This is a genomic window from Larkinella sp. (assembly GCF_965227735.1).
In the GTDB taxonomy this organism is placed as follows: domain Bacteria; phylum Bacteroidota; class Bacteroidia; order Cytophagales; family Spirosomataceae; genus Larkinella.
Map to the genome: position 1 here is coordinate 5,527,474 of NZ_OZ245776.1, position 57,671 is coordinate 5,585,144.

Consider the following 57,671-nt stretch of genomic DNA (forward strand, 5'->3'; position numbering starts at 1 on the left):
CTGGGCCGAATTGCCCATAAATTTGTTCAGGATCTCCAAACCGTCCCGGATGTTGAACTGCTCGCGGTGGCCTCCACCAGTCAGGAACGGGCCGATGCGTTTGCGGCCCAATATGGTGCCAAACACGCTTATGGTTCCTACGAAGACCTGCTGACCTGTGAGGGGCTGGACGTGGTCTACATCGCCACGACGCACAATCACCACTTCGAAAACACAATGCTGTGCCTGAATGCAGGCATTGCGGTTTTGTGCGAAAAACCGTTTGCTATGAATGCCGGTCAGGTTCGGCAGATGGTCGAAACGGCGCGGTCGAAACAGGTGTTTCTGATGGAAGCGCTCTGGAGCCGGTTTATGCCGTCGGTGCAGAAAGCCCGGGAACTGGCCGAAAATCAGGCAATTGGGCGGGTGAAGGGATTGCGGGCGGATTTTGGGTTTATTGCGCCCGTCGTTCCCGAAAAACGGATGTACAACAAGGCGTTGGGCGGTGGTTCGCTGATGGACATTGGGATTTATCCGTTATTTTTGTCGTACGCATTTCTGGGAATGCCCCAAACGATTAAAGCCACAGCGGTTTTTGGGTCAACGGGGGTCGATGAACAATGCGGCATGGTGTTGACCTACGCCGACAATCAACTGGCGGTTTTGAACAGTACGGTGGTGTCGAAAACCGAAACCGACGCGGTGCTGTATGGCGAAACCGGAAATCTGTATTTACCCGGTCGGTTTCACGAGGGGGATTCGGTTGTGCATCAACCCACAGATGGGGAGCCGCAGACGTTTACTTTTGCCCGAACCACCTGGGGCTACGATTATGAAGCCGAGCATGTTTCGGACTGTTTGCGCCAGAAGAAAACCGAAAGTCCGTTGTGGTCGCTCGACGATAGCCTGAACCTGATCGGTTTGCTGGATGCCGTACGGGCCGAAGCGGGGATTGTGTATGAAGAGGATAACTAGTTTACGGTTTACAGTTTTCAGTTTACGGTGGCTGACGCATGCTGGCTATCGTAGGAACAAGAATGCGTCAGCTAACCGAAAACCGAAAACTGTAAACCAAAAACCCATATTGTTATGAACAAAAAACGCCTTGCCTTTTCAGTTCTGGCTCTTTTCGGTTCTACCTGGGCAAGCGCCCAAACCTGGGAGCAGGTCAAGTATAAAAACGAGTGCGAAAAGCGTCATGAAAACGCAGCGGCTCTCGTTGGCGATAGTCTGTATGCCATCGGCGGTCGCGGCATGAAACCGCTGGAAGCGTTGAACCTCAAGACCCTGATGTGGAAAAAACTGCCGACACCACCGGTGGAAATGAATCACTTTCAGGCCATTAATTACAAAGGCGAAGTATATGTGATGGGAGCGTTCGAGGGAAAATACCCGCACGAAACGCCCATTCCGAACATTTATATTTACAGCCCCAAAACCGGCGTCTGGCGCAAGGGTCCGGAAATTCCGAAAGACCAGTTGCGCGGATCGGCCGGCGTGGTGGTGTATAACGACAAGATTTACATGGTTTGCGGCATCATCGACGGCCATTTTGACGGCCATGTTTCCCGCCTGGACGAATACGATCCGAAAACGAACACCTGGAAACAACTGGCCGACGCGCCCCGCTCGCGTGATCACATCAGTGCCGCCGTGGTAGGCAATAAAATGTACCTGGCGGGTGGACGTCGCTCGTCGGCCAAAACCGGCCATGTGATCGATACGACCATGCCGGAAGTGGATGTCTATGATTTCAAAACCGGCAAATGGGAAACGCTTCCGTCGGAAAGCAACTTCCCGACGCTGCGGGCGGGCAGCACGGCGGTGACGAAAGACAACAAGGTGTGGGTGATTGGGGGCGAAAGCGAACAGTTGCTATCGCACAATGAAGCCGAAATTCTCGATCCAAAAACCAACCGCTGGACGTCGGGCCCGAAACTGAACGAAGGACGGCACGGTACGCAGGCGGTGGTCTATAAAAATCACATTTACATTCTGGCCGGATCGGCCAACCACGGCGGTGGCCCGGAACTGAATACCGTCGAAGTTTTAAAATAACCCACCCTGACAGCGCCGGGCCGTCGCTACGGTCGGAGACCCTGTCAGGGTGAAACTTAATTGCCCCGCTGACAGGGTCTTCGACCGTAGCGACGGCCCGGCGCTGTCAGGGGTTTGATAGATATGAACCAACCAACTGATCGTTACGCGCAGCGGGGTGTTTCGGCTTCCAAAGAAGACGTTCACAACGCTATTGCCAAACTGGATAAAGGACTCTTTCCCAAAGCGTTCTGCAAAATTGTTCCCGATGCGCTGGCGGGCGACCCGGACTATTGTACCATCATGCACGCCGATGGCGCCGGAACAAAGTCGTCGCTGGCGTATCTCTACTGGAAAGAAACCGGTGATCTGTCGGTCTGGCGGGGCATTGCGCAGGACGCCATTGTGATGAATACCGACGACCTGATTTGCGTGGGGTCCACCGGTCCGATGCTGTTGTCGTCGACCATTGGACGAAACAAAAACCGCATTCCGGGCGAAGTCATTGCCGAAATCATCGACGGGACCGAAGAGGTGCTGGCGATGTTGCGGCAACACGGCATCGACATTTCCAGCACCGGGGGCGAAACCGCCGATGTGGGCGATCTGGTCAGAACGATCATTGTCGACAGCACGGTGATTGCCCGGATGCGCCGGGACGAAGTGATTAGCAATGACCGGATTCAGGCCGGGGATGTGGTGGTCGGCCTGGCGTCGTTCGGGCAGGCGACCTACGAAAAAACCTACAACGGCGGCATGGGCAGCAACGGCCTGACCTCCGCGCGGCACGATGTGCTGGGGCATTATCTGGCCGACAAATACGCCGAAAGTTTCGACCCGGCCGTAGACCGGAGTCTGGTCTATAGCGGTTCGAAGCAGTTAACCGACCCGGTGGATGCGACCGGACTGAACGTTGGACAATTGATTCTGTCGCCAACGCGGACGTACGCGCCCGTTGCGAAAGCGCTGCTGGATGAACTGCGTCCGCAGATTCACGGTATGGTGCATTGCAGCGGGGGAGCGCAGACCAAAGTGTTGCATTTCATTGATAATCTGCATGTTATAAAGGATAATCTCTTTCCGATACCGCCTTTGTTTGCGTTGATTCAGCAGGAAAGCGGCACGGATTGGCAGGAAATGTACAAGGTGTTCAACATGGGCCACCGGCTGGAAATCTATCTGTCCGAAGCGAACGCCCAGCGGGTGATTGACATTGCCGGGCAGTTTGGTATCGAAGGCCGGATTATCGGTCGTGTTGAAGCATTCGAAGGAAAACGCGTGACGGTGCAGAGCGAAGTTGGGACGTTTGTGTATTGAGGATCAGGGGATTAATATTCTAATCGGTCATCCCTACGGGATTTTAGACCCTTCCCGCTTATCTCCACCCCGGTTGAAACCGGGGGTTACAAAATTGGTCATCCCTACGGGATTTTTGTATTCGAAAATCCCGTAGGGATGACCAATTTTGTAGCGGTGGGTGTTAACCCGCCGAATACGAAGGAATGGGATGCGAAAATCCCGTAGGGATGACTAATTTTGTAGGGGTGGGTGTTAACCCGCCCAATGCGGAGGAATTGGATGTGCAGAATCCCGTAGGGATGACGAATTTTGTAGGAGTGGGTGTTAACCCGCGGGGTTTTCGGGGAAAATCGGCGGTGCGATGACGATGAATTACCTAATCAACATGTAAACGATGGTGCTGCATCTGAAAGTGAAACCCGGCAGCAAAATCGATAAACTCTTTTTCGATGCGGCCGGGCAATTAAACGCCAAAATCAAGGCTCCGGCGCAGGACGGCAAGGCCAATGCGTATCTGGTAGAGTTTCTGGCGCGTCAGTTCGGAATCTCTAAATCTTCGGTTGAAATTATTTCCGGTTTTACCAATCCCCACAAACGACTGGAAATCAGTGCGGAAGAAGAGGATATTTCGAAAATATTGTCGGGTCTGGAAGGATTCAAATAAAAAAATCAGGCTGCGTGTGACTTTTTCCGACTTCCGGCAACTAATACCCCTGAATCCATTCGTTGACTCCGTCTGTGGCCAAAGCATCCGTACAACAGGAATTTGTGCAGCTCATTGCACAGCACCAGAAGCTGATCCACAGCCTTTGCAGCCTGTACTATCGGTTGCCGGAAGACCGAAAGGATCTTTTTCAGGAAATCGTTCTGCAACTTTGGAAGTCCTATCCATCATTTAATCACCAGTCTAAAGTCTCCACCTGGATTTACCGCGTAGCACTCAACACGGTTTTTGCCCGCATCCGGAAGGAAAAAGCACGGCCTGAGAATGTGCCTTTTTCGGAGCGGGAATTTCAACTTCCGTCGTTGGAAGTTGACCATGAATTAACGCAGGCATTGTATCAGGCCATTAGTCAGTTGTCAGACGTCGATAAAGCCATAATCATGCTCTACCTGGACGAACACAGTTACGATGAAATGGCAACGATTCTGGCGATGAGTCGAACGAATGTCAGTACAAAAATCAATCGGATTAAAGCCCGGTTGGGTCAGCTATTAAAAAAAGAACCGCTATGAATACCGACGACTTGAAACCGATCTGGAATGCCTACAAAGATCAGGTGGGAAAACAATCTCAGTGGAGCGAGGATGAACTGCTGCGCCTGATTCATTCAAAAACCGTCGTCTATCCTTGGTATAAACCGTATCAACACGTGGCCCTCAACTTTTGTGTCAGCCTCTTTTTACTGGGCATCACCACGGGCTGCTAATCTCCTGATTCTTATGCTTTCTCACGCATTGGTGTTTATCACCTGGGACTTTGATCCCCGAATTTATACCCTGGACATTTTTGGGGTCGAATGGCCGGTTGCCTGGTACGGTTTGTTGTTTGCTGCCAGTTTTTTAGGTGGTCAGATGGTGATGAGTTACATCTATAAACGGGACCAGAAACCGGTTGCAGACCTGGAAATCTTGATTTTGTATGTCGTGCTGGCCACGGTGATTGGTGCGCGATTGGGTCATTATCTGTTCTACGAGTGGAAATTACTCGTTGCTCAGCCCGGCTGGTGGCTAAAATCCATGCTGAGTTTGCCGTTCGAGGGATTGGCGAGCCACGGAGCGACAATCGCTATTCCCGCTGCATTGTATCTCTACAGCCGAAAGCGAAGCGATCAACCTTTCCTATGGGTCTTCGATCGGTTGGTGATTGCCGTCAGTTTGGGCGGAGTTCTGATTCGGCTGGGGAATTTGTTGAACTCCGAGATTTATGGAAAACCGACCACGCTGCCCTGGGGTTTTGTGTTTGTTCGGGAAACCGACCCGGCCTTGCTGCCGCTGGTACCCCGGCATCCCACGCAACTCTACGAGTCACTTTTTTGCCTGTTCCTGCTCGCGTTGACGTTTTCTTTATGGAAGCGCAAGCGACACGCATTGGCCAACGGTTTTATAAGCGGAATCTTTCTGATCCTGCTCTTTAGCTTCCGGTTTCTGGTCGAATTTTTGAAAACCAGTCAGGAAGATTTTGAGAATTCTATGGTGCTTAATATGGGCCAGATTCTGAGTATTCCAGCCATTCTGGCTGGTGTCATCATTCTGTTGGTTATCAGACGTCAAAACCGCCCGATTTTTACTGTGAATTTCTAAAATCCAACCTTACGATTTCCACTGTTTCGGAATGCCGAGTTGCCGCGCATACAGCCCGGGCCCGTGGGTATGAATAAAATCGAGGGCCTGGTTGACATCGGTTTCAAATTCGATGTAATAATCAGGATCGATTTTCTGAAGCTTTTTCAAAATCGTCTCCGCCTTTTTAGCCACAAAGGCGCACGAGTTCTGGTTGTGGTGGTTCAGATGCGCAAAAAGGCTCGGCTGAACGTTGAAAAAAGCCGTCAGGATGTAGATGTTCAGTTCGACTTCGCCGTACTTGTCCTTCGTAATTTTGACGTGGTGGGCAATGGCCGACGTGAGCGACCGCAGGGCTTTCAGCATCCAGCCATCGGGGTGCGTGTAGTGGCCGTGGGCGGTTTCGGCAATTTTCTCTTTCAGGTTGTGCCGCCGTTCCTCGGTTGTGGTTTCGCCCTCGATCAGCACAAAATGCAACCGTTCGACCAGGTCCTTGTCTTTGGCAATCAGCCGCAGCAACAACTTGTCCTTCTCGCCCGGCGGCAGTTTCAGAATTTCTTTTTTGAGGTCTTTTTCGATGGCTGGCATCTCCTAATATTTCCTAATTTGGGTGAAATTAGGAAATATTAGGAGATATAAGAAGCTTCAGAAACCTGCAAGGTCTCAAGGACCTTACAGGTTTTGTGATGATTCTATTGTTTTGAGGACCTTACACCCGCTGAAATGCCACAATCGCGTTGTGTCCACCAAAGCCGAAGGTGTTGCTCATGACCACATTCACCGGTGTTTGAACGGCCACGTTAGGGGTCAGATTCAGGTCTGAACTGATGCGTTCGTCACGCTCCTGCAAGTTGATCGTGGGGGGAATCGTGTTGTGCCGGATCGCCAGAATACCGGCAACGGCTTCGATGGCTCCGGCGGCTCCGAGCAGGTGTCCCGTCATCGATTTGGTGGCGCTCAGGTGGAGTCGTGCCGGATTCTGCCCAAATACCTTCTGAATCGCCTGGGCTTCGCTGAGGTCACCGACCGGCGTTGAGGTGGCGTGAACGTTTAGATAATCAACGTCTTCCGGTTTTAGGTTGGCTTCCCGCAGGGCTTCATTCATCGCCAGCGTAGCCCCTAGTCCTTCGGGGTGGGTAGCCGTCATGTGGTAAGCGTCGGCGGTGGCACCGGTGCCCACCAGTTCGGCGTAGATTTTAGCACCCCGTGCTTTGGCGTGTTCATATTCCTCCAGAACAATGGCGGCTGCCCCTTCGCCCAGTACAAAACCGTCGCGGTTGGCATCGAACGGACGCGACGCCGTAGCCGGGTCGTCGTTACGTTCCGACAGCGCTTTCATGGCATTGAACCCCCCGACAGCGACTTCCGTGACGACGGCTTCTGAACCACCGGCGATGATTACTTCGGCTTTGCCCAACCGGATGTAGTTGAAGGCATCGATCAGGGCGTGCGTCGCGGAGGCACAGGCTGAAACCGGCGCAAAGTTGACGCCCCGAAAACCGTACCGGATCGAAATCAGGCCCGACGCCATGTTGGCGATCATTTTGGTAATAAAAAACGGATTAAAGCGCGGATTCCGGCCACTGGCGCCGTAGGCAATGACCTCCTCCTGGAAGCTGTACATCCCGCCAATGCCCGACGCCCAGATCACACCCACGCGGTTTTGGTCGACTTTGTCCTCAATCAGATGCGCATCCCGGACGGCTTCGTCGGCCACCACCAATGCATACTGACTGTACTCGTCCATTTTGCGGGCTTCTTTTTTATCCAGAAACTGGAGTGGATCGAAGCCTTTTACCTCGCAGGCAAACTTGGTTTTAAACAGCGTGGCATCGAATTTGGTGATCAAAGCCGCCCCACTGCGCCCCTGAACCAGCCCGTTCCAATATTCTTCTACGGTATTTCCAATGGGCGTCAAAGCCCCTAATCCCGTTACGACGACTCTTTTCATTTGATCATCCGGATTCATTCACCCGGTCTTTTAATAGATAATAAGTTTTTAAAACCGCCTGACAATCAATGTATAAAGTAAAATTACAGACGTTCGACGGCGCGATTCCGGCAGTCGGTCAGTACTTGTTCGTTCCCAAATACTTTTACCAAGACCAGAGAACCCTGGATTTCGGCAGTAGCCTGTTCGGCCAGTTCCTGCGCTTTTTCCGGTGGATGGTTTGTCCGGTAAAGGTGTGCGAGAGCCGCCAGCGCATTGTTAAAATGAACGCGCAACGGTTCGGTAAACGCTTCGGTAACTAAAGCCGTTTCCAATGCCGTATTACCCATCAGACAACCCCCTTCCGACCGCATAATGCCGTTGAACAGGGCATCGAGCAGTTGCTCCAGCCGCTGTTTCGGAGGCTTATCTTCATCGTAAGCAATTGAAAAAAGCTGCTTTTCGTTAACCGCATTGAAATACAGCAGCACCTCGTTCATCAGGATTTCCTTGCTGCGAAAGTAGTGGTAAAAACTACCTTTTAACAAACCGCAGGCTTGCGCCAGATCCTCCATCGTGGTTCGGTGGTAGCCCTGCCGTTTGAAAACCAGCATGGCTTTCTGCAAAATTTCCTCCCGCGTGACTTTCTGAACCGGCATGGCGTAAAGGTAAAGGATGGATGTGTTTTTACCAAACGTTTGTTTGATAAAATAAGATCGGTTTTGGAGTAGTTGTTTCGCAGAGTTGAGCGGAGTTTAAAAGAGTTAAGCGAAGTTTATTTCTCTGCTTAACTCTTTTAAACTCCGCTCAACTCTGCGAAATAACTTGTTAACCCGACTATCTTTGCACCATGATTTTACAAAATGATCTGTTCCTACGAGCCGCCCGTGGCGAAAACGTAGAACGTGTTCCCATCTGGCTGATGCGGCAAGCGGGCCGGATTCTGCCCGAATACCGCGCTGTTCGGGAGAAAGCCGGGAGCTTCATCAAACTGGCGACAACGCCGGAATTAGCCGCCGAAGTTACTATTCAACCCGTTGATATTCTGGGTGTTGATGCTGCTATTATCTTTTCGGATATTCTCGTAGTCCCGGAAGCAATGGGGCTGCCATACGAAATGGCCGAGCAACGGGGGCCGGTTTTTCCGCAGACCGTTCGAAACCGGCAGGAACTGGATCGGATCAAGGTTGCTAATGCCGAAAGCGATCTGGCCTATGTGCTGGATGCCATCAAAATTGTTAAAAAAGAACTCAATGGCCGGGTTCCGCTGATCGGTTTTGCGGGGGCACCGTTCACGATATTTTGCTACATGACCGAAGGCAAAGGCTCCAAAACCTTCTCGGTGGCGAAGAAATTGCTGTATACCGACCCCGCCTTTTCACACGCCTTGCTGCAAAAAATTACGGATAGCACCATTGACTATCTGAAAGCCCAAATCCGGGCGGGTGCCGATCTGGTGCAAATCTTCGATTCCTGGGCCGGTATTTTGTCGCCCGATCAATACCGAACGTTTTCACTGCCTTACATCAAACAGATTTGCGACGCCCTGGCCGAAACCACCGGCGTTCCGGTAACGGTTTTTGCGAAAGGCGCGTTTTTCGCCCGCCAGGAAATCGGGCAGTTGAGCTGTTCGGTGGTAGGGCTGGACTGGAACATGGATGCGGCCGAATCGCGGCAGTTGATTCCGGACAAAACCCTGCAAGGCAATCTTGATCCCTGTGTTTTGTACGCCGATTATGGTCAGATCAAAGCGGAAGTGACGAAGATGCTGCAGACGTTCGGGACACAGCGCTACATTGCCAATCTGGGTCACGGGGTCTATCCCGATACCGATCCGCAGAAAGTCAAGTTTTTTATCGAAACCGTAAAGGAATTCACCGCATGAGCGAGAAGAAGAAAGCCGACGCCGTATTTACCCGGCATTCCGAAGCGGAAATCCAGCAGTTTGATACGTCGGAGGAAGCGATTCAATTCCTGGAACAGGGAGCCAGAGAGAAGACGATTCAGCCAGTCGCGGTATTTTTTAATTACAAAGTGGTCTGGCGATACCACAACAACCGGGGAAAAGACTACACCGACGATTATATCAACGAAATCAGAAGGCAGGCGGAGTAAACCAGTCGTTTTCAGCGCCGAATGGCCGAATCATCGAATTTCTCCATCATGGTTTCCGGTTTGGTGAGTTCCGTGAAACCGAATTGCCGGTATAAACCGTGGGCGTCGCGGGTGGCCAGGAGCCAGCGCCGGATGACCTGCAAGTCGGGATGGGCCAGAACGGTCGCCATGAGCCACTTCGACAGCCCTTGCCCACGGTAGTCTTCCAGCACGAAAACGTTGCCGAGGTAGGCAAAGGACGTAAAATTGGTTAGTACCTGCGCATAACCAATCTGGTTTTCACCCTCATAGAGGCCGAAATGCAAGGTCGTGTGCTCCAGTTGCTTTTGCAGCGTTTCACGGCTGATGCCGGTGGCCCAGTAGGAGCGGTTGGTCAAAAAATCGTAAATGACCTCAAATTGGAGCCGCGCCGGATCGGTCGAAATGGTGAAATTTTCTTTTTGAACTTCCATCGGTTTACAAAAGTGCTTCCTTAATGGCTTCCGTTTTCAGCCGTTGTTTGTCAATGGGAACGACGCCCAGCGATTCGCAGACCAGCCCCCCGGCCAGGTTCGACAGACCGGCGATGAAACGGGGCGGCAATTCGAGGGCCACGCAACAGGCCGCCACGCTAATAACCGTGTCACCCGCGCCCGAAACATCCGAAATCTGGCGGATGTGGGCCGGAAACCGGTGAATTTCCCCCTGAAAATCGATGAAAACGCCCCGCTCCGACAGCGTAATCAAAGCACCTTTTAGGTTCATCCGGGCTTTCAACTGGTCGATAGCTGCCTGAAATTCAGTGGTTTTCGTTACATCGAAGTCGATTTTCAATCCTTCCTTTAACTCTTTCAGGTTGGGCTTGAAAAGCGTGGTGTGGTGGTAGGCCAGAAAATTCCGTTTCTTGGGGTCTACCACCGTCGGAACGCCCCGCTCATTGGCAAAATCCGTAATCTCGGCAATAGCTTCCGGGCTCAGAACACCCTTGTCATAATCCTGAAAAATAACCACCTGACAGGTTGGAATCAATTCTTTTGCTTTCGCAATCAGAAGATTCCGTTCCGGTTCGGAGATGTATCGGTCGGTTTCCGTATCCACCCGAACGACCTGCTGCGAACCGGCCATGATCCGCTCCTTGATGGTGGTAATGCGTGCGTCGCTCCGAATCAGTCCGTCGCAGTTTAAGCCGCTTTCCTGGAGTTGCCCGATCAGCCGGTCGCCCGGTTCGTCGGTTCCAATCACGGAGCAAATGATGGGTTCGGCACCCAGCGCCTGGACGTTCAGAATCACATTACCGGCCCCGCCCAGCCGTAATTCCCGCCGTTGAACGGTTACAACCGGCACGGGCGCTTCCGGCGAAATCCGATCCACGCGCCCCCAGACGTAGGAGTCGAGCATCACGTCGCCGACGATCAGGACGCGGAGCGAATTGAACGCTTCAAAAATTTCTTCCAGGGATGCGGTGTTAATCAATGCGGTACTGGTCAATGCGTTTGGTTTTAATCATTCTTACTTCAGGAGCGGTTTCAGTTTGGCCGTCCAGATTTCGTAGCCCTTCGGACTCATGTGCAGGCTGTCGGCCCGGAACAGTTCGCCCCGAATCTGGCCGTTGGCATCGAGCATGGGCGTGTAAATGTCCAGGTATTGCGCCTGTTTTTGTTTGGCAATGTAGTTCTTAATGAGGTCGTTGGCTTCCATCGTGATCGGCAAAAACTTCCGGCGCGAGGGACTGGGCTTCATCGAAATGAAAACGATGGGCGTTTTGGGCAGCGATTTCCGGATTTTCGTGAACAGCGTAACAAACCGGTCGCGCACTTCCTGCGCCGTCACGGTGCCGCTGGCGACGTCGTTTTCTCCGGCATAAATCACAATCTGTTTGGGTTTGTAGGGAACCGTCACACGGTCGGCGAAGTAAATGACATCGGGCAATTTGGATCCGCCAAAACCGCGGTTGAGCACTTTTTTATCCGGAAAATCGGCCTGTAGGGTTTGCCAGAGCTTGATGGACGAGCTGCCGGTAAACAGAATCACATTCTGGGGTGGCGACGCGCTACGGTCCTGTTCCTCAAAAGCCTTGATCTCATTTTCAAAAGGAACGGCTTCCTGAGCGAATGAAACATAGTGAATAACAACGGTTAACAGAACTAGGAGTGGGTATTTTTTCATAAAGGATCGTTTAGGACGGTTGATAAAATAAACTGAACGACCTCAGCTATGCCGATATCGTGACTTTCAATAACGGTATTCGATGGTCCAATATGGACATGATGCGGGTAACTGGCAAGCTGTTTAAAATGAGGGGCGTTATCCCATCGCCGGATCAAGGTTCCATCACTAGTCTGCCAATGAAAGGAGTAGGTACGGGTATGCTTATCTAAATATTCACTAACATACAAAAGAGTATCGTCCGTTATGTGTATTTCAAGCTTGTAGTAAATGCTCAATTCGGTTTGTCGAAAAGCAAGCACTTGATAATGACGTACAACACGGGTGTCAGTCAACCACTCGAATAGCTCCATTTTCTACATCATCAATTTTGGTACGAAGTTCCGCCAATGCCGTATTAAGCGATTGCCATTCGATGAAATCGTCCCACTGGCCAAAAACTTCATGTTCTTGCTGATGAAGCTTTTTCTCGAAATCGACGAAGCCGAGGCTGTACTTCATTTCAAGTTGTCGGGTGCGTTCCAGAAGCTCCCGTTGTTCAGCCAACAGACTCAGTAAGAGCCATTGACCAACCGTTTTTTTACTTACCTGTAGCATATCTTCCTGACGTATTAGTTGATCACAAAAACTGCACAACCGACTCCAGCCCCATGCCGCGCGACCCTTTGATCAGGATGGCCGTGTCCTGAAACGGATTGTCCATGATCCAGTTGTGTAACGAAAATTTGTCGGGGAAATAATACGCTTTCGGCAACGCACCCAGCGCATACCGCATGTCCTGCCCGGCCAGAATCACGGTGTCGAATTTCCCCCGGGCAATCAACTCGCCCAAAGCCGCGTGTTCGGCGGGGCTTTCGGCGCCTAGCTCGTACATGTCGCCCAAAATTACGACTTTATGAGCTGCATCCTGCTTCATGAAATGCTGAATGGCCGCAGCCATCGAACTCGGATTGGCATTGTAGGCATCCATCAAAATGGTGTTGCTGCCTTTCCGAATGAACTGCGACCGGTTGTTGGTCGGATTGTACCCCGCCACCGCTTCGTTCGCTTCCTCCGCCGGAACACCAAAAAACTTGCCGATGCAGAGCGCAGCCGCCATGTTGTCAAAGTTGTACCGACCCGGCAGGTGCGTGGTGATGACGTGACCGACTTCGTCTTTGTAAACCACCGGATTGTCACTGAGGATTTCGTACTGATCGGTGAGCTGATAAAAAACAGCCTCGCGGAACAGCCGTTCGGCTGCCATTTCCATCAAAACCGGGCTGTGGGCGTTGATAAAAACCGTACCACCCGTTTTGGCCAGAAAATCGAACAGCTCGCCTTTGCCTTTGCGCACCCCCTCAACACCCCCGAACCCTTCCAGATGCGCTTTGCCGACGTTGGTAATCAATCCGTGCGTCGGTTGGGCAATGGAGCAGAGAAGCCGGATTTCACCCTGGTGATTGGCCCCCATTTCCACCACCGCCATCTCGTAACTTACATCGATGGCCAGCAACGTGAGCGGCACGCCAATGTGGTTGTTGAGATTTCCCTGCGTGGCATACGTTCGATATTTTCGGGACACAACGCTGGCAATCAGTTCTTTGGTGGTTGTTTTTCCGTTCGAACCGGTCAGGCCGATAACGGGAATGGTCAGCGTATTCCGGTGGTAACGGGCCAGTTCCTGCAACGCCGTCAGGCTGTCGTCAACCAGCAAATACCGGCTGTCGGTCGCCAGTTCCGGTGTATCGACCAGGGCGTAGCGCGCGCCTTTTTCCAGTGCGTCATTCGCGAATAAATTTCCGTCGAACTTCTCGCCTTTGAGCGCGACATACAGACAACCTTCTGTAATTTTACGGGTATCAGTCGATACGCCCGCGCATTCGCGGAAGCGATCGTACAATTCAGGAATGGATATTACCATTTTCCGGAAAGAAGTAAACCAACGTTATGAGTCTGTTCGTTATCAGTTAACCGCACGACCTCCTAGTCGGCCGCTTTCACGCGGTTAATGAGCCAAAGTTACATGAAAAAGCTGTTTACCGTACTTTGTTTTCTGATTCTTCAAATCGCCCGGGCTCAAACCGGCGGTTCTTTTTCCTTCCGCTACGAGGCCGGGGCCACGGTCAAAATTGTGGGGCGGAACCTGGCTAATCCGTGGGCGGGCGGCATCAACGGGGCGCAATATTCCACCCTCCACCTCAACACCGATACCGTTGAAGACCTGGTGGTGTACGACCGGCAGACCAGCCGGATTATGACCTTTGTGGCTGAAAAGCAGGCCGATGCAAGCTATGTCTGGCGGTATGCCCCGCAGTATGAGGAACAGTTTCCGGCCATTACCTTCGGGACGTGGATGCTGTTGGCCGACTACGATCACGACGGCAAAAAAGACCTTTTTACGCATACCAACGGCGGGCTTCGGATTCTGCAAAACACCTCGGCAAACGGTAAATTGTCGTGGAAAACCATCGCCGACCCGGTTTATCACGAAGGACTTTCCGGGACGCTGAATTTATACATCAACTCGGTCGACATCCCGGCGATCCTGGATGTCGACAACGACGGTGACATCGACATCCTGACGTACGACATCAACGGGGGAACGGCGAATCTGTACCAGAACATGAGCGTCGAGCGGAAAAACGACCCGAATGGCCTGGATTTCAAGCGAATCGGGTTTTGCTGGGGTAATTTTAAAAGCGACGATCATTGCGACGAGTTTATTTTTGGACTGGATTGTGTCTACGTCGGCAACGAAACCGGGGGCGACAATTCGGGCGCGCGGGTGAAGCACAACGGAAATTCCATGCTCATCATCGACCTCGACGGCGATGGCAACAAAGATTTGCTGACGGCCCACGTCACCTGTCCCAACGTTTCGCTGCTGACCAACGTCGGCGGCAATGGCGCTTCGGCCCGTTTCATCACGTCGATCAGCCGCTTTCCGGTGGTTACCCCAATTTCTTTCGATATTTTTCCGGCTCTCTATGCCGAAGATCTTGATTTTGACGGGGTTAAAGACCTTGTCGCGTCGCCCAATACGTACGGGAACGAAGGCAACCTGATCGATTACCGGGCGTCCAACTGGTTTTATAAAAATGCCGGAACGGATAAACTGCCCAATTTTCAGTACGTCAGCAAGAGCTTTTTGCAGGAAGACATGATTGATCTGGGCGAAGGGGCAACCCCGGTTCTGGCCGATCTCGATGGCGATGGCGATATGGACTTGCTGGTGGGCAATGCGGGTGTTCGGGCTGCCACAGGTTACCGTGCCAGCATCGCCCATTTCGAAAATACCGGCACCAAAAGTAAGCCGGTTTTTGAACTGCGAACGTCGGATTACCTGAAACTCTCGGAGCAATTTCTGTTGACGGACCTGAAAGTGGCCGTGGCCGACCTTGACGGCAACAACAGCTTCGACCTGATTTTTACCGGAAATTCCATCAACCGCGCGCCGGAAATCCGGTACATTCTGAATCAGGCCGGACGGGGTGCGGCTTTTCAGCTCGACCCGACCAAAGTGCAACAAATCCCGACGCCCGACCGACTGGGCGTGATCGACCTGCCAACCTGGTATGACGTGGATCGGGATGGAAAAACCGACCTGCTGATCGGAAAACAGAACGGAACCATTGAGTATCACCGCAATACCGGCACGACAACGGCTCCCAAATACGAACTACAGCAGCAGAATTACGGCCAGATCAACGTGGTGCCTGGCGCGACCAGCCCTTCTATTCTCGTCGTAGACCTCAACGGTGATCAGCGCCCCGAACTGCTGACCGGCACCCGCGACGGTATTTTGCGGCTCTACCAACTGCCGGAAGAACCCACCGACAAAATGCTGTTGCTCGATTCGACTTTGGTGATCAACGAAATCACCCAGACCACGGACAAGGCCACGCCCGGCGCCAATCTGGTTCTGACGGCGGCCGATCTGAATGATGACGGTTTGGCGGATGTGCTGGCCGGAACCAGCACCGGTGGGGTTCGGTATCTGCGCAACACGTCGGAGAAAGTGATCATTACGGGTATTGAAGAGGAAGAAGCAAAGCTGCCGTGGGTGTATCCGAGTCCGACCGACCGGTTTTTGCGGGTTAAGTCGCCCAACAACGGCGTCGTTCAGGTGATGAATTTGCTCGGCCAACCTGTAACGTCCCGGCAGGCGGTGCAGGCACATACCGAGGCTACCTTGGATTTGGGAACCCTGCCGATTGGCGTTTATCTGATCCGATTGATGCGCGAGGGGCAACCCGTTCGGCACCAGAAGGTAGTTTTGTCGAAGTAAAAAAGGGGGATTGATTACTTTTACCAGCATACACCTAACACCGCTGGCATGATTGTTTTTGTAAACACCCCCTTGAACGAGTCCGATAAAGCGTATTTTCGTGCGCAACTGCCTGATAACTATAAAGTAATCTTCAAAAAAGACCTTCCCGAAAGCGAACAGCCCACAGCTTTTCAGCGCGCCGACCTGGTGCTGGGAAACCCGCCCCCGGCCTGGTTTTCGGGCGCTACCAACCTGAAATGGTGGCAGTTAGATTCAGCGGGGTTCGACGGTTATAAAAATATTCAGCTCAATGCGCCAGTGACGAATATGGGCGATTATTTTGCCTGGCCCTGCGCCGAAACGATTGTGGCCGGGATCATTGCCTTTTACCGGGATATTCACGGGCTGGCCGTGTTGCAAACGCAGAAGAAATGGGTGGGTGTACCGCTGCGGTTTAAACTGGGGCTACTCAAAAACAAGAAAGTAGTCATCCTGGGATCGGGAACGATTGGGCAGGCCGTCCGGCAAATGCTGACCGGTTTTCAGTGTGAAGTCAAATTTCTGGCCCGAACCAATCCGGAAGCCGAACTGCACACGCCCGAAGAACTGAAAGCCGCCCTGCCCGAAACCGATCTGGTGGTCAATTGTTTACCCGGAACGGCCAAAGGATTTTTCTCGGCGGAACTGATCGCGGCTATGAAAACCGGCAGCGTTTACGCCAACATTGGCCGGGGTAGCACGACCGACGAAAAGGCGCTGATCGAAGCCCTGCAAAGTGGACAATTAGCCGGGGCGGTGCTGGATGTCACCGAAATAGAGCCGCTTCCGCTCGACAACCCGCTGTGGGAAATGCCCAACGTGATTCTGACGCAGCACACGGGCGGAGGGCAGGCCACGGAGGACAAAGGGAAAGTCGACCTGTTTTTTCAGAATCTGAACCGGTTTCTGGCCGGAAAACCGCTGGAGAACCAGATTGAATTGTCGAAAGGGTATTGAAGCATTCTTGGAAAGAATATTAATTGTACGTATTAACCCCGGAGGGGTAGAATGTTAATAGGAAACAGCGCTCCGTATTTTTCCAAGCTCCGCCGGAGCTTAAATTTCTTCCCCATTAGCGTAACTATTAACATTCTACCCCTCCGGGGTTAGTTTTGTGACTACAACCATTCCACCGCCCTGAAAAAGTTAACGGACTGCTACCATTTTGCCCCCTTTGGACATTTGCATAGATGAAAAAAATATTTCTTTTCGTATTCCTGTTCTGGGCGTCAACTGGCTTTAGCCAAACCCTGACCAATCCGTTGTTACCATCAGGGGCCGACCCGTGGAGCATTCACAAAGACGGTTTTTATTACTACACCCACACCACCGGGCGCAACCTGACGCTCTGGAAAACGCGTTCGCTGGCGGATTTGAAAACCGCCGAGAAAAAAATCGTCTGGACACCCCCCGCAACGGGGATGTATTCCAAAGAAATCTGGGCCCCGGAACTGCATTTTATCCGGGGGAAATGGTACCTGATTTTTGCCGCCGATGACGGTCAAAACCGCAACCACCGCCTGTGGGTGCTGGAAAATGAATCGGCCGACCCCTTGCTGGGCACCTGGACGATGAAAGGCCAGATTAAGACGCCCGATGACAAATGGGCGATTGACGGGTCGGTTTTTGAGCACAAAGGCAAACTGTATCTAACCTGGTCGGGCTGGGAAGGAGACGAAAACGGAGAGCAGGACATTTACCTGTGCCAGATGGAAAACCCCTGGACGGCGACGGGCCAGCGCGTTCGCATTTCGTCGCCGACCTACGCTTGGGAAGTAGATGGCAAAATTCCCAGGCCGGGGCCGGACGACAAGCCGGTGGTGCTCGTCAACGAAGGGCCGCAACCCCTGGCGCACGGAAACCGTCTGTTTGTGGTGTTTTCGGCCAGCGGCTGCTGGACCGACAGTTATGCTCTGGGCATGCTGTCTATCGACGGTGATAAAGATCTAATGGACACCCGGAACTGGACCAAACTGAATCAGCCGGTTTTTAAAGCCGTGAACGTTTCGGGAACGAATGCCGCCGGGCATAACTCCTTTTTCAAATCACCCGACGGCACGGAAGACTGGATTCTGTATCACGCCAATCCCGAACCGGGGCAGGGTTGCGGAGGACACCGCTCGCCGAGGGCGCAGAAATTTACGTGGACGTCCGACGGAATGCCGCAGTTCGGCCAGCCTCTCTCGCTTGACGTAACCCTGCCGGTTCCGAAATAACCGTATCCGCAGCCTTCAGGCCGCGGGTAAGGTATAGGGCATAATCTGTTCATCGACAAAGCACCACAGCCAAGACTCGCCGGGTTCGGCTGAGGCAATGACGGGGTGATTGCTGGCATAAAAATGTTTGGTCGCGTGCTGGTTGGGCGACGAATCGCAGCAGTGCGTCTGGCCGCAGGTCTGGCAGGTTCGCAGATGCACCCACCGATCACCGGTTTTGACACATTCCACGCAAACCGCCGGCCGGTCTGGCAGCGTAACGAATTCAACAGCACTGAGATGGGAGCAGGCTTTTTGTCTCATGGTAAAAAAAATAGTTGCCGGAGTGTCCCGGCAAAGAAACTAGGTTTCGGCTAAGTATTTATGAACAAAACTGACCGCCATCGCGCCTTCGCCCACTGCCGACGCCACGCGATTCATGGCTCCGGCGCGTACGTCGCCCGCGGCAAAAATGCCTACGCTGCACGTTTCGAGCAGGAACGGATCACGGTCTAACTTCCAGAATTCCTTGTAATCGTCGTACCGCGCCAGGTCGCGGCCCGTTTCAATGAACCCTTTGGGATCCTTGATGATGTTCATCTGAATCCAGTCAGTATACGGTTTGGTCCCGATAAAAATGAACAGGGCGCTGGCCGGAACCTTCGTTCGCTCCTGGGTCTGTATATCCTCCAGAACCAGGCATTCCAGGTGCGATTCACCCAGCCCTTCGGCAATCGCGGTGCAGGGATGGACGTGTATGTTCGGCGTTTTTTCGATCTGGTCGATCAGATACTGCGACATAGTCGCCGTCAGGTCGGGACGCCGGATGATGATGTGGACGTCGGAAGCCATTCGGGAAAGGTACATGGCACCCTGTCCGGCCGAATTGCCCCCGCCCACGACGTAAACCGGTTTTCCCTTGAACGCATAGGCTTCCGTGGTGGCAGCACCGTAATACACCCCTGCGCCCGTCAGTTTATCCAGGCCGGGGCATTCCAGTTTGTGGTAGGAAACGCCCGTACTGAGGACGATACTCCGGGCCACAACCTCGCTTCCGTCGCTGAGTTCGATGTGTTTGTACTGACCTTTCGGCTTGATGGCAACCACCTCATGCGGAGCCAGAAACTCGACGCCAAAACGCGTGGCCTGTGTAATGGCCCTTCGCGCCAGCTCGGAACCGCTCAGCCCCGACGGAAAACCGAGGTAATTCTCGATCCGTGAACTGGTTCCGGCCTGTCCGCCGGGCGCGCGTTTGTCGATCAAGATGGCCCGAAGGCCTTCCGATCCGGCGTAAACGGCGGCTGCCAAACCGGCCGGCCCCGCGCCAATAATCGCCAGGTCATACAGCGATTGGGTGGCTTTGGCACTCAGCCCCAGTTGTTCACCAACGGCCAGCATTGTCGGCTGTTTCAAAACCGCACCGTTTTCCAGCAAGACCGCTGGTAGCTCTTTCGGCTGAATGTCGTGTAACTCGGCCAGCCGTTTGGCCTCCGGATTTGTTTCATAATCAAGCCATTGGTAGGGAAACAGATTGCCCGCCAGAAAGTCTTTCAACTCGTGCGTTTGGGGTGAAAACTGATACCCGATCAGCTTCAACCCTTCGAAGGGCGGGCGGTAATTCGACTGCCAGTCGCTCAGCAATTCGTCCAGAATCGGATATAATTTCTCGGTGGGCGGGTCCCAGGGTTTGTTCAGGTAGTAATCCAGTTGAACGTCGTTGATGGCCCGAATGGCGGCTTCAATGTCGGAATAGGCCGTCAGCAACACGGTTTTGGCGTTGGGAAACGTCTTGCGGGCTTTGAGCAGAAAGTCGACACCCAGCATTTCCGGCATCCGCTGATCGGACAGAAACAGGGCTACTTCTTCGTTTTTCTTTTTGAGTTCAACCAGCGTCTCCAGCCCTTCGCTGGCAGAGGTGGTAGCCAGAATCTTGTAATTTTTCCGGTATTGCTGGCGTAAATCCCGCTGGATGGCCTGCAAAACCGCCTGATCGTCGTCAACGGCAAGGATGATGGGGAGTTTCATACGTTAGGGTGTGATGGGCAAACAGACTTTGAATTCGGTTCTTCCCGGTTTGGAGTTGACGTAAATCCGGCCGTTGTGGTGACGGACAATGCCCTGCACGATGTCGAGGCCCAGCCCGGTTCCTTTCCCAATGGCTTTGGTGGTATAAAACGGATCGAAAATATGATCCAGGTTTTCGGCCGGAATCCCCGAGCCATCGTCGACCACGCGAATCAGCTCAAATTCATGGTCCACTTCGCCGGTAATCTGCAACCGGCCGCCGTTGGGCATGGCGTCGATGGCGTTGTCGATCAAATTGGTCCAGACCTGATTCAGTTCACTGGGATACGCTTCGATCTGCGGCAAATCCTCCGCGATGCTGACCTCAACCTGAATGTTTTTTTCTTTCAATTTATGTTTCAGCAAAACGAGCGTGCTGTCGATGCCTTCGCGCAGGTGAATGCATTCCCGACCGGTTCCGCGATCCATGTGCGTATACGCCTTGATGGCATCCACCAGAACGGCAATGCGTTTGGACGCTTCCTCGATGTCGGTGACCAGCCGCTCCGTCACCAGATTGTTGACCAGCCAGTTCAGCACCGTGGCCCGGTTATCGGGTGCAACGTCCACCAGCAGCGTGTCCAGATCGTCGGTCGTGAAGCCAAAATCAACCAGCGATTCGGTCAGTTCACTGCCATCCGCCACGTCGTTGTCGTCGAACCAGTCGAGCAGGTCATCTTCCAGGCTGCTGCGTTCCATCAGCGATAACCGCTTTCCTTCAGTCGGACTCTTCGTTTTGCGGAACAGCAGATTACTGACCCGGTCGACCATCTCGTCGGTGACCCGCAATGACATCACGTCTTTGAACCGTTGCGGGGTGTTGTGCAAATGCGATTTCAGCGTGTCGGAACTCCGGACAATGGCCGAAACCGGGTTGTTCAGCTCGTGGGCCAGCCCCGCCGACATTCGGCCCAGCGCCATCATTTTATCGTTCTGCTGCAACTGCCGTGTCGTTTCCCGCACCCGGGTGGTCATGACATGCACCAGCGTTTCGGTCAGTTCAAACTGCGTCTGGATCATTTCGCGGAAGTGGTCGCGGTGCAGAGCCAAAACCGCCGTTGGTCCAATGGTTTGCCAGAAGGCCACGGATTCCACCATGCGCGAAAACGGCAGAACACCCTCCAGCGAGCCATCTTCCGACACCCGCAATTCCTGCTGCTGCCCCTGCTGGATGAGATAAAACCGGATATGACCTTTCAGCACAATCAAAAAATGATCGGTCGGGTCGCCGGGCTTATAAATCATGGTATCAGCCGGATACTCGCGGCATTCCGAACGATCGACCAGCCAGAGAAGCTGTTCTTCCGGAACACCCGTAAATTTCGGATTGTTTTTCAGTTCGGTCAGGCAATCCATGAAAAAGCGGTTTGAGAATCAAAAGATAAGCAATCGGCGGGTATTTCCCATAACTGAACTTCCCGCCGATCGGTTTCATCCCGCGTCTTGTTTCTGGTTTTGTCGGTTGTAATTTGCAGTATGAAGTATCTCGCCCTCCTGCTGGTTTCCCTGTTGGGGTTAAAACCGGCACTTGCCCAACCCATCCGGTTTGCGTTTGTCACCGACACCCACGTGGGCGCACCCGCCACCGCTGCCGACGATTTGCAGCGAACCGTCAACGACATCAATGCCCAACCCGACCTCGATTTTGCGGTTTTTACCGGCGATGTCACTGATTTTGGCTCGGATGAAGAGTTCCGGATTGCCAAACAGATTCTGGATGGCCTGAACAAGAAGTGGTACATTTTTCCGGGCAATCACGACACGAAATGGTCGGAGAACGGCTGCAACAGCTTCCGGAAGGTGTTTGGAGCGGAGCGGTTTGCGTTCAATGTCGGGAAATACCGGTTTATCGGCTGTGGCAGTGGTCCCAACATGCGGATGTCACCGGGGCTGGTGGCCCGCGAAGACGTGCTGTGGCTTCGGTCCGAGGTCGGGAAACTGAAGGGTTCCGACCAGCCGGTTATTTTCATGAACCACTATCCGCTCGATGAGTCGCTGGAAAACTGGTATTTGCTGATTGACGAACTGAAGAAAACCAACATTCAGGCGGCTTTTTGTGGCCACGGCCACGCCAACCGCGAACTCAATTTTGAAGGCATTCCGGGAACAATGGGCCGTTCTAACCTACGGGCGAAAGATCAAATCGGTGGGTACAACATCGTCACGATGCAAAACGACACCATGACGTTTGCCGAACGAAATCCCGGTGTGGGTACGAAAGCCGCCTGGCGAACCATCGTGCTGAAAAACCATCATTTTAGCCAGCAAACGGCCAAAGCCTACCCGCGTCCAGACTATAGCATGAACGAGCAATACGCCAGCGTGAAACCGCTCTGGGCCAAACAGGACAGCAGCGACATCGGCGCGGGTATCGTTGAAAGCGACGGTTTTTGTATTTATCCCAACACCAGCGGTCAGATCGTGGCACTCTCCACGGCCGACGGCGCAGTGCGCTGGCGGTTTGCCACGAGCGGGAAAGTGTATTCAACCCCGGCGGTTCGCAAAAACCGGGTCGTGGTGGCTTCCACTGACGGAATGATTTATTGTTTGGATAAACGCAGTGGCACCCTGCTCTGGAAACAGGAAACCGGCCAACCCATCGTGGCGTCGCCGGTGATCGATGGCAAGACGGTTTTTATCGGGAGTTCGGAAGGGAAATTTCGGGCGTTGTCCTTATCGAACGGAACCGTAAAATGGACATTTTCCGGCGTCAAAGGCTTTGTGGAATCGGTGCCGGTGGTCGACAAAAAGCGCGTGTATTTCGGCTCGTGGGGCTCGTCGCTATACGCGCTTAACAAGAAAACCGGCGATTCGGTCTGGCGGTGGACCAACGGAAAAATGCGCAATTTCTCGCCCGCAGCCTGCGTGCCGGTTCTGATCAAAAACCGCCTGTTCATCCAGACGCCCGACCGCACCGTAACGGCCATCGACGCCGAAACCGGCAAGGAAATCTGGAAAACCAGCCAGCACAAAGGCTTCGAGTCGATGGGCGTTTCCGAAGACCGTTCACTGATTTACGTCAAGTGCATGCAGGATTCCGTCTGGGCCATTCCTACCAATTCGGCGGATGGACAGGGCGCATGGTTTGTCAATTGCCGGTATGGCTACGAAATCAGTCCGGGGCCGTTGACTGAACGCGATGGAATGATTTACGTACCGACCGACGAAGGTGCGTTGTACACCATCGACCGCCAAAACCGTAAACTGCTCTGGTCGCACAAACTGTCGAATGCCATGCTCAACCGCGTCTGGCCGTTGAAAAACCGCCGGGTGCTGGTGACGACGATGGATGGGAAGGTGGCGTTGCTGGATGCGGACTGAAATCAGACCGGTTTTTGGGCCTCCAGTTCAGTGATGTGGTTGATAAACTTGTTGGCAATCTGCTCGAATCCGGCGCTGTTGGGGTGCAGTTCGTCCAGCCACTGATCGGGATGAACGGTGTTGCGAAGGTCGATGTAAGAGACGTTGGGGAAGTGGGCGGCTTCGGATTTTAAACGCTTGTTAAATGTATCGATGACGAAGCGAAAAAGGTTTTTCTGCTCCTGCCTGCTGTAAGACTGCACTTCCTGTTTGATGAACCGCCAAAGAGAATTTTTGGACTCAAACCCGGACGGAATATAATCGTAGCCGTGAATGAGAATTTGGACCGATGGATTGGCCGTCTGCATATCGATAAATGCATTTTTCCAGCCAGATGCAACGACGTCGAGCGTATGATAAAATTCGTTAGTTACGAAGCCGTCCGGATCTTTTAGATACCGCTCAAAACCGTCCGGATTGGCATTTAGATATTTTCTCCGTAAACCCATCATTGCGGTCTGGGATGAATTACTTGTGTCGATGGTACTAAACAAGCGCATGCTGACGAGCAGAAAATCCGCCCGGCTTTCCTGAATGACCTCCCAATACGGTTGTTGAGCCGCGTTATTGTGCTGTATCGGAACAGAACGAACCGCATAGACTTTTGACAACTGATCGGCAATCCCGGTTTCGGTCGGATGCTGAAACCACGAATCGCCTATTGCAACGATGCGGGGGCGGTCGGGAAACCGGCGCACCATGCGGTCGTATCGCCGGTCACGCAGTTGCTGGGCGGCTACCGAGGCCAGTTCTGCGGGTGATTCGGTAAGAAATCGATGCGGTTCATCGGTACGAAGAATGATTTGGGGTTTCAACTGGTAAACGGTTTGCAAGTCCCGGTCAACAATTCCATCAAAATACAGACCGAGGGCAAACTCCGCCGTCGACAGGTCTGAGAGCATGTTCTTGAGGTGTTCTCCGCTGATGGTATTAAACTCCGGGTTTTCTTCCTGAAAGGTGAAGAGTTGCGTGGCCCATCCGGTTTCATCAAAGATTTGTGCGGCCATAAATTGTAGGATGGTTGCTTTTAAAACGGTTGATCAAACACACACGTTGTTTTGCTAGCGTGGTATATCCGGATTTTTTGGTTCGGACAGCGCCGGTAGAGCGAGCGATTTTAGTTCAAATGGCTCATCACTGACCAGCAAATTAAAGTATTCCGGACGCGATGGCCAATTGTACGTTTTTTCAGTTTTAGAAAGCTTGAATGAAATAAAATTGCTGTCTTTAAAGCTTAAGTACAACGAATTGCCCGGTTTTACTAAATAGACTTCCGGATTCAAAAATTCGGTAATGGATTCGAAGGCTGATGATAGAAACAGAACCGCACAGTAGAGTGCGGTTTTAGTAGTTTTCGGGTTGGTAATTTTTACCTGGATTGAACTTTCCCAGTTGCCGTTGAGCTGCTTTTCATAGCCAATCGGAAACGTATTTCCCGCGGGCATAATCTCCACGGACTGGCCATTTGCCCCAATCCGGAAGCATTCAACCGCCAGTTGGTTTTTCATCGTTTCCAACGTGTTTCTTTCGGTTCTGCCCAGGTTTTTCAGGAATTCCCAATGCGAAATATGCCGTAAATCGTTCGCCAAATGATCGAAGGCATTTGCCGAAAGGATACTGATTGGCTCCGCAAGCGGGCGGAAGGGATCGTTGGGGTAGGTGAGGTAATAGCGCCCGTTCCGAATCTGGACGACGTACTGTGCCTGTGATTCCTGCTCGACGGCAACCAGATAATTTTGCGGTTCTCCAAACAAATGGGAGAAGATGTTCTGAAAATCCTCCGGAATTCCGTCCGCATTCAAAATGTAAACTGGAAGAAGTTGCCGGGTCAGCCCTTTGACATAGGCGGTTTGTTTTTCCCGGTAATCCCAGTCCTGCGTTACTTCATCATTTAAATAGACCTGCGTATAATCCGCGCCAATGCGATCAATCAGCACCGGGTACTTTTTACCCCTGTTTCCAATTACAAAAATAAGACTATAGTCCTGACTCATTCCGTGGATGGCACCCAGATTCAATCGCCAGCCATTGGCATACGCCAACTTGCCAAAAGCCGATTTGATGGCGGTTTTCGGTTTATGCAGAAACGGTTTGGCAAGCAACGCCGGATCGGTACTGGAAAGTTCGGGCAAAACCTCATGCGGCTCGGTGAGTTTTTGTATCTCTTCCCGCATTCTGGCATAACTGATGTCGCCGGTAAATTTCTCCAGAACGTTTAGCAAAGCAGTGCAAAATACGTTCTCGTTCAAAATGTCCCGGGTTCGTTCGCTTGATTTAGAACTACTCAGATGCACGTGCGGACCAATCGGTAAAAGGCTGGTTTCGCCCCGCACCGCCAGTTCAATGGGGTTGATGCGACTTCTGAAAATGAAATTATCCCATCGGCGGGGCGCAAAAATTGTTGGGGCTGAAAGTACTTGGGAAAAAGGGTCGGCCGACCGGGCCGAATCCGGCGGAAACGGATTGGTATAAATCGTTATAATATGCGGTTTTCTTCTCGAAAGCTCGTGGATCAGGTAGCGGATTTCTTTGTCAGACAAGAGAAAGTCGTCACGTTTCGAATCCGCAAAATACGTCGCCAGACACGCCAGAATGCCTTGAGGTGTCTCTTTCCAAACCTTTGGGTCCGCGTGTTCATAAACCGTGTAACCGGAAAAATAGAACAAAACCGTGTCGTTCTCACCGGCATCACCCAGGTGTCCCCAGAATTGGCGGATAATTGCGGCTTTGGTGGCGTCTTCGTTGGTCAGGGTTTTGATATGCAGGTCGAACGCGTCGTCCCAGTTCAGATACGTTTCCAGCTTGCGAAGATCGCCCACCCGGTTGCGGGAGACCGAGAAGTCGTTGTCGTACTCGAAGCCCAGCCCCGGGCGGTATTGATCAATTGCCACCAGCAACGCAAATAACTTCGGTTTTACAACTTCTTTTGGCGGTTCCGGCACGGGGATGAATTTCTCCACGGTTTTCGGCAGCAGGAGCCGGATGGACGACTCCCCGGGTTCGGCCTCGATGCTCAGTCCGGTTTCCACGGCCTGCCGGAATTGCTCGCCGATGGTGTGGTCGTCCAGCCGCAGAATTTGCGCTTTCAGCCCTTTCGAAACGTGCAAAAGGCTGTTGAAATTGGGATCGTGGCTCACCAGTAACTCGAGCAGATTCCGCATCCGGAGCTGTTCCGGCTGGTTTTTGTCTTTTACAAACGCGTCCAGTTTTTCGGAAACCGCCCGGACCGTTTCTTCCGGGTTCAGGGTCGCGTCGGCCACCAAGCTCTGGGCTTCCCAAAACGTCGCCGAATACCGGTTGTCGTCCTGTTGGGTGGCAAAAGCAATGTATTTTTTCTGAAAATGCGCCAGTTCGGTGAGCCGCTGCGGTCCGAACCGGGTATCCCGGCGGAGTTGGTCGAGCAAATATGCCCGCACATCGGGGTCCAGCTCGAAGGTTTCCGGCGACGTTTCGCGCCAGGCCGGCCACAGCAATACATCCGAAACCGCAATCCGGTCGATTTGCCGCCCGGTTCCGTCACGGCCCGGATAGGTCCTGAAGTTTTCCCAAAGGTGGTAGAGCAAATCGGGCATCATCGCCACGGCAAAGGCCGCGTGGCACGCCAGTACCCACTGGTCTTCGCCGTAGCCCAGCGACTGGAAGCGCCGGGAAAACCGGTCGACGGATTGGATCGCGTCCTGTGTCATGGTCAGAATCGGTTACTGCTTCAGCCGTTTGAATGCATTCGTAAACTCCTGTTCGTCCACCGCAAACATCGGAACCCGGCGGGCAATCTGGGCCGCCGACGTGCCCCACCAGCGGCTCCGGGGCATGGGATTCAGCCAGACCACGTCGAGCCGTTCCAGCCGGTTCAGAAGGTCGGCGGTGTATTCAACGCGTTCGGGCGAGAAAAAACCACGGGCCGCACCGGCGTCGCTGATGATCAGCAATTGCGTGTTTGGGGTTGCGTCCACCCACGCGTCCAGATCGATTGGGTCGGCCATGAGCTTGTCGGGATACAAAAAGTAAAGGGGATAATTGCGGAAATAATATACCGGCAACTTGGGAAACTGTAGCCGGAGGGATTCGGTCAATTCGTCGCAAAGCCGGTGAAAAGCCACCATCGAACCCTGTTGATCGATCCAGATCGTGAGCGGAATGCGGTTTTTGAAGCGGTATTGTTGTTCGAACCGATCGAAAAAGCCCCGTTTGCCCACCCGTTTGGCGGTGGCGGCCAGGTCGATCGAAAACTCGCGGTTGGCAATAATGTCTTCCCGCAACGTCCGGATCTGCTGCTGCACTTTCCGGCTATCGACCGGCGAATACCGCCCCGGCAAAAACGAGGGCTCCGGCCGTCGGCCGTCCGCTGACATCGTGTCAGATTGGCTCAGGCTGGCACTGAACCGGAGGTTTACTTCGGTAAATTCCGTTGAGAAAGTCGTTCTGGAAGTGACGCCGGTTTTTGGAGCGTCCGAAGACGACGCCCGGTTTTCGTTTTCGCCCGAACCAGACCCGGCGGTTTTTTCGGGTTGCGCGCTCGATTCGCCATCCTCCGGTGAAAAAGGCGCATTGGCGGCACCGGATGGATGACTTTCCGGGGCTGAAACCGGTGCCATCGTCGGTCCGAAATGCTGCTTGAATACCTGGTCAAACTGATCCGCATCCTGATTCGGTTTGAACAGAACGCCTTTGCAAAGCGCATATAATTCGTCGGAACTGCCCAGCCCGATTCCCCGGCCGAGGGCATTCAGCAGCGTAAAATAGGTGTCGATGGTAATGCGGTTGTGGTGCTCCGCCCGGTCGATGGATTGCCACTCCCAGAAAAAATCCTGCAAAGGCGTTTCAACCCGTTCCATCAGGTAGCTTCTTGAAATTTCGTCAATGAATTCAGGTGTTTCAGCAAAACCTGCGGAAACGGAACATCCCGCAACGCGCCACCCAGTTCGTTGCGCTCCGCAATCAATTCGTCAAGAACCGAATCGCCGGTGGGTTGCATGCCGTCGTAAAAGTCGAGCACTCGGTACCAGTCCAGAAACTCGGCGGTCGAAACGTTTTTGCCGGTGCTGAATTTATTGGCGGCCATGTACGTGCGAATGGCTAGATACACCGCAACAGCTTTGTCGATCAGCGGCACCTCGACGGGGGCGTTGCTATAAAACCGGTATTTTACAATCTGGGCGAGCCGTTCCCGGTCGAAAGCCGCAATGTGGTGAAACAGACACCGGCGCAGGAAAGCGTCGGACAAATCGCGCTCGCCGTTGCTGGTGATGATCACGATGGGGCGGACGGACGCGCGAATCTGCTGGCCCGTCTCCGTAACGGTAAACTCTCCCTTGTCGAGCTCGTTCAGCAGGTCGTTGGAAAAGTCGATGTCGGCTTTGTCGATTTCGTCGATCAGCAGCACAAAAGGGCGATCGGCCTGTTGGGAATTGACAAAAGCCTGCCCCATTGGGCCCAGACGAATATAGTTGGTTTTCAATAACTGCTCCCGATCCGCATCGGTCCGGGCAATTTGGGCATCAGCCAGCCGCCGGATGTGGTCATATTCATACAGCCCTTCCTGCGCTTTCGAGGTGGACTTGATGTTCCATTCCCGGTAATAATTTGCAAAGTCGGCGCCATACAATTCGTAGGCTAATGCTTTGGCCAGCAGCGATTTACCACATCCGGGTTCGCCCATGAGCAACAATGGGCGTTGTAGCATCAAAGCCAGGTTGACGGCTTTTCGCAGGCCAGCATCCGGCAGATACGGATGGAGCGTATCGTTTTTTCCGTCGCTGCGGGGAATGGCGACGGGTCTATCGAGGGCAGTTCCCCTGTAGGTGATCATGCAGCTAAAGTTTTAAGGTATATTGGCCAAAAAAATCCTTGTATAAATCGTCATTGCGGTATTCCGAATCGGCAGACCGGGAAATCTGTCCGCAGATTTCGCGCAGCGTCGGCAGAACATAATCTTCCTGGAACGTGGTGAAATCGAGCGGATAGCCGACCGGATTGTAGGTACTCCAGTTAATAATGTCCTGCTGTTTTACTTTGCGAACCCCCGGCAGAATGTGCACATCGGCCCGACCGCTGACCGATTGGCGGTAAATCGGGTCATGATCGCTTTCCCAATCAGTACCGGTCGGCAATAAGGCACACCCTTTGTCGAGCAGGAAAAGGAGAATTTTCCGGTCGGGTCTTTGCTTGTTTTCACTGGCCAGCAGTTTTTTTAACTCCGCCGTAAATTCGGGCCAGAAACTGCCGATCACTTTCTGATTGGCCTGTTCGTAAATCGCGTTTTTAAAAACGATCAGAATGTGTTGCGTCCGGTTTTTTTTGTAGATAAACCGGATAATCTGTTCTTTGGGCATTTTCCGCGACAGACGGAGGGAATCGGCCAGTTCTTCCCAAATGTTTCCGATGTCGGACAGGGATGTAAAACTGCTGCCGGAAGCCTCGATGGGCAAAATCTCGACCGATTCTTTCACTTCAGGCTGAATTTGAAAACTTTCGATCAACCGTTCCTGAAAAATTTCAAGTCCGCAATCCGGGCTTCCCTGCAACACAAACGCATCTAAAAACAGTGCATTGAGGGCGTTGATATTCCTGGCGATGTAACTGAACTGGGTCAGGTAATTGATGCGTTTCAGCGTACCCACTAAATTCTTCTTGTTAAGCGGTGTAACCAGTGCTCTGATCTGATTATTGATATCCCGGTACAAATTTAAAATAGCCGTGGTTTCATCTAGGTCGGTTCCTCCTTTCAGGTCGTTGAGATCATTTTTTAATTTCCCGATATCGTTTTCATAATCGTCGATAATTCTCCGCTTCATGACCTCGCTGAGTCCCACCGTATTTGCCATCTCCTGTTTGAGACTTTCTTTTTCCCGGATACTTTCGGCAGTTTCCTGCAATTTTTTCACCCGTTCCAGAATATCGGTCAATTCTTTGGGCACCGGTGTTCCCGTTGGATCGTGCCGGATCAGTGACCAGTTCCGGGCTTTCTGAATCGTTTCCTGAGTCGATTCGTCGTAAAATAGTCCCCAGGGGCAATTTTGGGCTTTCTGAACCGGACTGGTGGCGAATGCGCTGCCCCGGTGAACCTGCGAGGTGTCGAAGCCCATGTCCCGCAGCTTGCCGAGGGCCATGTCGAAGGCCGTCAGCAGCTTGCAGCCTTTGCTGGTCAGCGCCGAATAGAAGGCCGTTGCAAACAGCGTGGCGGTTTTGTCGCCCACCGGCCTTGCCGTCGCAATCACGGCTTTGACGCCTTTTTTGAGTAATTCGTTCACAAAACCGTTGGTCGAACAGCCGTTCAAAAAAACCAGATCGGGCTTTTTGCCGCTGAATAACAACCAGAATCGCTCCTCCGACAGCGCACCGTCGTTGATATCCAGGTAGCTGCCCAGGTGGTCGACATCGGCATGACCGCTGTAATGGAAAACCGTCAGGCCCGAATCACCGCCATCATGAATGCGACTCAGGGTGTCGAACAGTTCATCAGTTCCCGTATCGACCGGCGGACAAATGTATTCCAGATAGCCATCCAACAGATGGGGTAAAAAGCTCTTCCAAATGGCCAGCATTTCATTTCTGAGTGCTGGCAAAGGGTTCGTTCTGGAATTGGAATAAGCTACAAAGACAATGGGTCGCGGCATGGAGAATGGCAAAAGAACGTAAGAAAATCCCCGATCAGGGCCGCGCTTGTAGCCGTGACCCTGATCGGAACGATCGTTTATTCAATTTACACTTTTTCCCTTTTCAATAACACCGGAATCGTGGCCTGTCGGTTGTCTTCCAGGCCCATCCCGGCAACGGCCAGTTCATAGGCATCCACAATCGACAGCCCCGAACCCAGGGCCCGGTAAAACGTCGCCGAAAACGCAATGGCGGCTTCGTCGCCAATCGAACGTTGCATCCCGATCACGTACGGAATGTGTTCGCCGATGGCCCGGGCCTGCGTTTCGGAGTAACAGGCTCCTCGTCCTGGTTCTGGTTCAGGGGCTGCGCAAGGTCCGGGTGTTTGGTGAGTACGGCGTTGATGCGCTCCATGAACTTCATCGCCACCTGTTGATAACCGTCGCTGTTCGGGTGAATTTCATCGTACCACTGGTCGGGCCGGACGGTTTTGCGGAGGTCGAGGTAGGAAACATTTTCGAAGGCTTCGGCCACCGTTTTGATCCGGCTGTTGAACTCGTCCAGAATAAATTGAATCGTGGCAAATCGATCCTCCTGCCGATTGATGCCTGTTGCGATCATATAGCGTCCCAGCCAGCCTTTGTTGGTTACCTGGAGCGGAATCACGTAATCGTAGCCATGCACCAGAATCTGGAGGTTCGGTTTATAGATTTTCAGGTGACCAAACATCGCTTTGTACAGGTCGCGCAGGGCATCCAGTTCGGCAAATACCTTGTCATTCAGAAACCGACGCGGATTCTGGCCCGGCGGCTCGCTCATATCCGGGTTTTCTTTCAGAAACGTGCGGAACTGATCGCCGAGGATGTCGTTACCGCCCCCGCTGATGAGAAAAAACGCCGGGTTTTGCTCGTCGATGGCGTCGAGGTATTCACCGGTTTTCTGGTAATTCCGAAGCGTATCGCCCGCGGCAGCCACACAATAGATGGCAAACGCCCGGGAAAGGTGGTCGATGGTGTCGGTCACAAGCGGATGCTGAAACCACGAATCGCCCTCCGAAACCAGCCGGACGCGGTTGGGGAAGCGTTTGGTTATCTGCGCATACTGGCGGTTGCGCAACCGGTTGGCCAGCGCGTTGGCCGCAGCCAGACCCAGGTCGCTAATCAGCCCGCGTTCGTCCAGGTGCGCCGAATCCAGCACTTTAATGTCCGGTTTGAGCTGGTAATCGGTTTCCCAGTTCGTTCCCGGATGGGCATCGAAATAGATTCCCAACGCAAAGGGCGTTGTAACCGGATCGTGGAGCATCGTGTTGAGTTCGGTATTCAGAATCACATTGGGCTCCGGATTGACCAGCTTCAGGGTATACGATTGCGTTGTCCAGCCCGTCAGTTGAATCGAACGGTCCGACACCTCATCGGTTGCAAAACCACCCCGGTTGCCGCCCCGGTTGTCATCGCCGGGCAGGGGCGGGTCGGGCAGCGTGGCCAGCGTCAGAGCCTGCGGATCAAACTCGTCCGTGCTGACAATCAGTTTGATGTGTTCCAGTCGCGACGGCCAGTTGTAAAACCGCATCGTATCCTGCAACGTGGCGGGCAGGTAATCCAGTTTTTTCAAACCCAGATAAACCGTATTGCCCGGTTCCAGCAAATACGCTTTGGGGTTCAGAAAACCGGTAAACGATTCGAAGGTGGACGAGAGATACAGCGCCGAGCAGTACAGCGAACGCTGGTTGCCGACCGGATTGGTGATTTTGACCTGGATGTTGCTTTGCCAATGGCCATTGGCCTGTTTTTCATAATAGACCGGAAGGAGGTCATTTTCTGGTATGATCGCCGTTGGTTGCCCATCGGCTCCGATCCGGGCGAATTCCACCGTCAGCGGTTTTCCCGGTAACTGATTGGTCCCCGAATTGGTCAGGCTGTGCATAAATTCCCAGCGGGACAGGTGTTTCAATTGTTCCACCAGTTCCGGAATGGCGGTTTCGGATGCGGTTTCAATCACGCTCGTCAGCGGGCGGTAAGGGTCGCCGGGGTAGGTAATGTAATAGCGGCCGTCCTGATCGTGAACCACATACTTTGCCAACTCTTCCCGTTCTTCGGTCACAATGAGTCCTCCGCTTTCGTTGGAAAGCTTGTCGAGCAGTGCCTGCTGGTTTTCCGGCAAACCGCCCCTGTTTTCAAGGGTAATGGGCAACGGAAGCATCATCAGGCCGTCGATGGTGGCCTGAAAAACCGCATTCTGGTTCAGGTTGACCGACGGCTCAAACCGCAATTGCGTCGAGTCGACCCGAATGAGGCCCGGTTGGGCGGAGTATTTCTGGCCGGGGTCGTCGGGATTGAAAACCGTGATGGATTTGGTTTCAGTCGTAATGCCGTGAATCGCGCCCAGGTTCAACTGCCAGCCGGTTTTTCGGTTGTAAGTCACCTCGCCAATGGCCGATTGCCCCCGTTGGCCCGGCCGGTTGAGAAAGGTGGTATGGAGCAGCGAATCGTCCCCGTTGGCGACGTAAATGCGCGGTTTTTGCTCGTACACATTCCGCAGATACTGCCGCACCCGGCTCCGCAGCGTGTAGTAGCTCAGGTCGCCCGCCGACGCTCGCAAAACCGATAGCAGCGTTTTGGTAAAAACACCTTCACCACTGACCTCTACCGCCGATTCGTCGGATTCGCAGGCCGACAATTGGACGTGCGTTCCTTCGGGCAAGGCAACCGCATCGCCCTGCTGCCGGATCGTATCCGCAGCGATTGTCTGTCCGAAAATAAACTGCTCCCAGGGGCGTTTGGCGAATGCAAACGGAATCCGTTTTTCCCGGGGGGCTTCTGCTTTGAATACGGTTTGCACCAGCGCCCCGTTGCGGGTATTATCGCCCGAGTGGCAGCAGTCAAAAATGGTAACGACGTGCGGTTTTTTGACCGATAGTTGCTGGATAAGATACCGTAATTCCTTGTCTGCCAATAGGAAATCGGCAGCGGTTTGTTCATCATAATGACAGGCCAGACACTCCAGCCGGCCATCGGTTTCGTGTTTCCAAACCGTAGTGTCGGCCCATTCCTGCGTGCCGTGGCCGGAGAAATAGAACAGGGCTACATCACCTTCTTTTGCCTGTCCCAAATGCTCGCGAAAAGCCTTGACCACGCTGGCCTTGTCGGCTTTCCTGTCCTGCAACAACAAAACGTGCGGTTCGAATGCGGGATCGTTTTTGAGGTAACGCTGTACCTTCAGGGCATCCATGACGCAACCGCCGAGGGCCGGAAACCGGATCTGCCCCTGCAAAATCAAGTCCGCCCGGTAGTCGTCGATGCCCACGACCAGGGCGTAAAGTTTCGGTTTAGGAATGGTAGTGTTCATGGTTGAGGTAGGGAAAAGGGTCGGGAAGACCGGTCGGATTTTTGGAAAAATCGGAGATGAGGGACGCTTATACAGCCGGTTCAAAACCGAATATAATTTAGGCGAAACAATCTGTACAGAAAGCGATCTATTTATCGAACGGCGAAAATAAACGGACGAATTCCCGTATTCGGAAGAATGGCGCTTTTTGCCCGGTTTCAGACCCGTCGGCGGCTAAAAAGGAAGCACCAGTTGCTGGCCGGACGGCTGATCGGAAGCGTCGAGGTTGGAGAGTGAAATGCCCAGGAGCCGGACGCCTTTGGAAAGGGGGAAAAGTGACGTAAGCAATTCGACGCCGATGCGATCCAGAAAAGTTTTCTGTGAAACCGGCCCCAGCGTGGTGCGGCTGCGGGTAATCTGCTCAAAATCGGCAAATTTTACTTTCAGCGTAACCGTGCGCCCCACCACCTGGATGCGTTCGCACAACCGCCAGACCGAATCGAGCAAGGGTTGTAAACCGGCCAGGAGGTCGGCTTCGGCGGTTAAATCCCGGTCGAAGGTTGTTTCCGACCCAATCGATTTGCGAAGCCGGTCGGGCGTCACGGGCCGGTTGTCGATGGCGCGGGCGATGGTATAATAGTAGCTGCCCGCTTTTCCAAAATGCTGTTTCAGGAAGGCTTCGGACTGTTGCCGCAAATCCCAGCCGGTAAAAATGCCAAGCTGGTTGAGTTTGGCGGCCGTGACGCGGCCAATGCCGTGGAATTGCCCGACGGTCAGCGTTTCGACAAAAGCCAGCCCCTGCGACGGTTTGATGACATACTGCCCGTTGGGTTTGCGATAATCGGAGGCCAGTTTGGCCAGAAACTTGTTGTATGAAATCCCGGCGGAAGCCGTCAGTTGTGTTTTTTGCAGGATTTTTGCCCGGATTTCCTCCGCTATCTGCGTGGCTGAAGGCATGTTTTTCAAGTTATCCGTCACGTCCAGGTAGGCTTCGTCCAGCGATAAGGGTTCGATCAGGGGGGTATATTCCGCAAAAATGGCGCGAATTTCGCTGGAAACGGCCTTATAGACATCGAAACGGGGTTTGACAAAAATCAGGTCGGGACACTTGCGGAGGGCAACCGACGACGCCATCGCGGAGCGAACGCCAAATTGCCGGGCTTCGTAACTGGCCGCTGCCACAACGCCCCGCTGGCGCGATCCGCCGACGGCCACGGGTTTTTGGCGCAACGCCGGATTGTCGCGCTGCTCCACCGATGCGTAAAACGCATCCATGTCGATGTGGATGATTTTTCGGTTTGCGGGCTGCTCCACGGAACAAACTAACGGTTTTTTCTAACCATACCCTAAACCGTAATGTTCCCACTGCCTGCTGAATTGATGGAGTGGTCTGCGTCACCCTCCCCCGGAAGCAATGAGGCAGCGATCACCCGTTCGGTTTTCCGGGGCTGTCCACAGGCCGTTTTTCTTCGTACATTAGCGTTGGTAATGCCGGGGCACGATGGCTGCTACAGCATCGCCAAAAAAATCAAAGGGCCGTTGTTCCCTTCGTCGAATAGCATAAGGCGGTCGAAACCATTTCGGAGTGATGAGTACGCTTTCATCTCACACAGACACTTGCCAACATGAAACCTTCTATTTTGCCCCTGATTGGCCTGGTGATCAGCCTGATCGAAGCCTGCCAGCCGCAACAAAAAGCTACGACTGACGAAGTCCGTTCCGCTACCGTTTCGCAACTGATCTGCCGCACTGAGCCCACCGACAAAAACTGGTATACCTCCGGGCTGAAAGCACCGAAATTTGATAGCCTGGGAAATCTGCATTTCCCGATCACGACCCGGAACGCGGAAGCGCAACGGTATTTCGATCAGGGCTTTATGCTGTCCTACGGTTTTAATCACGCGGAAGCCGCGCGGTCTTTTTACGAAGCGATGCGCCTGGATTCGACCTGCGCGATGGCACACTGGGGGTTTGCGTATGTGTTGGGACCCAACTACAACGCCGGGATGGAAAAAGACAATTACGAGCGGGCGTATAGTGCCATTCAGAAAGCCCTTCGTCTGTCGGAGTTCTGTACCATCCGGGAAAAAATGCTTATTCTGGCGCTGGCGAAGCGCTATCCGGCCCAGCCGGTCGACGACCGAAAACCGTATGACATCGCCTATGCTAACGCCATGAAGCAGGTTCACAAGCAGTTTGCGGCCGACATCGACCTGGCCGCGCTCTATGCCGAGTCGCTGATGGATCTGCACCCCTGGGATTTGTGGGAAAAATCGGGGCAACCCAAACCGTGGACACCGGAAATTACGAATCTGCTGGAAGGTTTGATCCGACGGAATCCCCAACACATTGGAGCCAATCATTTTTACATTCACGCCGTGGAGGCTTCCAAAACGCCGGAGCGCGGGCTGAAAAGTGCGGATATTCTGGCCAGTCTGGCACCCAACGCCGGACATCTGGTGCATATGCCGTCGCACATTTACATCCGTACGGGCCACTACCACAAAGGCTCCCTGGCGAACCAGCGGGCCGTGGAGGTAGACAGCGCGTATCTGACGGCCTGCCACGCGCAGGGCTCGTATCCGCTGATGCTTCTGCCGCACAACTACCATTTCTGGGCCGCCACGGCCACGCTGGAAGGCAACAGCCAGTGGGCCATGACAGCCGCCCGGAAAGTGACCGAATCGACCCGGAAGAAGCTGATGAATGAGCCGGGCTGGACCACGCTTCAGCACTATTACAGCATTGGATACAACATCGCCATCAAGTTTGCCCGCTGGGACGAAATCTTACAAATGAGTGAAAAAGATACGGTTACACTCAAATACCCAACGGCCATCCGCCACTACGCCCGGGGAATGGCTTTTGCCGGAAAACAGCAGTTTGAACGGGCCAAAACCGAATTGGTACAACTCGAAAAACTGGCCGCCGACCCGGAAGTCCGCGCCATGACCATCTGGGACATCAACTCGATGGGGGCCATTCTCGACATTGCCCGCCGGGTGCTGAAGGCCGATATACTGACCCGGGAAGGGAAATTGCCCGCCAGCCTGGCCCTGTTGCGCGAAGCGGTAGCAATCGAAGACGAGTTGAATTACAACGAACCGCCGGACTGGTTTTTCTCGGTGCGCCACACCCTCGGTGCGGTTTTGCTGAAAGCCGGGCAGTTTGCTCAGGCCGAGCAGGTGTTTCGGGAGGATTTGCAGGAATTTCCGAACAATGGCTGGGCGCTGTCGGGGTTGTATAAAGCGCAACAGGGGCAGGGTGCTACGGCCAAAGCCGCACAAACCAAAGCCCGGCTGGACGAAGCCTGGAAACACGCCGACCAAAGCCTGACCGCCGGGATTTGATTCCGGCCCGGACGCGCTTACCGAAACACCGTTTCCAGCAGGCCATTGATGGCTTCCGGCGACGAAACCAGCGGGTCGATTTGCCCGTAGTTGCCATTGACGCCGTAGACCACCGTCGTTTTTTGGTGTGGAAAATAGAGCATGTTGGCGTAATAGCCAATGGCATCTCCGCTGTGCGTATACGCGATTCCGTAGGGCGTTTCAATCCTGAAAAATCCCAGACCGGCGGCTGTTCTGTAGGTTTCCGGTTCCTGTTTGAGCGGTTCTTTCCACTGCATGGCTTCGGTCAGTGTGGCAGGTTTGAGCAATTTACCGTCGAACAAGGTACGCAGAAAAACCGCCATGTCGTGCGGATTGGAAATCAGTCCGCCATCGGCCGTGTAATAATCCCAGCCGCTGTAATACGTGCTTTCCACCACATTCAGGTCATTGTACAGATCGACGTAACCCCGGATAATGGTTTTCGGAACCGGGTTTCGGGCGGCAAACTGTGTGCTGGTCAGGTGCAACGGCTGGAAAATTTTCTCTTCAAATGCCTGATAAAAAGGCTTTTTCGTGATCTGCTCGATGAGCATTCCCAGCAGAATGTAATTGGTGTTGGAATACCGCATGTCGGTTCCCGGGGCGAAATAGGCTTTCTTCCCGTTTGCATACGCCAGCAATTCGTCGGGCGACCATTCCTTTTTCAGATCATTCAACGAAGCCGTCTGGAATTGCAGATTCTGGATGTAATTATACAGCCCGCTCGAGTGATTGAGGAGCTGGCGAACGGTCACTTTTGTGCCATTGTCGAGCTTGCTAAGCACCGAATTCGGCAGATATTGGCTGACGGCATCATCCAGCGACAGAAGTCCTTCGTCGTAAAGCATCAAAACCGTCACGGCGGTGAACGTTTTCACGGTGCTGCCGACGCGGGTGATGTTGCATTTCTGCAAGGGAATCTGGTTGTAGAGGTCGGCCATCCCGGCGGCCCCCAACCACTCGCCGTTGACAGGGTCCTGAACGGACAAAATAATCCCCGGTACGCCCTGACGGACTTTCTGATCGAGCAGCGCCTGAAAACGGTTTCGGTCGGGGTGCGTGTCGCTCTGGTCATTGAAATCGACGGAACAGGCGAAGGTTGCGGGGGCAATAACTTCGGAGTGGGTGCAACTCAGGAGGAAGGCCAGCAGGAGAAGCGGGAAGGTTCTGAGCAAATGAGTGGTTGTGTTCACGGGTGTGGTGATTATCTATTTCGTTATTCGGTATTCATGATTCGATATTTATTGCGTCAATTGAAATATAGAATATCGAATGTTGAATATTGAATAACGAAGTGGGGTTAACGAAAAGGGAAAAACTGATACCCGACAGCCAGATTGGTGTGCGTCATGAGGGGAATGAAATCCGGAGAAAACGGGTACTCGATCCAGGGTTGATACTGCATAAAAAACCGGGGCGACCGGGCGCTGCCGGAACGAAGCCGGAACCCGATTTCCAGCGGAACGGAAAGCAGGGCGTGGGGCGTCCCCCGGTCTTTTTTCAGGACGTAATGCCCGTCTTCCAGCCGGAATTCGTCCTGCGTCCGGAACGTGTGCAGGTAGCCGATGCCGAGCCCGATGGAGGCATACAGTGAAAGCGGCAGTTGCCGTTCGTAGCGGAAGTCGGTGCCCAGAAAAATACCCTGCGCTACTTCTTTGTGGTGGTAATACCCGGCGGTTAGTCCCTGAATCAGGCGGGATTTTGCCCGTCGTTTCAACGCCCATTCGGTCCCGATCGACACGCCGGGATGGAGCGGTTTGGTAACCAGCCCATCGACAAACGGAATGGACGTGCTTTCGGAAAATAGACTCAGGCGAAGGGGGAGCGAACCGCTCGTTTTCTGGGCTAAAACCGGGTTGGTGGCTCCCAGAAAGCCAACCCATAGAAGCGCCTTCAGGAAGGCCGGATGCTGTTTCATGTGCGAATAAAGGTGTTGTTTACAGTCGGGCAGTTCGGAACGGGATGGCCGAACTGCGCTGCAAAAATACCGGTCTGATGGCGCACAGTGGGTGTTTTTGAGCGTTAATGCAGCCCAAACCGGCAAAACAGCCGCTGAAACGGGCGGCTATTTTCCGAGCCAGGTGAGAAAAACCGTGGCCCGGTCTTTCGAGACATACACTGCTTCCGGAATGGGCGGGCAGAGCGTCACGAGCAGTTTCCGGGTGGGCGTCTGTTCGACGGACTCGATGCTGCGGATCTGGGCGATGACCTGGCGATTTAGCTTGAAAAACCGGGTGGCATCGACCTTCTCCATGACCTCGTCCAGCGTTTCCCACACTACGAATTTTTCCTGTCGGATGCTGACCAGATAAACCACTTTGTCGAGGATGATAAAGTAGGCAATGTCGTCCAGCAACACCGGTTTTTGGGTGTGTCCCGTGCTGACCAGAAACGATGTTGCCATCTGCGGTTTTTCAAAAACCGGAAGCGTGACTGGCTGGGCGGGAGCGGGCAGCGAGACCAGCGAATGCAGGATGTTCAACAGCAATAAAAACGTGGCGGAGAGGGGCAGTTCGGCCAGAAAAATGGAGCTAAAATTCGGACGCAGTTGCAGGAAAAACCGGACGTAAACCACCTCCAGAATGACCAGAACGAGCAAGGGAATTGCAATGCCCCAAAGCACCTGCCACCGGACCCGGTTCGGTCGGTGGTCCAGGGGCATTTTTGATTCAGTTTTTCCGTAATCCGGTTCAGGTACCAGCCCATGGCAAAGGTGTAGGCCAGGGCGAACAGCACATCGGTGTAGAAACTCGGCAGCCGGATTCGTTCGCGGAACGGCGTATCATTCGTCACCAGCACCACAGTCAACGCGATGAGGAGATACACCAGCCATACCCATCGTTTCCTGTGAAAAACCGCGTTCAAATTCCGGAGCCGTTAACCTGAACGCAAAGATAAAAAGGGTTTTTGAGAGAGAGTAAAGAGTAGAGACAAGAGAGTAAAGACGTCGGCTCTTTATTTTCCGGTCTCTACTCTCTTGTCTCTACTCTTTACTCTCAAAGAAAAATTACCGCTTATCCCACCAGACTTTGCTTAGATAGGTATCGCCGTTGGCCATTCTCGACGATGCCTCGTTGTAGTTGGTAGCATTCCGGAGTCGCTCGGTGCTGGAGTAAACGCCCCGGCGCGGAATCTGGCCGTTGGTCGTGCCGGGATTCGGACCGGGTTTCAGTTTGGGGTAGCCTGTGCGTCGCCATTCGGCATAGGCTTCGTAGTGCCGCATGAACAGGCTGATCCACTTCTGGTTCATGATCTGCTCCAACTGCTGTTCCTCGGTGCCCGCCAGTTTGCCTTCCCGGCCAATGTATTCCGTAATGGCGGTTTCGGCGATGGCATACGGCTGAATCTGCATCGTGGCCCGGATACCGGCCTGGTAAAAGCCTTCAGCCTGCGCCGGCGTCAGTCCGCCCCAGCCCAGCAAAGCGGCTTCCGCCTTGAAAAACAGGTTGTCGGAATAGGCCAGAAAAACATACGGGAAGGTGGCTTTCCGGTCGTTGTAAATCGCAATGGTACCGTACGAATAATCGTCGCGGTTGATGATGACACTGCCACCCAGGGCAACGCCCAGACCCCGGTAAACCGGTTTTCCGGCTTTCTTGGAGTTCTCCGTCGGCTCGGCGATGCGGGGCAGACGCGGGTCATTCTTAGCGAGCAGAACGTCGATGAACGGAGCGGCCAACTGGTTCAGCTCTTTGCTGCTGTTGTAACCGCCGATGGTCGGGTGGTAGCCAAACGGATTGCCGTCCTGCGTCACCGTTGGCATGGCCCCGTTGTCGGCATTGCTTTCGATCAACGGCGCTTTCAGGGCTTCTTCAACGGTTTTGCGGGCCAGCGCGGCATCGGCAAAACGAAGCCGCATACCCATCCGGAGTTTCAGCGAGTTGGCAAACTTCCGCCATTTGGTCACATCGCCCTTATACACAAAATCCGCGTTGCCATACGACACATCCGTGGCCGTCAGTTGGCCCACGGCCGCATCCAGCTCCGTGATGAGGGATTTGTAGATGTCCTCCTGCTTGTCATATTTCGGCAGCAGAATCAGGTTATTGTCGGGCAAACCAGCTTGGGTATACGGAATATCGCCCCAGAAATCGGTCATGCGCTGCCAGAAATAGATCTCCGTAATCTTGGCAATGGCCAGTTTTGTTCGTCCGTTGGGCGTGGCTTCCTCGCCTTTCAGGAGTTGATTCCGAATCTGCGACAGGTTCTTGATCAGTTCGTAATGAGCGGTCCAGTTGTTGGTTTCGTAGATATCGCGGTCTTCGAGGTACTGCGAAGGGGCCGACAACGAGCCGCTGGCCCACTGCTGCACCCACGAACCCACCTGCCACCAGTTGGTGCCGTCGGCCAGAAAACCGCTGAGTTGCGCCTGCGAATACAGATATTCGGCCGGAACGCTGCGGGGCTGGGTCGGGGAGATGTTGATTTCCTCGAAGTTATTGGTACAGGCCGATGCCGTAAGGAGCAAACCCAGTACCGAAAGGCGTATTTTTTTAGAAAATCGTTTCATGAGTATGATGCCGTTTGGGTTCCGATCAGAAGTTCAGGTTGAGGTCTACACCAATGGTTCGCAGCAGCGGGAGCGAGTGTTGTTCCATGCCCATCGTGCCGGAGTTGACGTTGATGGATGAATTTTCCGGTGAAAAACCGTCGGTATGCCGCTCGATGTAGCCCAGGTTCCGGCCATACAAAGCGAGCGATGCGCCCCGAACCACCTTGTTGTTTTTGAGAATAGCCGACGGAAGCTGGTAGGAAAGCCGTAATTCGCGGATGGCAATGTAGCTGGCGTCATACAGAAATTCTTCGGCGACCGCAAAACCCTTGTCCGAAGCCACGCGGTTCCAGTAGGCCTGCGCTGTCACCGGAATGTCGTTGGCCTGACCCGTGCTGATCCACTGGTTGCCTTCCCGGCGCGCTTTCACACCGGCGGCAATCAAACCGCCTTCGCGTCCTTCCAGCGTCCGTTTAGACGTTCCGTAGGCGGCTTCCTGCACGCGTCCCTGCGAGAAAATCTGACCACCCTGCCGGATGTCGATCAAAGTGCTTAGTGATAACCCTTTGTAGGAGAAGCTGTTGGTGAAACCGCCGATCCATTTGGGCGTAGCATTGCCGATGGCGACGGTTCCGATGCTCTGCACGATGGGCAGGCCCTTGTCGTCGATCAACCGGTTGCCGTTGGCGTCTTTGAGCCACGCATAATCAGCGGCTTTCAACTGGCCATACGGTTCTCCCGGCGCAGCCACGACCCGGATGTTGCGGTCGGAACCAACGACGATTTCGTTCACGCCGTCGATCAGTTCGAGCACTTTGTTGCGGTTGGCGGAGAAGTTGAAGCTCGCATCCCATGTGAAACCGTTCGACAATTTAAGGGGTGTTCCTCCAATCAGGAACTCGATTCCTTGGTTCTCAATCCGGCCGGCGTTGGTCAGCTTGCTGCTGTAACCCGTTGATTGCGAGATGACAATCGGCAGAATCTGGTTGCTCGTTACGGAATGGTAATACGTAAAATCCAGGTTCAGGCGGTTTTTGAAAAACCGTAACTCGGCCCCGGCTTCGTACGACGTTTTCAGTTCGTTTTTCAGGTTCGGGTCCACAATCGTGCTGGTGTAGGTTGCCAGCGGCTGGTTCAGGAACGTGTTGGCGTTCAAACCGTAGTAACCGGTGGTCGAATACGGATCGCCCGAACGGCCGGCCTGCGCGTAGGAAGCCCGCAGTTTGAAGTAATCCAGCGCCGGAATATTCAGCGGGATGGCGTCGGTAACGGCCCAGCTTAATCCCACGGATGGGTAGAAAAACGAGCTGTTGGTGATGGGAAGCGTCGATGACCAGTCGTTTCGCGCCGAGACGTCGAGGAACAGGTAATTGCGGAAACCGACGCTGGCCTGTCCATACACCGAGTTGATGATGGACTCAGAAACCCCCAGCCGGGGCGTGTTCAACACGGTCCGACCCACGGCATACAAGCCCGGAATGCTTAATTGCGTGCCGGTATTGCCCGTAATCCGGTATTTGTTGCTCAGGTGGTTGGCCCCGAAGTTGGCGTTGATCGAAAAGTCGCCGACTTCTTTGTTGATCATCAGCAAGGCATCCACGTTTTCGGTTTTGCTAAACTCCACATTCTCAAACACATCACCGGTTTGCGAGATCCGCGTTCCGACGGCTTTCCAGCCATACTGGCGTTCGTAATACAAATCCGTTCCGTAGCGCACCTGCAGGTTGACGCCCTTCATCAACTCGTAATTGAGCTTGGCGTAGGCAATAATGCGGTCACGGGTGTCCTCGTTGTGCGTGTTGTTGATGGTCCAGAACGGATTGGATGTCACGGAGTTGCTTTCAAAGATTTTCTCACCGCCGACAAAATAACCGTTGCCGCCGAGGTCCTGCGAATAGCGAATGTCCTTGGCCGAGTATTCATACCGCTTCAAACCGTCCATGTTCAGGCTGCGCGGTACGTATAAAAACCGGTAAACCGGGTTCAGACCGTCGTCACCCACATACGGGCGGTTATTCACAAACTGGTTGACGTAATTGACTTTCGTGTCCAGGTTCAGTCCTTTGGCAATGTCCGCCGACAGTTTCACCGTCACCGAGTTGCGGTTCAGCTTGTTGGTGGGCGTAAAACCGTCGTTGGTCAGGTTGGTCAGCGAAAAATAGTAGTTCACTTTCTCTCCCCCGCCATCGACGCTCACGGTGTTCATGGCTTGTTTTTCCGGTCGGAAGAAAGCGGAGTAGGGGTCGGTAATGGGCGAATAACTCACCGTATCCCCCCACATGTCTTCGATGGTTTGTCCCTGCATTTTAGGCCCCCAGCTTCCGCGCGTCGTCGGGTTGCGGCCCGCGCTGAGTTTGGGAACACCGCCCGTTAAGGCTGCATTGAAAGGGACAACGACGCCGTTGGCCTGCCGGTAAAACGTAAACTGGCCGTTGTAGCCCTGACCATATTCGTTCTGGTAATCCGGTTTGACGAGCGCGTTGCCGACCGAATAACTGCCGCTGTACTGAATGGAAGGCCGCCGGTTGCGCCGACCCGATTTGGTCGTGATGATCACCACCCCGTTGGCGCCCAACTGACCGTATAAAGCCGCACCGTTGGGGCCTTTCAGGATGGTCATGGATTCGATGTCGTTGGGGTTGATGTTGGAAATGCCGTCACCGCCGTCCAGACCGCCCTGCAACTGAAACGAGCTGATGGCCCGGCGGTTGGAGTTGTCGATCGGAACACCGTCGATTACGTACAAAGGCTGCGAATTGCCCGACAGCGACGAGTTGCCCCGAATCACGATCCGCGACGAACCGGCCATCCCGCCCGCCGACGAAGTGACCTGCACCCCCGATACTTTTCCGGACAGCGCCGTTCCCAGGTTCGTTACATTGGCCTGCGCCAGATCGGTGCCTTTGATTTCACCGGCGGCATAGGTCAGTGCTTTTTTCTCACGTTTGATCCCCAGGGCCGTCACGACCACTTCGTTCAACGTCTGGTCGCCGGGCATGAGTCGGACCGTAATCACGCTCTGGGTGCCTACGGTAATTTCCTGTTTGGCATAGCCCACGAAGCTGAAAACCAGTACCGCATTGCCATCGGCCACATTGAGTTTGAAAGCCCCCTGCGCGTCGGTGGTCGTTCCCTGCGTGGTGCCTTTCACGGTGATGCTGACGCCGGGAAGTCCCTCGCCTTTGTCGTCGGAAACCGTCCCCGAAACCGCCTGATCGACGGCCGCGATTGCGGTGGCGGGTTCAGCAGTTGGCAGATCGCTGGTCTTGCCTCTGGTCAGAATGATGCGGTTTTCGGTTACTTCATACGTGATGCCGAGGGGTGCAAACAGGCGTTCCAGCACACCGGACAGCAGTTCATTGGTCGCGGTCACGGAAAGGTCGCGGTCGACCCGGATGTTTTGCGGGATGTAAATAAATTTGACCTGTGCCTGCTTTTCAATCGTGGCCAAAACCTGTTTCAGCGATTTGTTTTTCAGTTGTAAACTGACGCGCTGGCTGAGCAATTCTTTCGTGGCCTGATCCGGGTTGAACGAAAAACCGGCATGGCTGACCGAAATCAGCAGGAGCAGGTACGTCATCCGACGGAGGTAAGACCCAAACGGTCGGGTTGGTAGTCGTTTTTTCATGGTTTGTTTACTAAAGGTGTCGCATTGGGATTGATTAAGGTTTATTCGCCACATCCGGTTGCCAGAATGAGGACTTTTCCATCGGTTACTTCGTAGGAACCCTGAAGCGATTTGCTGATCAAACGAAGCTGTTCATACAGCGACAAACCGGTCAGGGACGCCGTCAGACTGCATTTTTGGAGGAGAGATTCGTTGTATACAATGTCGATTTCGTACGTTTCCTCGATGCGCCGAAACACTTCGGTAAGCGGAACGTCGTCAAATTCGAAGGAAACCGATGCGGCATTTTTGGCGATAAAAACCGGCTTTTCCACGAGTTCCTTCCGAAAAACTTCCTGTTTCGCGTTAAAAACCACCTGCTGATTGGGCGTCAGCACCACGCCGGTCACTTCCGGTTTTTCGACGTTGCGCTGTTGCTCCAGTTCTTTCCGCGAATACACCGTTACGCGCCCGGTTCGCACGGCCACCGTCACCTGCGGCAGATCGTCGTAGGCTTTCACCGTGAAACTGGTTCCGACGACGCGCGTCACCACATCGCGGGCGTAGACCAGAAACGGCACTTTCGGATTGGGAACCACGTCGAAAAACGCTTCCCCGGTCAGCACGACCGCCCGAACTTTTTGCCCAAAACCGGCGACGTGCTGAATCCGGCTGTTGGGCTGGAGCCGAACCGTGCTACCATCCGGCAAGGTGACCCGCACCGGTTTGCTGGTGCGATTGGCCTGCTCCACCACGCCGTCGTTGGGCCGGGCATCCGACAACAAACTCGTCAGCAGATGCGACTTTTGGGGAGTCCGCCACACCAGCCAGCCCGCACCCAGCAACAGAAGGAGGGTTGCGGCCGCCAGCCATCCTAATCTCCGGAAAACCGGCAGGCTGCGCGTTTCCGAGTGCTGGCTTACGCGCCGAAGAATTTGCCCGGTTTCGTGCGTGAGGGTGGCTTCGGTTACCTCCGTTTCCGGCCGGTTCAGGGCTTCCAGAATGTCTTTGGCCAGCAAGGCTTCCGCCCGGTTCGGCTGCGGTTGCGCCATCCATTCGGACCAGAAAGCCGAAGCCGCTGCGTCGCGGTTGTAAACCCAGGCGATGAAGGAATCGTCGGTCAGAAAATCTTCGGCTTTGTAGGAATGATACGCCTGCATGTAACGGGGTGAGTTCTCCGGTCTTGTTTAGGGAGATAGAACGGTTTTGAACTTGTATACCCACGGACGTTAACTTTTTTGCTGAATTGCCCCCAACCCCCTGAAGGCCGGGCGGCCGGTGCCGGGCTTTCAAGTCCGGATGATTTAGCTCCCTTCAGGGGGTTGGGGGCGATCCTGGCTAAATTTCGCGGCTCGCTGCAAATTTTTACGGATAAACTACTACTTTTTGAGAAGAACGGCATTTGGGTTATCTTCGTGAACTGATTTATTCGTATGCTTAATTCTCCGTCCGTATGAAAGAAACGCTACCGGACCCGGATCTGTGGAATCAGGTTCGGATGGGGGACGAAGTGGCTTTTGAAGAGCTGATCCGGCGTTTCTACCGCCCGCTTTACCACTACGGTTTGAAGTTCACCCGCGACGCTGATCTGTTGAAAGATTGTATACAGGACTTGTTTGTGGAACTCTGGGCCTACCGCCGAAACATTGCGCAGACGGAGTATGTGCGGGTGTATCTGTTCAAATCGTTACGTCGGAAACTGTATAAAGATGCCCTCCGAAGGGGACAAACGGAGCCTTTTGAAGACGGGATGGCCGACGGTTTTCTGCATTCGGAGAGCTTCGAAGACGAACTGATCCGAACGGAATTATCGGCCTACCAGCGCAGCCGCCTGGATACGCTCCTGAAAACCCTGACCGACCGCCAGCAGGAAGCCGTTCACCTGAAGTTTTTTGCGGCCCTGCCGAACGACAAAATTGCGGAGGTGATGGGGCTCAGCTACCAGTCCGTCGGCAATCTGCTGCACCGCGCAGTCAATAAGTTGCGGGAAGGCTGGCACGGGTTGTTGTTGTGAAAACCGCAGGGGTTTGGGCCATAGGGTAGGGTCTATCAATTTACCCGATAAAGCACCGAATCAGGAAATCGCTGACCGTGGATGTAGTTGCCAAAAAATGGAATGTTACTGATTCCGGGTTCAGTATGGATCATGTGTTTCAATTGACGGCACAACGTATTATGCGTATCAATCACCGATACATCGCCTAATGAAAGGTCGATTTCATTTTCTTTGATGACCTTGTATATTTTAGTGTAGGCCATTCTTGATCCGTCCCGATCAATACCTTTCATAGCAAACAATAAACGCCAATTTTCGGTATCCGGAAGATTAATCCAGAGAGCAACCGGAATGGAAGTCCCCGAAGCATCCAGCTTTTCGAGTAGTTTCTTTCCTTCTTCCAGTTGTTTGTTTACCAATAATGTTCCATTCATCTTTATTCAAATAGCCGTTTCAAATCCACCCTAAAACCAGCCAGCGTTTTTGATACCAATTCACCTTCAACCACTGAAGCCGCGCTGAATACTTTATAACGGCCATCCTCCAGTGCATAAATTTCTATTTCCTGATTGGCCGGATCGACCAGCCAGTATTCCGGAACGCCAAACCGTTCGTAAAGGTCTTTTTTGATTACCCGGTCGCGAACAATGGATGAAGGCGAAATGATTTCGACTACCAGTGCCGGAATACCTTCAATCCCATTATTGGTAATGATGGATGCATTCTCTTTCGGAATAAACACAACGTCGGGTTGCAGAACGTTGTAATCGTCAAAAAAGACGTCGATGGGGGAGTACAGGACCTCTCCCAACTTGTTCTCGGTGATGTGTTGGTGAATAGCAAACGAAATATTACGCGAAAGGCGTTGATGTTTGGGTGCAGGGGCAGATCTTCTCACAAGTTCTCCGTCAATGAGTTCGTACAGATGGGTATCATTGTCGTCGAACTCCAGATTTTGGTATTCAGCCACGGTTAGCCGGTTTTTCGGCTCGGCTTTGGAGGGGTTCTGTTTTTTGATTTCGACTTCCATACACATTAGACGATGAAATTGCGCTTAAGTCAAAGTTAACCAACCAAACAGGTATTTCCTACCTCTCCTAAAATTCATTAACTTTGCAATTCTCTGATTCACTCTGATGTTCTCTGATCAACTCTGTGTAACAGTTTGAAATGTTATTACACAGAGTTGATCAGAGAACATCAGAGTGAATCAGAGATAAATTTAGGAATCGAATCATGTTTGAAAATCTTCAGGATAAGCTTAATCAGGCTTTTAAGACCTTAAAAGGACAGGGTCGGATTACCGAAATCAACGTTGCCGCGACCGTTAAGGAAGTGCGCCGGGCACTGACCGATGCCGACGTAAACTATAAAGTAGCCAAGGAGGTTACCGACCGCGTCAAAGAAAAAGCCCTCGACCGCAAGGTGCTGATCGCCGTCGAGCCGGGGCAACTGTTCGTCAAGATCGTTCAGGAAGAACTGACCGAACTGATGGGGGGCGAAGCCGAAGGCATCAACCTCAAAGGCGATCCAGCCATCATCCTGATTGCGGGTTTGCAGGGTTCCGGTAAAACGACGTTCTCTGGCAAACTGGCGGCATTCCTGAAAAAACAGGGCCGCAACGTGCTGTTAACGGCCTGCGACATTTACCGCCCGGCGGCCATCGACCAGTTGAAAGTGCTGGGCGAGCAGGTGGGCGTGGAGGTATATGCCGAACCGGAAAACAAAAATGCCGTCGAGATTGCGCAGAATGCCCTGGCGCACGCCCGCAAAACCGGTAAGAAAGTCGTCATTGTCGATACCGCCGGTCGTCTGGCCGTCGATGAGGTGATGATGAAAGAGGTGGAAAACCTCAAAAAAGCCCTGAATCCCTCGGAAACCCTGTTTGTTGTCGACTCGATGACGGGGCAGGATGCGGTCAATACGGCCAAAACCTTCAACGACCGGCTGAATTTCGACGGCGTGGTGCTGACCAAACTCGACGGTGACGCCCGCGGTGGGGCCGCGCTCTCGATTCGGGGCGTCGTTCAGAAACCGATCAAGTTCATGAGTACGGGCGAGAAGATGGAAGCTCTTGACATCTTCTACCCCGACCGGATGGCCAGCCGGATTCTGGGCATGGGTGACGTGATTTCACTCGTTGAGCGGGCGCAGCAGGCTTTCGATGAAGACGAAGCCAAGCGCATCAGCTCAAAAATGCGTCAGAATAAGTTCGATTTCAACGACTTCCGGGGGCAGTTGCAGCAAATCAAAAAGATGGGGAACATCAAAGACCTTATCGGCATGATTCCCGGCATGGGCAAGATGATGAAGGACGTTGACATCGACAACGATTCGTTCAAACCCATCGAAGCGATCATTGGCTCCATGACGCCCATCGAACGCGAGCGGCCGGATATCATTGACGGAAACCGCAAAAAACGCATTGCCAACGGCAGCGGTACCTCCATCCAGGAAGTGAATAACCTGCTAAAACAATTTGACGAAATGCGGAAGATGATGAAGAAAATGAATCAGATGCAGTCGTCGGGCAAACTCAGTAAAATGATGAAGTAGAACGGAGCATCTCCGTTCTACTTTTTTCCCTTTCTACTTTTGGGCGGCATACCCGCCTTTCTCCAATAACCGGGCTTGATCGAAGAGCGTCAGGGCTTTCTTATACGTCTCGTCGCCTTCCGACAGCATTTCGAAGAATTCGTTGTTGAGACCATCGCGGTGGCCCTGCCGCCACGCATACTGCGCGATGTAGGCTTTCAACTGCGTCTGAATGTATTTCTTCGACCGCTTATATTCGGCTTCGTTGAACTTGATGCCCTGCGCCGTGGCGTCGTCGGTCAGGCGTTTCAGCATGGCGTCCGTGATTACAAAATTCTTCTTGTAGCTGTTAAAACCGTCTTTTTCCAGTTGTTTGCGGTGATCGTTGGCGTATTCCATCGCCTGTTCCCGCACAATGTTTTTGTTGAACAACTGAATCAGGTACTTGGTCATGAACAGCGTATCGCGGGGTACGAACACGTCGGGCGTGATGCCACCGGCTCCGAAAACCGTCCGGCCACCCGATGTTTTAAATTTGTATTTCGCGTTGTTCTTGATGCTGTCGGCGATGTAATATTCCCCGCTCTTCGAACGGGCTTCCAGTTCTTTCTCGTAGTCTTCGCCGTGTCCGGCTACATACGGTTTCTGAATGCTCCGTCCGCTTGGCGTATAATACCGGGAAATCGTCAGCCGCAACTCGGAACCATCGGACAGCATCACCGGCATTTGCACCAGCCCTTTGCCAAATGACCGCCGTCCGACAATCAACGCCCGGTCCTGATCCTGCAAGGCACCGGCCACAATCTCCGACGCCGACGCGCTGCCTTCGTCCATCAGCACGATCACCGGGCCTTCTTCAAACTGACCGGCAATGCGGGCTTTGGTCTGGCGATCATAGCGATCATCCTTGCCATCGGTATACACCAGCAGTTTATCGCCGGAAATGAACTCATCGGCCAGACTCGTGGCCCGGTCCATATAGCCGCCGGGGTTGTTGCGCAGGTCGAGCACCATCTGGCTCATGCCTTTTTGCTTCAGGGTTCCCAGGGCTTTCTTGAACTCGTCGTAAGTCGTTTCCGAGAACCGGTTTACTTTGATGTACCCGGTTTTGTTATCGATCATGTAAGCCGCATCGACGGAATAGGTCGGAATGCGATCGCGTTGCACCGTGAAGGTCAGCGGTTTTTTCTCGCCTTTGCGCAACACGAACAATTTGACGGAGGATCCCTTTTTGCCGCGTAATTTTTTGAAAACGAGGGCATTGTCCAGTTTGCTGCCGGTCATGTCGGTCTCGTCGACCTTGATAATTTTATCGCCACTCAGAATCCCGGCAGTTTCGGACGGCCCACCGGCCATGGGCGTTACGACATAAACCGTGTCTTTGTAAATATTGAATTCGACGCCAATCCCGTCAAAACCGCCTTCCAGTTGCGTGCGGGCGGCCACGGCGTCGGTCGGGTTCATGTAGGTGGTGTGGGGGTCCAGTTTCTCCAGCATTTTGGAGATGGAGTAATCCACCAGATCGTCCGTGTTGACCGAGTCAACGTAATTATTCTCAATCAGTTGAAGAACTTCCTTGAATTTGGAATACCCACGTCCAATGTTGTTGAGGCTTTTTCCACCACCAAAAAACGTGGCGCCGATCAACATACCGGCTGCCAGCGTGATGCCCAGGAGCATCGGCAACCGGACGGTCGCCTTGTCATTCTGAATTTTTTCGCTCATAGTAGTACCTAATAGTACCCACGTTCAGACAGCCGGTGCTGCTCAAGTCCGTGATAGGCTTAATAGTTAACGATCAACAAAACTTAAAAAATACGGGCTTATTGATGTAAATTAAATACCCGCCGAATTCACTTTTTGGCTTATCAGCCCACTGCCGCTCGGGCGGCCCCGTTTAGCTGTGGGTAAAGCGAAAAGTCCCCCCTTGCTAACCGAACCGTTTTAACGGTTTCATGTTCCGGCAAAACCGTTAAAACGGTTTCTTAATCATTTGGTTTCACTTCAATTTACCCACAGCTAAAGCAGTGGGCTGGTAACTAAAGCAGTGGGCTGGTAAACAATTACTTCGGCGGATATTTAATTTACATCAATAAGCCCGTGAGCACTTACTGCATAACGATAAAATACGGGCAAAATGTTTGCCGAAACGGGATGAAAGATATAGAATTTATTCCGACTCTCCTATTTCACCAACAAATCGGATTTCATGGTGTCGGCCAACAGAATAAAGGTATCCAGCGCCGACGGATTCCGGAGCGTATCGCGGCTCGTCACCCGTTCGGGCGAAATGCCCATCAGAATCTTTTTGACGGGGGCTTCCACTTTTTTTCCGCTGATCGTATACGGTATTTCCGGCACCTGAAACATGGCGTCGGGAACGTGTCGGGGGCTGTATTGCGTCCGGAGTGCGAGTCGGATTCGTTGCGCCATTTCTGCGTTGAGTTCGGTCGCCGGATCGGTGGTCTGGCCTTTGAGTACCACGAATAAGGGCATAAAATACCGTCCGCCGGGGAGTTCGAGGCAAACCACGAGGCTGTCGGCTACGTCGGGAACGCTCTCGACGGCGCTATACACCTCACTCGTGCCAATCCGAACGCCGTCGCGGTTGAGCGTGGCGTCGGAGCGACCGTAGATGACGACGGTTTTGCGGTCGGTAATCTTGATCCAGTCGCCGTGCCGCCAGATGCCCTCGTACTGGTCAAAGTAGCTGGATTTGTAGCGCTGGTTACCTGCCGGATCATTGTTATTGTCATTCCAGAAATAGATTGGCATCGACGGCATGGGTTCCAGAATCACCATCTCACCCAGCTCGTTGCGGATCGGTTTTGCGTTTTCATCGAACGATTCGAGTTTACACCCCAGCATCCGGCACTGAATTTCGCCTTCGTATACCGGCAAAAGCGGACAGCCGCCGACAAAACCGCTGCAAATGTCCGTGCCACCACTGAGCGACACCAGCCAGACGTCTTTTTTTACCGATTCATACACCCAGCGGAAGCCCTCGGGCGGCAGGGGCGAACCCGTAGAGCCAATGGTTTTGAGGTGCAGTAATTTGGAACTCCCGATGTAGGAAAGCCCCGTCCGCATACAGGCCAGCAGGTAAGCAGCTCCCGCACCGAAATGATTGACCCGCGCGCGTTCAGCCAGATCCCAGAGCACGTCCATGTTCGGATACCCCGCCGAACCGTCGTAGATCACCAGCGTGGCCCCGACCAGCAGCGACGCCACCGAATAGTTCCACATCATCCAGCCCGTCGTGGAATACCAGAAATACCGGTCGCCGGGCTGAACGTCCTGGTGCAGGGCCAGCGCCTTCAGGTGTTCGAGCAAACAGCCCCCGACGCTGTGGGTGATGGCCTTCGGTTTGCCGGTTGTTCCCGACGAAAACAGAATCCAGATCGGGTGTTCGAACGGCACCGGTTCAAAAACCAGGGGAATCGCCGTGTTGGTTTGCAGGACCGAATTCCACAAAACCGACTTGCTGCGGGGGCCGGTCGGGGGTTCGAAATCAGGATCAAGATTGGCTACCCAGACCACCTTCTTCAACGTGGGCAGGGCCGTCAGCAGGTCGCTCAGCGCGTCAGTTTTGTCGATCGGTTTTCCGTTATAGTGATATCCGTCGATGGCAAAGAGTACTTTCGGCTCGATTTGCCGGAAGCGGTCGATGATGCTGGGCGTGCCAAAATCCGGTGAACAACTCGACCAGATGGCCCCTACGCTGTTGGTAGCCAGAAAGGCCACGACGGCTTCCGGGATGTTGGGCAACACCGACACGACGCGGTCGCCGGGCCGGACGTTGTTTTCGCGTAAGTAGTGGGCGATGGCCGTCACCTGCTGTTCCAGTTCTGACCAGCTTAGCGACGTCAGCGGCTGTTGTTCCGACTGGAAAAGGATGGCCGGGCGTTCACTGGTTTTGTTGCGGAAAATATGTTCGGCGTAGTTGAGCGTGGCTCCGGTAAACCAGCGGGTTCCGATCATGCCCGAAGCCGGTTTTTCGATCACTTCCTGGTAATCGCGGTGGCTTTGGACGTTGAAAAACTGCCAGATGCTGCGCCAGAAATCTTCGAGATCGGTGGTCGACCAGTCCCACAAGTCGTGGTAGTCGCGGAAATACAGCCCTTTCTTGACAAACAACCAGTCGAGGTAGCGTTTCATCTGCGATTGGTCGATCAGCCGCCGGTCGGGTTTCCAGATGGGTTCTTTGGAGTCAGGTTGTATAGAAGTCGTTGCAGAAGCCATTGGTAAGGGGAATCAGAATTGTTGTGAGGTTAGGAATTGTTTCCGGACGAAATGGTGTTGCATTTCAGAACAAAGACAGAAGTTACACTAAAATACGCTAACTTTGCAGCCCATTTCAGGACGCGTTTTCGAACTGGCTGATAATCAATAGAATTTACAATAACTACAGTAGTGATACTGCAACTTTTATGAGCAAAAAAAGAGAAGAACCCCAGGGGCGCCGGGAAGGCAGGTCGGGAGGCTATGGTCAGACGGAGACGACGAATAAATTCTACAGCAACGTCGTCAAACGCAAAGACTCCGGAGACCGTAAGGAGGAGCGCAAAGAGCGCAGTTTCGACAAACCGGGTTTCGACAAACCGCGGGGAGAACGTCCGGCGTCCGGCGACCGCCGGTTTGACGACAAACGATCGGAACGGCCCCGGACGGGTGGCTCGAATTATGCAGGTTCGCGCCCGGATCGGCCGCGTTTTGAACGGAATGATGATCGCCGGTCGTCCGGTTCGTCATCGGATCGCCCGGATCGCAACCGGGATGAACGCCCCCGCAGTGATAGCCCGCGTGGTGGCCGGTTTGAAGGCGGTGGACCCCGCCGTGATTTCGACCGCCCGCGTGGACCAAGGGATGACAATAAAGATTTTCGCCGGGATGACCGCTCTGACAACCGCAGCAGCCGGTTTGGCGGTTCGGGTTCGCGGGATGACAAACCCCGCTATGGCCGCAATGGTGGCCAGTCGGAAACCCGCAACAGCCGATTTGGCAGTGAAAAAACGTACGGTGACCGGACGCGGAATGAGGATTCAAAACCGCAGTCTGACCGGCCCGAACGCCGGGAAAGCCGGTTTGGGTCGGAACGCAGCTACGGCGAACGGAGCCGTGAGGGAGAACCGCGCGACGACCGCAACACCGAACCCGGAGCCGAACCGCGCGAACGCCGGGCGTTTGATCGGCCCCGCCGGGACGACCGCCCGTTTGGCGGTGAGCGTCGGGAATTTGATCGCCCGCGCCGGGATGACCGTGGATCGCGCGACGAGCGTCCCGCCGATCGCGAGCGCCGGGATTTCGACCGTCCGCGGGCATCGCGTGACGAAAACAAAGGATTTAGCCGGGACAGCCGTCCGGGCGACCGCGAGCGACGTGATTTCGACCGTCCGCGTCAGGATGATCAACCTTCGCGGTATGACCGGGAACGGCGGGATGACAACGATGAGGCCAAACAGCGCAAAATCGAGGAGAGCCGGGGTCGTCAGGTAGGCCGTTCGCGGGCACCGGAGTACGACATCGACAAGATGAAGGAGCAGGCGCTGGGAAGCCGCAATTCGCGCGACAAAAAACTGAAGCGAATTGGGCACGAAAAGGTGCGTGAGCAGGCCGGCAGCAGTGACCGTGATAAAAAACCGCGGGATGCCGACTCCGGATTGATCCGGCTGAACCGGTATGTTGCCAACGCCGGTATTTGCTCGCGCCGGGATGCCGATGAACTGATTGCCAAAGGCGATGTTAGTGTAAACGGCAAAGTGGTGACCGAAATGGGCTACAAAGTGCAGCCCACGGATGTGATCAAATACGGTACGCGGGTGCTGAATCCGGAGAAAATGACCTACGTGTTGCTGAATAAACCGAAAGATTACATCACGACGACGGAAGATCCGGAAGACCGCAACACGGTGATGGATCTGGTGGCGGGTGCCACGCCGTACCGGATTTATCCGGTGGGCCGTCTGGACCGCAACACCACCGGTTTGCTGCTGCTGACGAACGACGGCGAACTGGTGGAGAAACTGACTCATCCGTCGAACGAAATCAAGAAAGTATACCAGGTGGAACTCGATAAACCGTTGACCAACGAGCATTTCGAAGCGATTCGGGACGGTTTTGAACTGGAAGACGGTTATATCAAACCCGACGATCTGGGAATTGTGACGCCGGATGCCCAGGTGATCGGCATCGAAATTCACAGCGGGCGCAACCGGATTGTTCGCCGGATTTTCGAAAATTTCGGGTACGAAGTGACAAAACTGGACCGGACGGTGTATGCCGGTCTGAACAAGAAAGAATTGCCGCGCGGTACGTGGCGGTATTTGAACGAGAAGGAAGTGATCCGGCTGAAATTCTTGTTGTAGAACCTGTTTAGGATTTCACTCTCCTTCAAATAATAATAAATGAAAAATGATGAATACCGAATGTAGAAGTAGCTTCCAATCCAGCACTTCTACATTCGGTATTCATCATTTTTCATTTATTATTATTATCCTATACAATCCCAAACATCTTGTTAGCGGACCGATTGTAACCGGTCACCGCCTGATCAATACTTCCAGCGTTTCCAGACCTACTGCAATTTGCCGGAACAGATCCGTCAGACTTTCCCGAACTTCCTGGTCGGTCAGTGCCGGATTTTTCTCAATTTTTTTTAGCCCGGCGGCAATGTCGAGCATGGCCACGGAGTTGAGCGACGAGCGGAAACGGTGCGCCAGGTGGTCGAACTCATCGCGGTTATTCTGGTCCAAAGCCTCGAACAGAGCTTGCTTGTTGATCGGAAGTTCGACCTTAAAAAAAACAATCAGGTCGTTAATCAAGTCGTGATCTCCCCCGGTAATCTCTCTTAAATAGGTTTGATCGACCACCGGCGTTTGTTCATCTTTCCGGGGTAAAAACCGCTCCAGAACGGCCTCCAGTTGCTTTTTTTGAATCGGTTTCGCCAGAAAATCGTTCATGCCGGCCGCCTGACACCGGGGACGTACCTCGAACTCCGGATTCGACGTAACGGCCACGACCGGAATCGATAAACCCAGTTCTTGCCGAATCTG

Annotated in this window: 48 protein-coding genes (2 of these 48 only partly in view); 17 read left to right on the plus strand and 31 right to left on the minus strand. The window is 53.5% G+C overall.

What is annotated here, in order from left to right:
- The 7 genes from ACO064_RS21640 to lgt form a co-directional block, all read left to right on the plus strand.
- Nucleotides 1-954: the 3' portion of a Gfo/Idh/MocA family protein gene (locus ACO064_RS21640; RefSeq protein WP_421829304.1), read on the plus strand. Its footprint begins 30 nt before the window's first position; only the last 954 of its 984 coding nucleotides appear in the window; its start codon lies beyond the left edge, outside the window; it ends in the stop codon at nt 952-954.
- 114 nt (nt 955-1,068) lie between these two features.
- Nucleotides 1,069-2,037 carry a Kelch repeat-containing protein gene (locus ACO064_RS21645; protein WP_421829305.1) on the plus strand — a complete coding sequence of 323 codons (969 nt, stop codon included), beginning with the start codon at nt 1,069-1,071 and terminating at the stop codon, nt 2,035-2,037.
- A gap of 123 nt (nt 2,038-2,160) precedes the next feature.
- On the plus strand, nt 2,161-3,333 hold the full coding sequence (locus ACO064_RS21650; protein ID WP_421829306.1) for an AIR synthase related protein: 1,173 nt from the start codon (nt 2,161-2,163) through the stop codon (nt 3,331-3,333).
- 376 nt (nt 3,334-3,709) lie between these two features.
- Nucleotides 3,710-3,979, plus strand: a complete 270-nt coding sequence (locus ACO064_RS21655) for a DUF167 domain-containing protein (protein ID WP_421829307.1) — start codon at nt 3,710-3,712, stop codon at nt 3,977-3,979.
- A 62-nt stretch (nt 3,980-4,041) separates the two neighbouring features.
- On the plus strand, nt 4,042-4,551 hold the full coding sequence (locus ACO064_RS21660; protein WP_421829309.1) for an RNA polymerase sigma factor: 510 nt from the start codon (nt 4,042-4,044) through the stop codon (nt 4,549-4,551).
- A complete protein-coding gene (locus ACO064_RS21665; RefSeq protein WP_421829310.1) occupies nt 4,548-4,745 on the plus strand; it encodes a hypothetical protein in 198 nt (65 codons plus the stop codon). The genes ACO064_RS21660 and ACO064_RS21665 overlap by 4 nt, the downstream gene beginning before the upstream one ends.
- Before the next feature lie 13 nt (nt 4,746-4,758).
- On the plus strand, nt 4,759-5,619 hold the full coding sequence (gene lgt / locus ACO064_RS21670) for a prolipoprotein diacylglyceryl transferase (RefSeq protein WP_421829311.1): 861 nt from the start codon (nt 4,759-4,761) through the stop codon (nt 5,617-5,619).
- Between the two features lie 9 nt (nt 5,620-5,628).
- Here lgt and ACO064_RS21675 read toward each other — a convergent pair whose 3' ends face one another.
- The 3 genes from ACO064_RS21675 to ACO064_RS21685 form a co-directional block, all read right to left on the minus strand.
- Nucleotides 5,629-6,186, minus strand: coding sequence for a hypothetical protein (locus ACO064_RS21675; protein ID WP_421829312.1), 558 nt, complete (start codon nt 6,184-6,186; stop codon nt 5,629-5,631).
- 121 nt (nt 6,187-6,307) lie between these two features.
- The gene (fabF, locus tag ACO064_RS21680) at nt 6,308-7,549 is read right to left on the minus strand and encodes a beta-ketoacyl-ACP synthase II (RefSeq protein ID WP_421829313.1); all 1,242 of its coding nucleotides are present in this window, start codon (nt 7,547-7,549) and stop codon (nt 6,308-6,310) included.
- An 83-nt stretch (nt 7,550-7,632) separates the two neighbouring features.
- Nucleotides 7,633-8,187, minus strand: a complete 555-nt coding sequence (locus tag ACO064_RS21685; RefSeq protein WP_421829314.1) for a TetR/AcrR family transcriptional regulator — start codon at nt 8,185-8,187, stop codon at nt 7,633-7,635.
- Between the two features lie 191 nt (nt 8,188-8,378).
- Here ACO064_RS21685 and hemE point away from each other — a divergent pair, with 191 nt between their 5' ends.
- Nucleotides 8,379-9,413: a uroporphyrinogen decarboxylase gene (hemE, locus tag ACO064_RS21690; protein ID WP_421829315.1), complete on the plus strand. Its 1,035-nt coding sequence runs from the start codon at nt 8,379-8,381 to the stop codon at nt 9,411-9,413.
- The gene (locus ACO064_RS21695; RefSeq protein WP_421829316.1) at nt 9,410-9,643 is read left to right on the plus strand and encodes a hypothetical protein; all 234 of its coding nucleotides are present in this window, start codon (nt 9,410-9,412) and stop codon (nt 9,641-9,643) included. The genes hemE and ACO064_RS21695 overlap by 4 nt, the downstream gene beginning before the upstream one ends.
- Before the next feature lie 11 nt (nt 9,644-9,654).
- On the opposite strand, the gene ACO064_RS21700 is transcribed toward ACO064_RS21695, so the two are convergent.
- Genes ACO064_RS21700 through ACO064_RS21725 form a run of 6 tightly spaced genes read right to left on the minus strand, consistent with a single transcriptional unit; the run spans nt 9,655 to nt 13,691 of the window.
- Entirely contained in the window at nt 9,655-10,095 is a 441-nt protein-coding gene (locus tag ACO064_RS21700) for a GNAT family N-acetyltransferase (RefSeq protein ID WP_421829317.1), read from the minus strand.
- Between the two features lie 4 nt (nt 10,096-10,099).
- The gene (locus tag ACO064_RS21705) at nt 10,100-11,110 is read right to left on the minus strand and encodes a bifunctional heptose 7-phosphate kinase/heptose 1-phosphate adenyltransferase (RefSeq protein WP_421829318.1); all 1,011 of its coding nucleotides are present in this window, start codon (nt 11,108-11,110) and stop codon (nt 10,100-10,102) included.
- Between the two features lie 21 nt (nt 11,111-11,131).
- Complete coding sequence (locus tag ACO064_RS21710) at nt 11,132-11,788, minus strand: SGNH/GDSL hydrolase family protein (RefSeq protein WP_421829319.1); 657 nt, start codon at nt 11,786-11,788, stop codon at nt 11,132-11,134.
- Nucleotides 11,785-12,141, minus strand: coding sequence for a toxin-antitoxin system TumE family protein (locus ACO064_RS21715; protein ID WP_421829320.1), 357 nt, complete (start codon nt 12,139-12,141; stop codon nt 11,785-11,787). The genes ACO064_RS21710 and ACO064_RS21715 overlap by 4 nt, the downstream gene beginning before the upstream one ends.
- Nucleotides 12,116-12,385 carry a hypothetical protein gene (locus ACO064_RS21720; RefSeq protein ID WP_421829321.1) on the minus strand — a complete coding sequence of 90 codons (270 nt, stop codon included), beginning with the start codon at nt 12,383-12,385 and terminating at the stop codon, nt 12,116-12,118. Before ACO064_RS21720 ends, ACO064_RS21715 begins: the two co-directional genes overlap by 26 nt.
- Before the next feature lie 22 nt (nt 12,386-12,407).
- Nucleotides 12,408-13,691: a UDP-N-acetylmuramoyl-tripeptide--D-alanyl-D-alanine ligase gene (locus ACO064_RS21725; RefSeq protein ID WP_421829322.1), complete on the minus strand. Its 1,284-nt coding sequence runs from the start codon at nt 13,689-13,691 to the stop codon at nt 12,408-12,410.
- 102 nt (nt 13,692-13,793) lie between these two features.
- On the opposite strand from ACO064_RS21725, the gene ACO064_RS21730 reads away from it, so the two are divergent.
- From ACO064_RS21730 to ACO064_RS21740, 3 genes are all read left to right on the plus strand, one after another.
- The gene (locus tag ACO064_RS21730; protein ID WP_421829323.1) at nt 13,794-16,058 is read left to right on the plus strand and encodes an FG-GAP-like repeat-containing protein; all 2,265 of its coding nucleotides are present in this window, start codon (nt 13,794-13,796) and stop codon (nt 16,056-16,058) included.
- A gap of 48 nt (nt 16,059-16,106) precedes the next feature.
- On the plus strand, nt 16,107-17,036 hold the full coding sequence (locus tag ACO064_RS21735; RefSeq protein ID WP_421829324.1) for a D-2-hydroxyacid dehydrogenase: 930 nt from the start codon (nt 16,107-16,109) through the stop codon (nt 17,034-17,036).
- Between the two features lie 233 nt (nt 17,037-17,269).
- Nucleotides 17,270-18,295: a family 43 glycosylhydrolase gene (locus ACO064_RS21740; RefSeq protein ID WP_421829325.1), complete on the plus strand. Its 1,026-nt coding sequence runs from the start codon at nt 17,270-17,272 to the stop codon at nt 18,293-18,295.
- A gap of 15 nt (nt 18,296-18,310) precedes the next feature.
- Here the strand turns inward: ACO064_RS21740 and ACO064_RS21745 are convergent, their stop codons facing one another.
- From ACO064_RS21745 to ACO064_RS21755, 3 genes are read right to left on the minus strand one after another with little or no spacing between them, the layout of a single operon-like run.
- Nucleotides 18,311-18,598 carry a UBP-type zinc finger domain-containing protein gene (locus tag ACO064_RS21745; RefSeq protein ID WP_421829326.1) on the minus strand — a complete coding sequence of 96 codons (288 nt, stop codon included), beginning with the start codon at nt 18,596-18,598 and terminating at the stop codon, nt 18,311-18,313.
- Nucleotides 18,599-18,637: 39 nt separating this feature from the next.
- The gene (locus ACO064_RS21750) at nt 18,638-20,299 is read right to left on the minus strand and encodes an FAD-dependent oxidoreductase (protein ID WP_421829327.1); all 1,662 of its coding nucleotides are present in this window, start codon (nt 20,297-20,299) and stop codon (nt 18,638-18,640) included.
- A gap of 3 nt (nt 20,300-20,302) precedes the next feature.
- Entirely contained in the window at nt 20,303-21,694 is a 1,392-nt protein-coding gene (locus ACO064_RS21755; RefSeq protein WP_421829328.1) for a sensor histidine kinase, read from the minus strand.
- A gap of 120 nt (nt 21,695-21,814) precedes the next feature.
- Between ACO064_RS21755 and ACO064_RS21760 the strand changes: the two genes are divergently transcribed.
- Entirely contained in the window at nt 21,815-23,659 is a 1,845-nt protein-coding gene (locus ACO064_RS21760; RefSeq protein WP_421829329.1) for a PQQ-binding-like beta-propeller repeat protein, read from the plus strand.
- Nucleotides 23,660-23,661: 2 nt separating this feature from the next.
- On the opposite strand, the gene ACO064_RS21765 is transcribed toward ACO064_RS21760, so the two are convergent.
- From ACO064_RS21765 to dinB, 8 genes are all read right to left on the minus strand, one after another.
- On the minus strand, nt 23,662-24,705 hold the full coding sequence (locus ACO064_RS21765) for a hypothetical protein (protein WP_421829330.1): 1,044 nt from the start codon (nt 24,703-24,705) through the stop codon (nt 23,662-23,664).
- 54 nt (nt 24,706-24,759) lie between these two features.
- On the minus strand, nt 24,760-27,384 hold the full coding sequence (locus ACO064_RS21770; RefSeq protein WP_421829331.1) for a hypothetical protein: 2,625 nt from the start codon (nt 27,382-27,384) through the stop codon (nt 24,760-24,762).
- A gap of 12 nt (nt 27,385-27,396) precedes the next feature.
- Nucleotides 27,397-28,533 (minus strand): hypothetical protein, encoded by a 1,137-nt coding sequence (locus ACO064_RS21775; protein ID WP_421829332.1) that lies wholly within the window; start codon nt 28,531-28,533, stop codon nt 27,397-27,399.
- Nucleotides 28,533-29,507 (minus strand): AAA family ATPase, encoded by a 975-nt coding sequence (locus tag ACO064_RS21780; RefSeq protein WP_421829333.1) that lies wholly within the window; start codon nt 29,505-29,507, stop codon nt 28,533-28,535. Before ACO064_RS21780 ends, ACO064_RS21775 begins: the two co-directional genes overlap by 1 nt.
- Nucleotides 29,508-29,511: 4 nt before the next feature.
- Entirely contained in the window at nt 29,512-31,314 is a 1,803-nt protein-coding gene (locus ACO064_RS21785; RefSeq protein WP_421829334.1) for a CHAT domain-containing protein, read from the minus strand.
- A gap of 86 nt (nt 31,315-31,400) precedes the next feature.
- Nucleotides 31,401-31,574, minus strand: coding sequence for a hypothetical protein (locus ACO064_RS21790; RefSeq protein WP_421829335.1), 174 nt, complete (start codon nt 31,572-31,574; stop codon nt 31,401-31,403).
- 5 nt (nt 31,575-31,579) lie between these two features.
- Nucleotides 31,580-34,639, minus strand: a complete 3,060-nt coding sequence (locus ACO064_RS21795) for a caspase family protein (RefSeq protein ID WP_421829336.1) — start codon at nt 34,637-34,639, stop codon at nt 31,580-31,582.
- 213 nt (nt 34,640-34,852) lie between these two features.
- Complete coding sequence (gene dinB / locus ACO064_RS21800) at nt 34,853-35,932, minus strand: DNA polymerase IV (RefSeq protein ID WP_421829337.1); 1,080 nt, start codon at nt 35,930-35,932, stop codon at nt 34,853-34,855.
- Between the two features lie 311 nt (nt 35,933-36,243).
- Here dinB and ACO064_RS21805 point away from each other — a divergent pair, with 311 nt between their 5' ends.
- Nucleotides 36,244-37,968: a tetratricopeptide repeat protein gene (locus tag ACO064_RS21805; protein ID WP_421829338.1), complete on the plus strand. Its 1,725-nt coding sequence runs from the start codon at nt 36,244-36,246 to the stop codon at nt 37,966-37,968.
- Nucleotides 37,969-37,985: 17 nt separating this feature from the next.
- On the opposite strand, the gene ACO064_RS21810 is transcribed toward ACO064_RS21805, so the two are convergent.
- The 6 genes from ACO064_RS21810 to ACO064_RS21835 all read right to left on the minus strand — a co-directional run bounded on the left by ACO064_RS21810 (nt 37,986) and on the right by ACO064_RS21835 (nt 47,248).
- The gene (locus tag ACO064_RS21810; RefSeq protein WP_421829339.1) at nt 37,986-39,182 is read right to left on the minus strand and encodes a serine hydrolase domain-containing protein; all 1,197 of its coding nucleotides are present in this window, start codon (nt 39,180-39,182) and stop codon (nt 37,986-37,988) included.
- Between the two features lie 107 nt (nt 39,183-39,289).
- Entirely contained in the window at nt 39,290-39,907 is a 618-nt protein-coding gene (locus ACO064_RS21815) for a hypothetical protein (RefSeq protein ID WP_421829340.1), read from the minus strand.
- 147 nt (nt 39,908-40,054) lie between these two features.
- Entirely contained in the window at nt 40,055-40,651 is a 597-nt protein-coding gene (locus tag ACO064_RS21820) for a LytTR family transcriptional regulator DNA-binding domain-containing protein (RefSeq protein WP_421829341.1), read from the minus strand.
- A gap of 345 nt (nt 40,652-40,996) precedes the next feature.
- Complete coding sequence (locus ACO064_RS21825) at nt 40,997-42,499, minus strand: SusD/RagB family nutrient-binding outer membrane lipoprotein (protein ID WP_421829342.1); 1,503 nt, start codon at nt 42,497-42,499, stop codon at nt 40,997-40,999.
- A gap of 25 nt (nt 42,500-42,524) precedes the next feature.
- On the minus strand, nt 42,525-46,109 hold the full coding sequence (locus tag ACO064_RS21830) for a SusC/RagA family TonB-linked outer membrane protein (protein ID WP_421829343.1): 3,585 nt from the start codon (nt 46,107-46,109) through the stop codon (nt 42,525-42,527).
- A gap of 41 nt (nt 46,110-46,150) precedes the next feature.
- On the minus strand, nt 46,151-47,248 hold the full coding sequence (locus ACO064_RS21835) for a FecR family protein (protein ID WP_421829344.1): 1,098 nt from the start codon (nt 47,246-47,248) through the stop codon (nt 46,151-46,153).
- Between the two features lie 293 nt (nt 47,249-47,541).
- Between ACO064_RS21835 and ACO064_RS21840 the strand changes: the two genes are divergently transcribed.
- Nucleotides 47,542-48,102 carry an RNA polymerase sigma factor gene (locus ACO064_RS21840; protein ID WP_421829345.1) on the plus strand — a complete coding sequence of 187 codons (561 nt, stop codon included), beginning with the start codon at nt 47,542-47,544 and terminating at the stop codon, nt 48,100-48,102.
- Nucleotides 48,103-48,137: 35 nt separating this feature from the next.
- Here ACO064_RS21840 and ACO064_RS21845 read toward each other — a convergent pair whose 3' ends face one another.
- Together ACO064_RS21845 and ACO064_RS21850 are read right to left on the minus strand one after the other, a co-directional pair.
- Nucleotides 48,138-48,518 carry a hypothetical protein gene (locus ACO064_RS21845; RefSeq protein ID WP_421829346.1) on the minus strand — a complete coding sequence of 127 codons (381 nt, stop codon included), beginning with the start codon at nt 48,516-48,518 and terminating at the stop codon, nt 48,138-48,140.
- A gap of 2 nt (nt 48,519-48,520) precedes the next feature.
- Entirely contained in the window at nt 48,521-49,114 is a 594-nt protein-coding gene (locus ACO064_RS21850) for a Uma2 family endonuclease (RefSeq protein ID WP_421829347.1), read from the minus strand.
- A 206-nt stretch (nt 49,115-49,320) separates the two neighbouring features.
- Here ACO064_RS21850 and ffh point away from each other — a divergent pair, with 206 nt between their 5' ends.
- A complete protein-coding gene (ffh, locus tag ACO064_RS21855) occupies nt 49,321-50,640 on the plus strand; it encodes a signal recognition particle protein (RefSeq protein WP_114404068.1) in 1,320 nt (439 codons plus the stop codon).
- 33 nt (nt 50,641-50,673) lie between these two features.
- Here ffh and ACO064_RS21860 read toward each other — a convergent pair whose 3' ends face one another.
- Both ACO064_RS21860 and ACO064_RS21865 read right to left on the minus strand, forming a co-directional pair.
- On the minus strand, nt 50,674-52,344 hold the full coding sequence (locus ACO064_RS21860; RefSeq protein WP_421829348.1) for a S41 family peptidase: 1,671 nt from the start codon (nt 52,342-52,344) through the stop codon (nt 50,674-50,676).
- A gap of 459 nt (nt 52,345-52,803) precedes the next feature.
- Nucleotides 52,804-54,861: an acetoacetate--CoA ligase gene (locus ACO064_RS21865; RefSeq protein WP_421829349.1), complete on the minus strand. Its 2,058-nt coding sequence runs from the start codon at nt 54,859-54,861 to the stop codon at nt 52,804-52,806.
- 188 nt (nt 54,862-55,049) lie between these two features.
- Here ACO064_RS21865 and ACO064_RS21870 point away from each other — a divergent pair, with 188 nt between their 5' ends.
- Nucleotides 55,050-56,984: a pseudouridine synthase gene (locus ACO064_RS21870; RefSeq protein WP_421829350.1), complete on the plus strand. Its 1,935-nt coding sequence runs from the start codon at nt 55,050-55,052 to the stop codon at nt 56,982-56,984.
- A 174-nt stretch (nt 56,985-57,158) separates the two neighbouring features.
- Here the strand turns inward: ACO064_RS21870 and ACO064_RS21875 are convergent, their stop codons facing one another.
- Nucleotides 57,159-57,671 carry the 3' portion of a response regulator gene (locus tag ACO064_RS21875; RefSeq protein WP_421829351.1) on the minus strand. 198 nt of this gene lie beyond the right edge of the window, so the window shows 513 of its 711 coding nt (coding positions 199-711); its start codon lies off the right edge, out of view; its stop codon occupies nt 57,159-57,161.

Excerpts from the sequence above, each read along its gene's own strand:
- ACO064_RS21645 (WP_421829305.1), top strand. The coding sequence starts at position 1,069 with ATGAACAAAAAACGCCTTGCCTTTTCAGTTCTGGCTCTTTTCGGTTCT.
- ACO064_RS21650 (WP_421829306.1), top strand. The coding sequence starts at position 2,161 with ATGAACCAACCAACTGATCGTTACGCGCAGCGGGGTGTTTCGGCTTCC.
- ACO064_RS21655 (WP_421829307.1), top strand. The coding sequence starts at position 3,710 with ATGGTGCTGCATCTGAAAGTGAAACCCGGCAGCAAAATCGATAAACTC.
- ACO064_RS21665 (WP_421829310.1), top strand. The coding sequence starts at position 4,548 with ATGAATACCGACGACTTGAAACCGATCTGGAATGCCTACAAAGATCAG.
- lgt (WP_421829311.1), top strand. The coding sequence starts at position 4,759 with ATGCTTTCTCACGCATTGGTGTTTATCACCTGGGACTTTGATCCCCGA.
- ACO064_RS21675 (WP_421829312.1), bottom strand. The coding sequence starts at position 6,186 with ATGCCAGCCATCGAAAAAGACCTCAAAAAAGAAATTCTGAAACTGCCG.
- fabF (WP_421829313.1), bottom strand. The coding sequence starts at position 7,549 with ATGAAAAGAGTCGTCGTAACGGGATTAGGGGCTTTGACGCCCATTGGA.
- ACO064_RS21685 (WP_421829314.1), bottom strand. The coding sequence starts at position 8,187 with ATGCCGGTTCAGAAAGTCACGCGGGAGGAAATTTTGCAGAAAGCCATG.
- hemE (WP_421829315.1), top strand. The coding sequence starts at position 8,379 with ATGATTTTACAAAATGATCTGTTCCTACGAGCCGCCCGTGGCGAAAAC.
- ACO064_RS21695 (WP_421829316.1), top strand. The coding sequence starts at position 9,410 with ATGAGCGAGAAGAAGAAAGCCGACGCCGTATTTACCCGGCATTCCGAA.
- ACO064_RS21700 (WP_421829317.1), bottom strand. The coding sequence starts at position 10,095 with ATGGAAGTTCAAAAAGAAAATTTCACCATTTCGACCGATCCGGCGCGG.
- ACO064_RS21710 (WP_421829319.1), bottom strand. The coding sequence starts at position 11,788 with ATGAAAAAATACCCACTCCTAGTTCTGTTAACCGTTGTTATTCACTAT.
- ACO064_RS21715 (WP_421829320.1), bottom strand. The coding sequence starts at position 12,141 with ATGGAGCTATTCGAGTGGTTGACTGACACCCGTGTTGTACGTCATTAT.
- ACO064_RS21720 (WP_421829321.1), bottom strand. The coding sequence starts at position 12,385 with ATGCTACAGGTAAGTAAAAAAACGGTTGGTCAATGGCTCTTACTGAGT.
- ACO064_RS21725 (WP_421829322.1), bottom strand. The coding sequence starts at position 13,691 with ATGGTAATATCCATTCCTGAATTGTACGATCGCTTCCGCGAATGCGCG.
- ACO064_RS21730 (WP_421829323.1), top strand. The coding sequence starts at position 13,794 with ATGAAAAAGCTGTTTACCGTACTTTGTTTTCTGATTCTTCAAATCGCC.
- ACO064_RS21735 (WP_421829324.1), top strand. The coding sequence starts at position 16,107 with ATGATTGTTTTTGTAAACACCCCCTTGAACGAGTCCGATAAAGCGTAT.
- ACO064_RS21740 (WP_421829325.1), top strand. The coding sequence starts at position 17,270 with ATGAAAAAAATATTTCTTTTCGTATTCCTGTTCTGGGCGTCAACTGGC.
- ACO064_RS21745 (WP_421829326.1), bottom strand. The coding sequence starts at position 18,598 with ATGAGACAAAAAGCCTGCTCCCATCTCAGTGCTGTTGAATTCGTTACG.
- ACO064_RS21750 (WP_421829327.1), bottom strand. The coding sequence starts at position 20,299 with ATGAAACTCCCCATCATCCTTGCCGTTGACGACGATCAGGCGGTTTTG.
- ACO064_RS21755 (WP_421829328.1), bottom strand. The coding sequence starts at position 21,694 with ATGGATTGCCTGACCGAACTGAAAAACAATCCGAAATTTACGGGTGTT.
- ACO064_RS21760 (WP_421829329.1), top strand. The coding sequence starts at position 21,815 with ATGAAGTATCTCGCCCTCCTGCTGGTTTCCCTGTTGGGGTTAAAACCG.
- ACO064_RS21765 (WP_421829330.1), bottom strand. The coding sequence starts at position 24,705 with ATGGCCGCACAAATCTTTGATGAAACCGGATGGGCCACGCAACTCTTC.
- ACO064_RS21770 (WP_421829331.1), bottom strand. The coding sequence starts at position 27,384 with ATGACACAGGACGCGATCCAATCCGTCGACCGGTTTTCCCGGCGCTTC.
- ACO064_RS21775 (WP_421829332.1), bottom strand. The coding sequence starts at position 28,533 with ATGGAACGGGTTGAAACGCCTTTGCAGGATTTTTTCTGGGAGTGGCAA.
- ACO064_RS21780 (WP_421829333.1), bottom strand. The coding sequence starts at position 29,507 with ATGATCACCTACAGGGGAACTGCCCTCGATAGACCCGTCGCCATTCCC.
- ACO064_RS21785 (WP_421829334.1), bottom strand. The coding sequence starts at position 31,314 with ATGCCGCGACCCATTGTCTTTGTAGCTTATTCCAATTCCAGAACGAAC.
- ACO064_RS21790 (WP_421829335.1), bottom strand. The coding sequence starts at position 31,574 with ATGCAACGTTCGATTGGCGACGAAGCCGCCATTGCGTTTTCGGCGACG.
- ACO064_RS21795 (WP_421829336.1), bottom strand. The coding sequence starts at position 34,639 with ATGAACACTACCATTCCTAAACCGAAACTTTACGCCCTGGTCGTGGGC.
- ACO064_RS21805 (WP_421829338.1), top strand. The coding sequence starts at position 36,244 with ATGAAACCTTCTATTTTGCCCCTGATTGGCCTGGTGATCAGCCTGATC.
- ACO064_RS21815 (WP_421829340.1), bottom strand. The coding sequence starts at position 39,907 with ATGAAACAGCATCCGGCCTTCCTGAAGGCGCTTCTATGGGTTGGCTTT.
- ACO064_RS21820 (WP_421829341.1), bottom strand. The coding sequence starts at position 40,651 with ATGCCCCTGGACCACCGACCGAACCGGGTCCGGTGGCAGGTGCTTTGG.
- ACO064_RS21825 (WP_421829342.1), bottom strand. The coding sequence starts at position 42,499 with ATGAAACGATTTTCTAAAAAAATACGCCTTTCGGTACTGGGTTTGCTC.
- ACO064_RS21830 (WP_421829343.1), bottom strand. The coding sequence starts at position 46,109 with ATGAAAAAACGACTACCAACCCGACCGTTTGGGTCTTACCTCCGTCGG.
- ACO064_RS21835 (WP_421829344.1), bottom strand. The coding sequence starts at position 47,248 with ATGCAGGCGTATCATTCCTACAAAGCCGAAGATTTTCTGACCGACGAT.
- ACO064_RS21840 (WP_421829345.1), top strand. The coding sequence starts at position 47,542 with ATGAAAGAAACGCTACCGGACCCGGATCTGTGGAATCAGGTTCGGATG.
- ACO064_RS21845 (WP_421829346.1), bottom strand. The coding sequence starts at position 48,518 with ATGAATGGAACATTATTGGTAAACAAACAACTGGAAGAAGGAAAGAAA.
- ACO064_RS21850 (WP_421829347.1), bottom strand. The coding sequence starts at position 49,114 with ATGGAAGTCGAAATCAAAAAACAGAACCCCTCCAAAGCCGAGCCGAAA.
- ffh (WP_114404068.1), top strand. The coding sequence starts at position 49,321 with ATGTTTGAAAATCTTCAGGATAAGCTTAATCAGGCTTTTAAGACCTTA.
- ACO064_RS21860 (WP_421829348.1), bottom strand. The coding sequence starts at position 52,344 with ATGAGCGAAAAAATTCAGAATGACAAGGCGACCGTCCGGTTGCCGATG.
- ACO064_RS21865 (WP_421829349.1), bottom strand. The coding sequence starts at position 54,861 with ATGGCTTCTGCAACGACTTCTATACAACCTGACTCCAAAGAACCCATC.
- ACO064_RS21870 (WP_421829350.1), top strand. The coding sequence starts at position 55,050 with ATGAGCAAAAAAAGAGAAGAACCCCAGGGGCGCCGGGAAGGCAGGTCG.